The organism is Ramlibacter sp. (assembly GCF_050250995.1).
Lineage (GTDB): Bacteria > Pseudomonadota > Gammaproteobacteria > Burkholderiales > Burkholderiaceae_C > Ramlibacter.
Map to the genome: position 1 here is coordinate 1 of NZ_JBFWNP010000031.1, position 53723 is coordinate 53723.

General features: G+C 69.5%; 60 protein-coding genes and 1 pseudogene (1 of these 61 running past the window's edge). 29 read left to right on the top strand and 32 right to left on the bottom strand.

Features of this window, described 5'->3' with window-relative positions:
* A partial coding sequence (locus tag AB7E83_RS18285; RefSeq protein WP_428572127.1) for a hypothetical protein occupies window positions 1–251 on the top strand: 251 nt, incomplete at its 5' end.
* Window positions 252–271: 20 nt separating this feature from the next.
* Here AB7E83_RS18285 and AB7E83_RS18290 read toward each other — a convergent pair.
* The 6 genes and pseudogenes from AB7E83_RS18290 to flgA all read right to left on the bottom strand — a co-directional run.
* Window positions 272–931 (bottom strand): annotated as a pseudogene (locus AB7E83_RS18290) (hypothetical protein); the annotation flags it as partial.
* A gap of 152 nt (window positions 932–1083) precedes the next feature.
* Window positions 1084–1563, bottom strand: a complete 480-nt coding sequence (locus AB7E83_RS18295; RefSeq protein ID WP_428571988.1) for a hypothetical protein — start codon at window positions 1561–1563, stop codon at window positions 1084–1086.
* Complete coding sequence (locus tag AB7E83_RS18300) at window positions 1508–2143, bottom strand: nucleotidyltransferase domain-containing protein (RefSeq protein WP_428571990.1); 636 nt, start codon at window positions 2141–2143, stop codon at window positions 1508–1510. Before AB7E83_RS18300 ends, AB7E83_RS18295 begins: the two co-directional genes overlap by 56 nt.
* Window positions 2144–2209: 66 nt before the next feature.
* Complete coding sequence (locus tag AB7E83_RS18305; RefSeq protein ID WP_428571992.1) at window positions 2210–2623, bottom strand: hypothetical protein; 414 nt, start codon at window positions 2621–2623, stop codon at window positions 2210–2212.
* A complete protein-coding gene (gene flgM / locus AB7E83_RS18310) occupies window positions 2620–2931 on the bottom strand; it encodes a flagellar biosynthesis anti-sigma factor FlgM (protein ID WP_428571994.1) in 312 nt (103 codons plus the stop codon). Before flgM ends, AB7E83_RS18305 begins: the two co-directional genes overlap by 4 nt.
* Window positions 2932–3040: 109 nt before the next feature.
* Window positions 3041–3745, bottom strand: a complete 705-nt coding sequence (flgA, locus tag AB7E83_RS18315; protein WP_428571996.1) for a flagellar basal body P-ring formation chaperone FlgA — start codon at window positions 3743–3745, stop codon at window positions 3041–3043.
* Window positions 3746–3887: 142 nt separating this feature from the next.
* Here flgA and flgB point away from each other — a divergent pair, with 142 nt between their 5' ends.
* The 11 genes from flgB to flgL are packed head-to-tail and all read left to right on the top strand — an operon-like array spanning window position 3888 to window position 13422.
* Complete coding sequence (gene flgB / locus AB7E83_RS18320) at window positions 3888–4262, top strand: flagellar basal body rod protein FlgB (RefSeq protein ID WP_428571998.1); 375 nt, start codon at window positions 3888–3890, stop codon at window positions 4260–4262.
* Window positions 4263–4279: 17 nt separating this feature from the next.
* Window positions 4280–4681 carry a flagellar basal body rod protein FlgC gene (flgC, locus tag AB7E83_RS18325; protein ID WP_428572000.1) on the top strand — a complete coding sequence of 134 codons (402 nt, stop codon included), beginning with the start codon at window positions 4280–4282 and terminating at the stop codon, window positions 4679–4681.
* A gap of 6 nt (window positions 4682–4687) precedes the next feature.
* Window positions 4688–5032, top strand: a complete 345-nt coding sequence (locus tag AB7E83_RS18330) for a flagellar hook capping FlgD N-terminal domain-containing protein (protein ID WP_428572002.1) — start codon at window positions 4688–4690, stop codon at window positions 5030–5032.
* A gap of 37 nt (window positions 5033–5069) precedes the next feature.
* Window positions 5070–6344 carry a flagellar hook protein FlgE gene (gene flgE / locus AB7E83_RS18335; protein WP_428572004.1) on the top strand — a complete coding sequence of 425 codons (1275 nt, stop codon included), beginning with the start codon at window positions 5070–5072 and terminating at the stop codon, window positions 6342–6344.
* 21 nt (window positions 6345–6365) lie between these two features.
* Window positions 6366–7097: a flagellar basal-body rod protein FlgF gene (flgF, locus tag AB7E83_RS18340; protein WP_428572006.1), complete on the top strand. Its 732-nt coding sequence runs from the start codon at window positions 6366–6368 to the stop codon at window positions 7095–7097.
* Window positions 7098–7108: 11 nt separating this feature from the next.
* Window positions 7109–7891 carry a flagellar basal-body rod protein FlgG gene (flgG, locus tag AB7E83_RS18345; RefSeq protein ID WP_428572008.1) on the top strand — a complete coding sequence of 261 codons (783 nt, stop codon included), beginning with the start codon at window positions 7109–7111 and terminating at the stop codon, window positions 7889–7891.
* 11 nt (window positions 7892–7902) lie between these two features.
* The gene (locus AB7E83_RS18350; RefSeq protein WP_428572011.1) at window positions 7903–8586 is read left to right on the top strand and encodes a flagellar basal body L-ring protein FlgH; all 684 of its coding nucleotides are present in this window, start codon (window positions 7903–7905) and stop codon (window positions 8584–8586) included.
* A complete protein-coding gene (locus AB7E83_RS18355; RefSeq protein WP_428572013.1) occupies window positions 8583–9716 on the top strand; it encodes a flagellar basal body P-ring protein FlgI in 1134 nt (377 codons plus the stop codon). The genes AB7E83_RS18350 and AB7E83_RS18355 overlap by 4 nt, the downstream gene beginning before the upstream one ends.
* Complete coding sequence (flgJ, locus tag AB7E83_RS18360; RefSeq protein ID WP_428572015.1) at window positions 9716–10570, top strand: flagellar assembly peptidoglycan hydrolase FlgJ; 855 nt, start codon at window positions 9716–9718, stop codon at window positions 10568–10570. The genes AB7E83_RS18355 and flgJ overlap by 1 nt, the downstream gene beginning before the upstream one ends.
* A gap of 7 nt (window positions 10571–10577) precedes the next feature.
* Window positions 10578–12206, top strand: a complete 1629-nt coding sequence (flgK, locus tag AB7E83_RS18365; RefSeq protein WP_428572017.1) for a flagellar hook-associated protein FlgK — start codon at window positions 10578–10580, stop codon at window positions 12204–12206.
* 22 nt (window positions 12207–12228) lie between these two features.
* Window positions 12229–13422 (top strand): flagellar hook-associated protein FlgL, encoded by a 1194-nt coding sequence (gene flgL / locus AB7E83_RS18370; RefSeq protein ID WP_428572019.1) that lies wholly within the window; start codon window positions 12229–12231, stop codon window positions 13420–13422.
* Here flgL and AB7E83_RS18375 read toward each other — a convergent pair.
* Entirely contained in the window at window positions 13374–14231 is an 858-nt protein-coding gene (locus AB7E83_RS18375; RefSeq protein ID WP_428572020.1) for an HDOD domain-containing protein, read from the bottom strand. The two genes, flgL and AB7E83_RS18375, sit on opposite strands and share 49 nt — an antisense overlap.
* Before the next feature lie 75 nt (window positions 14232–14306).
* Here AB7E83_RS18375 and AB7E83_RS18380 point away from each other — a divergent pair, with 75 nt between their 5' ends.
* From AB7E83_RS18380 to AB7E83_RS18390, 3 genes are all read left to right on the top strand, one after another.
* Window positions 14307–15311: an NADPH:quinone oxidoreductase family protein gene (locus tag AB7E83_RS18380; RefSeq protein ID WP_428572022.1), complete on the top strand. Its 1005-nt coding sequence runs from the start codon at window positions 14307–14309 to the stop codon at window positions 15309–15311.
* Between the two features lie 115 nt (window positions 15312–15426).
* Window positions 15427–16395 (top strand): Bug family tripartite tricarboxylate transporter substrate binding protein, encoded by a 969-nt coding sequence (locus tag AB7E83_RS18385; protein WP_428572024.1) that lies wholly within the window; start codon window positions 15427–15429, stop codon window positions 16393–16395.
* Window positions 16392–17189, top strand: a complete 798-nt coding sequence (locus AB7E83_RS18390; protein WP_428572026.1) for an enoyl-CoA hydratase/isomerase family protein — start codon at window positions 16392–16394, stop codon at window positions 17187–17189. The genes AB7E83_RS18385 and AB7E83_RS18390 overlap by 4 nt, the downstream gene beginning before the upstream one ends.
* A gap of 9 nt (window positions 17190–17198) precedes the next feature.
* Here AB7E83_RS18390 and AB7E83_RS18395 read toward each other — a convergent pair whose 3' ends face one another.
* Window positions 17199–18047, bottom strand: a complete 849-nt coding sequence (locus AB7E83_RS18395; RefSeq protein WP_428572027.1) for a maleylpyruvate isomerase family mycothiol-dependent enzyme — start codon at window positions 18045–18047, stop codon at window positions 17199–17201.
* 94 nt (window positions 18048–18141) lie between these two features.
* On the opposite strand from AB7E83_RS18395, the gene AB7E83_RS18400 reads away from it, so the two are divergent.
* The 3 genes from AB7E83_RS18400 to hppD are packed head-to-tail and all read left to right on the top strand — an operon-like array spanning window position 18142 to window position 20992.
* Window positions 18142–19329, top strand: a complete 1188-nt coding sequence (locus tag AB7E83_RS18400; RefSeq protein WP_428572028.1) for an acetyl-CoA C-acyltransferase family protein — start codon at window positions 18142–18144, stop codon at window positions 19327–19329.
* The gene (locus AB7E83_RS18405) at window positions 19329–19880 is read left to right on the top strand and encodes a DUF2889 domain-containing protein (protein ID WP_428572030.1); all 552 of its coding nucleotides are present in this window, start codon (window positions 19329–19331) and stop codon (window positions 19878–19880) included. Before AB7E83_RS18400 ends, AB7E83_RS18405 begins: the two co-directional genes overlap by 1 nt.
* A gap of 32 nt (window positions 19881–19912) precedes the next feature.
* Window positions 19913–20992 (top strand): 4-hydroxyphenylpyruvate dioxygenase, encoded by a 1080-nt coding sequence (gene hppD, locus AB7E83_RS18410; protein WP_428572032.1) that lies wholly within the window; start codon window positions 19913–19915, stop codon window positions 20990–20992.
* A 30-nt stretch (window positions 20993–21022) separates the two neighbouring features.
* Here the strand turns inward: hppD and AB7E83_RS18415 are convergent, their stop codons facing one another.
* From AB7E83_RS18415 to AB7E83_RS18475, 13 genes are all read right to left on the bottom strand, one after another.
* A complete protein-coding gene (locus AB7E83_RS18415; RefSeq protein WP_428572034.1) occupies window positions 21023–21421 on the bottom strand; it encodes a hypothetical protein in 399 nt (132 codons plus the stop codon).
* Window positions 21422–21511: 90 nt separating this feature from the next.
* A complete protein-coding gene (locus AB7E83_RS18420) occupies window positions 21512–24271 on the bottom strand; it encodes a PAS-domain containing protein (RefSeq protein WP_428572036.1) in 2760 nt (919 codons plus the stop codon).
* Window positions 24272–24332: 61 nt separating this feature from the next.
* A complete protein-coding gene (locus AB7E83_RS18425) occupies window positions 24333–25013 on the bottom strand; it encodes a M23 family metallopeptidase (protein WP_428572038.1) in 681 nt (226 codons plus the stop codon).
* Window positions 25014–25087: 74 nt separating this feature from the next.
* The gene (locus AB7E83_RS18430; protein ID WP_428572040.1) at window positions 25088–26284 is read right to left on the bottom strand and encodes a Gfo/Idh/MocA family protein; all 1197 of its coding nucleotides are present in this window, start codon (window positions 26282–26284) and stop codon (window positions 25088–25090) included.
* A 7-nt stretch (window positions 26285–26291) separates the two neighbouring features.
* Window positions 26292–27260, bottom strand: coding sequence for a PDR/VanB family oxidoreductase (locus AB7E83_RS18435; RefSeq protein WP_428572042.1), 969 nt, complete (start codon window positions 27258–27260; stop codon window positions 26292–26294).
* Window positions 27261–27273: 13 nt separating this feature from the next.
* On the bottom strand, window positions 27274–28266 hold the full coding sequence (locus AB7E83_RS18440; RefSeq protein WP_428572044.1) for an ABC transporter substrate-binding protein: 993 nt from the start codon (window positions 28264–28266) through the stop codon (window positions 27274–27276).
* Between the two features lie 13 nt (window positions 28267–28279).
* Window positions 28280–29605, bottom strand: a complete 1326-nt coding sequence (locus tag AB7E83_RS18445) for a Rieske 2Fe-2S domain-containing protein (RefSeq protein ID WP_428572046.1) — start codon at window positions 29603–29605, stop codon at window positions 28280–28282.
* A 44-nt stretch (window positions 29606–29649) separates the two neighbouring features.
* On the bottom strand, window positions 29650–30090 hold the full coding sequence (locus tag AB7E83_RS18450; protein WP_428572048.1) for a bacteriohemerythrin: 441 nt from the start codon (window positions 30088–30090) through the stop codon (window positions 29650–29652).
* 58 nt (window positions 30091–30148) lie between these two features.
* Complete coding sequence (locus AB7E83_RS18455) at window positions 30149–31123, bottom strand: Bug family tripartite tricarboxylate transporter substrate binding protein (RefSeq protein ID WP_428572050.1); 975 nt, start codon at window positions 31121–31123, stop codon at window positions 30149–30151.
* Window positions 31124–31232: 109 nt separating this feature from the next.
* The gene (locus tag AB7E83_RS18460) at window positions 31233–32069 is read right to left on the bottom strand and encodes a cyclase family protein (protein WP_428572052.1); all 837 of its coding nucleotides are present in this window, start codon (window positions 32067–32069) and stop codon (window positions 31233–31235) included.
* A gap of 10 nt (window positions 32070–32079) precedes the next feature.
* Entirely contained in the window at window positions 32080–33015 is a 936-nt protein-coding gene (locus AB7E83_RS18465; protein ID WP_428572054.1) for an acetamidase/formamidase family protein, read from the bottom strand.
* Window positions 33012–33341, bottom strand: a complete 330-nt coding sequence (locus tag AB7E83_RS18470; protein ID WP_428572056.1) for a hypothetical protein — start codon at window positions 33339–33341, stop codon at window positions 33012–33014. The genes AB7E83_RS18465 and AB7E83_RS18470 overlap by 4 nt, the downstream gene beginning before the upstream one ends.
* Window positions 33338–34210: a hypothetical protein gene (locus AB7E83_RS18475; RefSeq protein ID WP_428572058.1), complete on the bottom strand. Its 873-nt coding sequence runs from the start codon at window positions 34208–34210 to the stop codon at window positions 33338–33340. The genes AB7E83_RS18470 and AB7E83_RS18475 overlap by 4 nt, the downstream gene beginning before the upstream one ends.
* 185 nt (window positions 34211–34395) lie before the next feature.
* On the opposite strand from AB7E83_RS18475, the gene AB7E83_RS18480 reads away from it, so the two are divergent.
* The 4 genes from AB7E83_RS18480 to AB7E83_RS18495 all read left to right on the top strand — a co-directional run bounded on the left by AB7E83_RS18480 (window position 34396) and on the right by AB7E83_RS18495 (window position 38701).
* Window positions 34396–35184, top strand: coding sequence for a GntR family transcriptional regulator (locus AB7E83_RS18480; protein WP_428572060.1), 789 nt, complete (start codon window positions 34396–34398; stop codon window positions 35182–35184).
* A gap of 105 nt (window positions 35185–35289) precedes the next feature.
* The gene (locus AB7E83_RS18485) at window positions 35290–36303 is read left to right on the top strand and encodes a TauD/TfdA family dioxygenase (RefSeq protein WP_428572062.1); all 1014 of its coding nucleotides are present in this window, start codon (window positions 35290–35292) and stop codon (window positions 36301–36303) included.
* Between the two features lie 42 nt (window positions 36304–36345).
* Window positions 36346–37338: a Bug family tripartite tricarboxylate transporter substrate binding protein gene (locus AB7E83_RS18490; protein WP_428572066.1), complete on the top strand. Its 993-nt coding sequence runs from the start codon at window positions 36346–36348 to the stop codon at window positions 37336–37338.
* Between the two features lie 13 nt (window positions 37339–37351).
* Window positions 37352–38701, top strand: a complete 1350-nt coding sequence (locus tag AB7E83_RS18495; protein ID WP_428572068.1) for an LLM class flavin-dependent oxidoreductase — start codon at window positions 37352–37354, stop codon at window positions 38699–38701.
* On the opposite strand, the gene AB7E83_RS18500 is transcribed toward AB7E83_RS18495, so the two are convergent.
* Genes AB7E83_RS18500 through AB7E83_RS18510 form a run of 3 tightly spaced genes read right to left on the bottom strand, consistent with a single transcriptional unit; the run spans window position 38661 to window position 41744 of the window.
* Window positions 38661–39518 (bottom strand): alpha/beta fold hydrolase, encoded by an 858-nt coding sequence (locus tag AB7E83_RS18500; RefSeq protein ID WP_428572070.1) that lies wholly within the window; start codon window positions 39516–39518, stop codon window positions 38661–38663. The genes AB7E83_RS18495 and AB7E83_RS18500 overlap by 41 nt on opposite strands.
* Complete coding sequence (locus AB7E83_RS18505) at window positions 39515–40693, bottom strand: FAD-dependent oxidoreductase (RefSeq protein ID WP_428572072.1); 1179 nt, start codon at window positions 40691–40693, stop codon at window positions 39515–39517. The genes AB7E83_RS18500 and AB7E83_RS18505 overlap by 4 nt, the downstream gene beginning before the upstream one ends.
* A 10-nt stretch (window positions 40694–40703) precedes the next feature.
* Complete coding sequence (locus tag AB7E83_RS18510) at window positions 40704–41744, bottom strand: peptidase M29 (RefSeq protein ID WP_428572074.1); 1041 nt, start codon at window positions 41742–41744, stop codon at window positions 40704–40706.
* Between the two features lie 156 nt (window positions 41745–41900).
* Between AB7E83_RS18510 and AB7E83_RS18515 the strand changes: the two genes are divergently transcribed.
* Window positions 41901–42881: a Bug family tripartite tricarboxylate transporter substrate binding protein gene (locus AB7E83_RS18515; RefSeq protein ID WP_428572076.1), complete on the top strand. Its 981-nt coding sequence runs from the start codon at window positions 41901–41903 to the stop codon at window positions 42879–42881.
* Here the strand turns inward: AB7E83_RS18515 and AB7E83_RS18520 are convergent.
* Together AB7E83_RS18520 and AB7E83_RS18525 are read right to left on the bottom strand one after the other, a co-directional pair.
* The gene (locus tag AB7E83_RS18520) at window positions 42868–43317 is read right to left on the bottom strand and encodes a DUF5615 family PIN-like protein (protein WP_428572078.1); all 450 of its coding nucleotides are present in this window, start codon (window positions 43315–43317) and stop codon (window positions 42868–42870) included. The genes AB7E83_RS18515 and AB7E83_RS18520 overlap by 14 nt on opposite strands.
* Window positions 43314–43982 carry a DUF433 domain-containing protein gene (locus tag AB7E83_RS18525; RefSeq protein ID WP_428572080.1) on the bottom strand — a complete coding sequence of 223 codons (669 nt, stop codon included), beginning with the start codon at window positions 43980–43982 and terminating at the stop codon, window positions 43314–43316. Before AB7E83_RS18525 ends, AB7E83_RS18520 begins: the two co-directional genes overlap by 4 nt.
* 69 nt (window positions 43983–44051) lie before the next feature.
* Between AB7E83_RS18525 and AB7E83_RS18530 the strand changes: the two genes are divergently transcribed.
* Entirely contained in the window at window positions 44052–44570 is a 519-nt protein-coding gene (locus AB7E83_RS18530) for a MarR family winged helix-turn-helix transcriptional regulator (protein WP_428572083.1), read from the top strand.
* 16 nt (window positions 44571–44586) lie between these two features.
* Here AB7E83_RS18530 and AB7E83_RS18535 read toward each other — a convergent pair whose 3' ends face one another.
* The 5 genes from AB7E83_RS18535 to AB7E83_RS18555 form a co-directional block, all read right to left on the bottom strand.
* A complete protein-coding gene (locus AB7E83_RS18535) occupies window positions 44587–45009 on the bottom strand; it encodes a Zn-ribbon domain-containing OB-fold protein (RefSeq protein ID WP_428572085.1) in 423 nt (140 codons plus the stop codon).
* Window positions 45006–46190 (bottom strand): thiolase C-terminal domain-containing protein, encoded by a 1185-nt coding sequence (locus AB7E83_RS18540; protein WP_428572087.1) that lies wholly within the window; start codon window positions 46188–46190, stop codon window positions 45006–45008. The genes AB7E83_RS18535 and AB7E83_RS18540 overlap by 4 nt, the downstream gene beginning before the upstream one ends.
* A 126-nt stretch (window positions 46191–46316) precedes the next feature.
* A complete protein-coding gene (locus AB7E83_RS18545) occupies window positions 46317–47093 on the bottom strand; it encodes an enoyl-CoA hydratase/isomerase family protein (RefSeq protein WP_428572089.1) in 777 nt (258 codons plus the stop codon).
* Window positions 47094–47121: 28 nt separating this feature from the next.
* Window positions 47122–48264 (bottom strand): acyl-CoA dehydrogenase family protein, encoded by a 1143-nt coding sequence (locus AB7E83_RS18550; RefSeq protein ID WP_428572091.1) that lies wholly within the window; start codon window positions 48262–48264, stop codon window positions 47122–47124.
* A complete protein-coding gene (locus AB7E83_RS18555; protein ID WP_428572093.1) occupies window positions 48261–49364 on the bottom strand; it encodes an acyl-CoA dehydrogenase family protein in 1104 nt (367 codons plus the stop codon). The genes AB7E83_RS18550 and AB7E83_RS18555 overlap by 4 nt, the downstream gene beginning before the upstream one ends.
* Before the next feature lie 92 nt (window positions 49365–49456).
* On the opposite strand from AB7E83_RS18555, the gene AB7E83_RS18560 reads away from it, so the two are divergent.
* Window positions 49457–50854 carry an MFS transporter gene (locus AB7E83_RS18560; RefSeq protein WP_428572095.1) on the top strand — a complete coding sequence of 466 codons (1398 nt, stop codon included), beginning with the start codon at window positions 49457–49459 and terminating at the stop codon, window positions 50852–50854.
* A 106-nt stretch (window positions 50855–50960) separates the two neighbouring features.
* Window positions 50961–51941, top strand: a complete 981-nt coding sequence (locus tag AB7E83_RS18565; protein ID WP_428572097.1) for a tripartite tricarboxylate transporter substrate binding protein — start codon at window positions 50961–50963, stop codon at window positions 51939–51941.
* 44 nt (window positions 51942–51985) lie between these two features.
* Here AB7E83_RS18565 and AB7E83_RS18570 read toward each other — a convergent pair whose 3' ends face one another.
* Window positions 51986–52219, bottom strand: a complete 234-nt coding sequence (locus AB7E83_RS18570) for a hypothetical protein (protein ID WP_428572099.1) — start codon at window positions 52217–52219, stop codon at window positions 51986–51988.
* Window positions 52220–52414: 195 nt separating this feature from the next.
* On the opposite strand from AB7E83_RS18570, the gene AB7E83_RS18575 reads away from it, so the two are divergent.
* The 3 genes in view from AB7E83_RS18575 to AB7E83_RS18585 are tightly spaced (at most 25 nt apart) and all read left to right on the top strand, a layout consistent with a single transcriptional unit that may run on beyond the window.
* Complete coding sequence (locus tag AB7E83_RS18575; RefSeq protein ID WP_428572101.1) at window positions 52415–53212, top strand: enoyl-CoA hydratase; 798 nt, start codon at window positions 52415–52417, stop codon at window positions 53210–53212.
* 11 nt (window positions 53213–53223) lie between these two features.
* The gene (locus AB7E83_RS18580) at window positions 53224–53694 is read left to right on the top strand and encodes an acyl dehydratase (RefSeq protein WP_428572123.1); all 471 of its coding nucleotides are present in this window, start codon (window positions 53224–53226) and stop codon (window positions 53692–53694) included.
* Between the two features lie 25 nt (window positions 53695–53719).
* A protein-coding gene (locus AB7E83_RS18585; protein WP_428572103.1) for an SDR family oxidoreductase crosses the window boundary here: on the top strand, window positions 53720–53723 show its beginning. Its footprint extends 890 nt past the window's final position; 4 of the gene's 894 nt are visible here — the first part of the coding sequence; the start codon lies at window positions 53720–53722; its stop codon lies beyond the right edge, outside the window.

Consider the following 53723-nt stretch of genomic DNA (forward strand, 5'->3'; position numbering starts at 1 on the left):
GCGTGCGGCGGGTACGCCGCGCTGATTTCTTCACCATCGAAAACTCCTGTCGCCAGCCTTTCTCGGCCGGCATCATGCACGGAGTTTCCACTCAAGACGCTGTTCAGATTTGCGGAGCCACTTCTGTGGACCCTGCCTTCACCGGCCATACCGGCTCGATTAAAGCTAGAAGCGAAGGCCATACATGGGAGACAAACGCCATGTCATCACCTTCTGTAGAAGAGCTAACTGTGCCGATCATTCGTCCTTGACTATCAAGTACCGGCCCGCCACTCATTCCGCCAAAGGCCGGCGAGTCAACCGCAAACGAAGCTGACGGCAACATGACGCGATCCCGCCCTTCAGGCCAAACGTCAATCACTCGGCCAACACTTACTCTCACGTTGCCCCCAATTCGCATATCACTTGAAATCGGAATGGTCGCGGTCTCTGCAGTGAATCCCGCGAGAAACACGCGATCCCCCACGGTAGGCATCCGAGTAGTTATGTAAGCGACGGAGAAGGCGTTGAGCGGTGGCAAATCAGTCCTGTATCGCAAAACCAGGACGGCGAGGTCCGCAGTGTCGAGGCTATGGACGCTCACAATGTCCCAGACATGCACATGGTCAGCTTGGGGCGCTTGACACACTGCAGCAGCCCCTCCACGACCGAGCGCAGCGAGCCAGTCCGATAGCACGTGCTTCGCGGTTATTGCGATACCCGGATGCACTAGAACGGCAGACCCGAGCGTATGTTGGCCTGTCGCGTCTCGGAAGCTAATCGAGAGAAGCGCGCCTCCGAAGGCGAACAAAGAAGTCACCCCGTGATTTCGACCAACGACATCCTCAAGAGAGAACAATTTTGCGTTGATCGTCAGGCTAACCGAATTCAGCCCGACCAAAGGGTCAGGCGTGACCACACCGCGACGTACTTCCTTGGACTGTTCAGCCATCTATGAATCATGCCCGACCTCACAGCGTCCCGGTCCAGCACAGGCCGGTCTACTCGGATCTACTTTCGACGCGAGGACGTTGAGGTAAGCCGATGCGGATGGGGATGTCCGAATTTTTGTATGAGGGCCACTGAGAAGCAGTCGGTGGCGATTCACCGCTGCGAGTTGCGCTCTTGCTTCGCAGCCAAGTCCGTGCGCAGCTTCCTGACGATCATCTCCACCTCTTCGAGAACATTCTCTGCACCATCGATCACATCTTCGATCATGCCCTCCGAAATATCGATTTCGGAGCCCTCATAGATCAGCCGGTTCCTTGTGCGTGCGGCCCGATCCAGCGAATCCTTGGCCGCCGTCGCTCCCGGTACCAGAACCGGCAATAGTTCGTAAAGCACCTGCCGGTGCCCTGGGTCGGACGTCGTTCTGTATCCCCGTGCCATCAGCGCGATCAGGAGGAAACCGTGCGCCGCGTCGTTTGCTGCCTTGTAGCGCGTGGTAAGGCTGTTGGCTGTGCGCTTCGCGTCCTGAAGTTCTTCCTTGCCCACGCGCAGGCTCGACTCGACATCGTGCAGCCGCGGCTCATGCGGTTTGAGCTTGCCCAGTTTCTCCAGATTCTGAAAGTTCGTCGAACTCACGCTGTTGCCCCACGACAAATATCTTCTTGCCTTCGCCGATTCGCTCGACGAAGGAGCCGCCCTTCCTCATCCGTTCATGGAATTCAACGGGAGAGTAAAGCACCGCGTTGACCGGTCGACGCAGCGCCCGCTCGGCGACCGCGGCGGCGGTCATGATGTCCCGATTCTTCGCGGCGCCCACCACGCACAGGTCCACATCGCTATTGCTCTTCGCCTCGTTGCGCGCCACCGACCCGAAGATGAATGCGAGGTCGACTCCCCGCACATCCGCAAGCGCCGCGCGAACGATGTCGGCGACGCCTGCGGTTTTCACGGCGATTCCCTTCAGCTCTTCGAAAATGGGGGACTCGGTATTCGCGCGGACGGTCCTTCGGTTCCCGTCGCGCTGCTCCACGAGGAGGCCGGCGGCAACCAGTATGTCGAGCTCTTTCGCGAGCGTCGCAGCGGTGACGCCAGCGAGGCGTGCGAGCTCACGCAGGTGCAGTTCCTTGCTTTCGTCCGAGAACAGGATGCCGATCACGGCCTGCTTGGTTTTCGAGAACAGCGCGTCGGCCAGGCTATTCGAACGCACTTGCTTCATGGCCGAATTGTTTCATAAAAACAGACATTCGTCAGCTTTTACCAAACGATTTCGAGGGTGCGCCGCTCACGCCCGCTCGAACCCCCCCGCCCGCCACGGTCCGAGCGCGACCCCGTTGGCGGCGTAGACGCGCGACGCCTGGCGCTGGCGCACGCCCTCGTGCATGGAGCCGAAGACGGCGATCGCGCGGTCGGTCGCTTCGAGCCGGCGGGCGGCGGCAGGTCGGCTCAGCATCGAATGCATCACCAGGCGCTCGAGGATCGGACGGCAATCGGCAGGCAGCGTCTGGCCGGCCGAGGCGGCGCTCAGCAGCGCCAGGCGCTTGCGGATCTGCGCCTGGAGTTCGGGCAGCGCGTCGGCGTCGCCCGCCACCAGCGCTTCGGCATGGCGGCGCACCAGAGGCTCGAGTTGCGCGAGCGCGAGCGCGAACGGCGACGACGGCGACGCGGGCGACGCAGGCGACGAAGCCGAGGCGGTCATGCCGGGCGCTGCCTCAGCATGTCGGCGGCGTCGGCGATGAGCCGGTCGGCGATCGCGTCGGCATCGATCTCGAAGCGTCCCTCGAGGATCGCCGTTCGGATCGCGGCGACCTTCGCTGCATCGAAATCGCCGCTGCCGGGCGCGACCAGGCTGGCGGCAGCGGCCGACACCTGCACCTGCTCGACGGTTGCCGATGCGGCCGGCGCGGCCGACTGCGTGGCCGCGGGCGCGGCGGCGGCGCGCGCGCCGCGCAGCGGCGAGGCGGCGGCCGCGGCGGGGTCGTGGGGCACGGGGGAGCCGATCTTCATGGGGTTCTCCAAAGGCTTTTCGGGGCCTGTCCTGCGATCTTCGGCGCGAAGCTCCGGAACTTGAGGCCGCATAAGCAGGCGATTCGCGGCGCTTTTCGGCCAGCGAGGCTCAAAGCGGCACTTCCACCCGCCGGCCGTCCCGGGCCACGCCGGTCACGACCTTGCCGAGCTCGGTGCGCACGCGCACGGTCTGCCCGTCCGCGCCGGCATTGAGCGCCTGGCCCGAGGCGTCGACCGCGAAGCCCGTGCCCACGATGCGCAGGCGCACCATGTCGCCCGCCTGCACCGCCATCGTGGCGCGCAGCATGTCGGCGCGCAGCGCCTGTCCGGGCGCGACCGCGCGCGCGAGCGTCCGGCCCTGCAGCTGCGAGGCATCGCGAAGCACGGACGCGGATTCGCGCGTCAGCTCGATTTCCTGCTCGCGCACGTCCTGAGCGACGGGAACCGACTGCGCGGCGAGCGGCACGGCCGCGACGAGCGCGGTGCCCCACACGCGCACGGTGACGGGCACGAGATAGGTCCACGAGGCACCCTCGGCGCAGCGCACGCCGACCGAGGCGCGGCCCCAGTAGCGCGCGCTCCCCGGCGCGAACAGCTCGATGCGGCGGCAGGGCGCGAGCACGGAGGAGGGCTCGACGTTGCCCACCTGCACCTCGAAGCGCGTCACGCCGCCTTGCGCGGCCTGGGCCGCGGCCTGCTGCGAGACGAAGGCGCGCACCGAGTTCTCGTCGGCCGCTTGCGATTGCGCATTGGAGGACATCGCGGACATCGCGGCCGAAGCGCAGACGAGGGCGGGAAGAAGGGTGTATCGCATGGCACGCACTTTAGGCGCGCGGCGCAAGCGGCCGGCGCGGAATAGGCGCGCAAAGCACGGACTTATCCGCGCTTCAGTTTTCGGCGCGCGATCCGACACTGCATTCCACCGCGGTGATCCGGCCGCGAACGAAGGAATGCGTATGTCACTTCTGACTGCCAAGATCGACGGCCACGCGACCGCGCTGGACCTGCTGGCCCAGCGCCAGAAGGTGCTGGGCGGCAACATCGCGAACGCCGACACGCCCGGCTTCAAGGCGCGCGACTTCGACTTCGCCTCGGCGCTCGCCAACGCGCGCAGCGAGCAGCAGGGTGCGGGCGCCGGCATGCGCGACGCGCAGACCGCGATGCCCGAGCTTCTCTATCGCAACGCCGATCAGCCGTCCCTCGACGGCAACACCGTGGAACTCGACCGCGAGCGTGCCGCCTTCGCCGACAACGCGGTGCGCTACGAGGCGACGCTGCGCTTCATCAATCACGACGTGCGAACGCTGCTGTCGGCCATCACCGGGCAGTGAACGGGAGTCCATCGACCATGTCCCTCTTCAACCTCTTCACGATTTCCGGCAGCGCCGTCTCGGCGCAGAGCAAGCGCCTGAACGTCGTCGCGAGCAACCTCGCGAACGCCGATGCGGTGGCCGGCCCCGACGGCAAGTCGTACCGGGCGCGGCAGATCGCGTTCGAGCCCCAGCCGCTGCCCGGCACGGACGTCGCCGGCGTGCGCGTCGCGGCCGTGACCGAGAACGACGCGCCCGGCCGCCGCGTCCACGAACCCCACCATCCGATGGCCGACGGCGACGGCTACGTGACCCACACGAACGTGAGCGTGGTCGACGAGATGGTGAACATGATCTCGGCGTCGCGCGCCTACCAGAACAACGTCGAAGTGATGAACACCGCGCGGCAGCTGCTCGCGAAGACCTTGCAGATGGGGTAGTAAGCCATGACGAATCCGATCGCGTCCCCCACCGCGCCGACGTCGAACGCCGGCAGCAAGTCGACGGGCAAGACCACGTCCGCCGCCGACCAGCAGGACCGCTTCATGAAGCTGCTCGTCGCGCAGATGAAGAACCAGGATCCGCTGAACCCGATGGACAACGCGCAGATGACGAGCCAGATCGCGCAGATCAACACCGTCGCCGGCATCGAGAAGCTCAATGCCACCGTCGAGTCGCTTGCCGCTTCGTTCGAGGCATTGCAGGCGCGGCTGACCGCGGACGCCGATGCGGCCGCCGCCACCGCCGACACCGCCGCGAAGCCGGCCGCCGGCGCGCCCGCTTCTCCCTGAATCTCTCTCTCGAAACGAATCCACGGAGCCCCTCCCCATGAGCTTCCAGCAAGGCATCAGCGGCCTCAATGCCGCCTCCCGCAACCTCGAGGTCATCGGCAACAACATCGCCAATGCCAACACCGTCGGCGCCAAGGTCTCGCGCGCCGAGTTCGCCGGCATCTACGCGAGCGCGGCGATGCAGGGCGTCACGGCCATGCCCGGCATGGGCGTGCAGGTGACGTCGATCACGCAGCAGTTCTCGCAGGGCGCGCTGCGCACCACGGAGAACCCGCTCGACATCGCGATCAACGGCAACGGGTTCTTCTGCGTCGCCGAGCCCGGCAGCGCCGATGCCGGCTACACGCGCAACGGCGCGTTCCAGCTCGACAGGCAGGGCCACGTCGTCACCACCGGCGGGCTGCGCCTGCAGGGCTTCGCGGTCGATGCGGCGAGCGGCCGCAGCACGGGCGTCGCCGGCGACATCAAGCTGCCCGCCGACGGCATCGCGCCGCAGGTCACGACGAAGGGCGAGCTCGCCGTCAACCTCGATGCGCGCACCGCGGCGCCCTCGGCTTCCACGCCGGCGTTCGCGCTGAACGTTCCCGACTCGTATGCCTCGACCACGTCGATGCCGGTCTACGACCAGCAGGGCAACGAGCACACGCTGTCCCTCTATTTCCGCCGCGCCGCCACCGACAACGAGTGGGAGGTCTATGCGGGCATGGACGGGACGAACATTCCCGCGGCCGCCGGCGGCGCCGTCGTGCCGGCCGGCACGCTGAAGTTCAACGCGGACGGCACGCTCGACGCGGGCAGCGCCGAACTCGAACTCGACGTTCCGTTCCCCGCCGGCACGCTGCCCGTCGCGCCCTCGACCTCGACCGCCGATGCGCCGGTGAAGATCTCCCTGACGGGCACGACGCAGTTCGGCAGCGCCTTCGGCGTCAACGCGGTCGGCCAGGATGGCTACGCCGCGGGCCAGCTCACCGGCTTCGCCGTCGATGCGCGCGGCATGGTGCAGGCGCGTTACTCGAACGGCAAGACGGTGCCCGCCGCGCAGGTCGCGCTCGCCGACTTCGCCAACGAACAGGGGCTCGTGCCCGTCGGCAACAACGTCTGGCGCGCCACGCCCGATTCGGGCGAACCGGCCATCGGCGCGCCGGGCACCGCCAACCTCGGCGCGCTGCAGGGCGGCGCGCTGGAGGAATCGAACATCGACCTCACCCAGCAGCTCGTCGACATGATCACCGCGCAGCGCGCCTACCAGGCGAACGCGCAGACGATCAAGACGCAGGACCAGATGCTGTCGACGCTGGTCAACCTGCGCTGATAGGCCGGAAGCAGCGACGCCATGGACCGCCTCATCTACACCGCCGCGTCGGCCGCGCGCTCGCTCATGCTGCGACAGGACGGGCTGGCGAACAATCTGGCGAATGCCAACACGCCGGGCTTCCGCGCGGACCAGGTGGCGTTTCGCGCGGTGCCCGTGCGCGGCGAAGGCATGGCCACGCGCGTCGTTTCGCTCGAGGCGTCCGCCGGCTTCGACGAGCGCTCGGGCGCCCTCGAAAGCACCGGCCGTGCGCTCGACGTCGCGGTGCTCGGCAAGGGCTGGCTCGCGGTGCAGGCGGCCGACGGCAGCGAGGCCTACACGCGCGCCGGCGCGCTGCAGGTGAACAGCGAAGGCGTGCTGTCGAGCCCCGGCGGCCTGCCGGTGGCGAGCGAGGGCGGCACGCTCAGCATTCCCGCCGGCAGCACCGTGACCATCGCCGCCGACGGGACCGTGTCCGCGCGTGCGAGCAACGGCGCGGCGCAGCAGGTCGGCCGCATCAAGCTGGTGAACCCGCCGGCCGCCGACATGCGCAAGGGCCCCGACGGGCTGATGCGCACGTCGACGGGCGAGGACGCCGCCGCCGACCCCGCGGTGCGCCTGCAGGCGGGCGCGCTCGAAGGAAGCAACGTGAACGTGGTCGAGGCGATGGTCGGAATGATCGCCGCCTCGCGCCAGTTCGAAACCCAGATGAAGCTGCTCCAGAACGCCGAGCAGAACGACCAGCGGGCGGCGCAGCTGCTCGCGCCCCGTTGAGGAGATTCGCCATGCTGCGCTCGCTTTCGATCGCCAAGACCGGCCTGGAGGCCCAGCAGACCCAGCTGGACGCCATCACGCACAACCTCGCCAACGTGGGCACCCACGGCTACAAGCGCAGCCGCGCGGTGTTCGAGGACCTGCTCTACCAGAACATGCGGCAGGCGGGCGGCCCGTCCTCGCAGGACGCGCAACTGCCCACGGGCCTGCAATTGGGCAGCGGCGTGCGGCCGGTCGCGACCTCGCGCAACTTCAGCCAGGGCGCGCTCACGGAGACGGGCAACCAGCTCGACGTCGCCATCAACGGCAGCGGCTTCTTTCAGGTGCAGATGCCCGACGGCGGCACGGGCTACACGCGCGACGGCTCGTTCCAGGTCGATGCGCAGGGGCAGATCGTCACGTCGAGCGGCTATCACCTGAACCCGGCGATCACCGTGCCCGCGGGCGCGCAGACCGTCACCATCGGACGCGACGGCATCGTGTCCGCGACGCTCGCGAACGCGAAGGCGCCGCAGCAGATCGGCCAGATCCAGCTCGCGGGCTTCGTCAATCCGGCCGGGCTCGAGCCGCGCGGCGGCAACCTCTTCACCGAGACGGCCGCGTCGGGCAATCCGCAGACCGGCAACCCGGGCGCGAACGGCATGGGCGTCGTCCACCAGGGCGCGGTGGAAGGCTCGAACGTGAACGTGGTCGAGGAACTCGTCGCGATGATCCAGACGCAGCGCGCGTACGAAATCAATTCCAAGTCGATCCAGACATCGGACCAGATGCTGGCGCGCCTGTCGCAAATCTGAAGGCACTCGTCATGCGGATCCATTCCCTCGCGCTGCTCGCGCTTGCCACCCTGTACAGCGGCTGCGCCACCCTCACCGTGGCGCCGGTCGCCATGCATTCCGCGTCGCCGCAGGCCGGGGCCGCCGCTGTGCTGCCTGCGGCGGCGCCCGCGCCCACCACCGGCGCGATCTTCAACGCGGGCGGCTACCGGCCGCTCTTCGAGGACACGCGCGCGCGCCACGTCGGCGACGTGCTCACGATCCAGATCGAGGAGACGCTGAGCGCGAGCCAGCAGTCCACGACCAAGCTCGATCGCAGCGGCACGCTGTCCGCGGGCGTGACGGCGCTGCCTTATGCGTCCAAGAGTTTCCTCGGCCGCCTGAACGCGAGCGCGAATTCGGCGCTCGCCGGCAGCGCGGACGGCACGACGGGCAGCAGCAACTCGTTCACCGGCGTGATCGCGGTGCGCGTGCAGCAGGTGCTGCCCAACGGCAACCTCCTCGTGGCCGGCGACAAGGAGATCGGCGTGAACCAGAACGTCGACGCGCTGCGCTTCTCGGGCATCGTCGACCCGGCCACGATCCGGGCGGGCAACGTGGTGAGCTCCATGCAGGTCGCCGAGGCGCGCATGGAGCAGCGGGGCCGCGGCGACGTGGGCCGGCTGCAGGGGCTCGGCTGGCTCGCACGCTTCTTCCTTTCGGTCGCGCCGGTATGAGGACGATTCGACTCCTGGCCGCGTGCGCGCTCGTCCTTGGCGCAACGGCTACGCAAGCCCAGTACGGCGTGAACGCGCCGGCCGGCGGCAGCGAGCGCGTGCGCGACCTCGCCACCGTGGCAGGCGTGCGCACGAACCAGTTGCTCGGCTACGGCGTGGTCGTCGGGCTCGACGGGAGTGGCGATGCGACGAACCAGGTGCAGTTCACCGGGCAGAGCGTGCAGTCGCTGCTGCAGCAGTTCGGCGTCACGCTGCCGCCCGGCGTCACGCCGCAGATGAAGAACGTCGCGGCCGTGATGGTGACGGCGGCATTGCCCGCCTACGCGCAGCCGGGCCAGCAGATCGACGTCACCGTGTCTTCGCTCGGCAATGCGCGCAGCCTGCGTGGCGGCACGCTGCTGCTCATGCCGCTGCGCGGCGCGGACGGGCAGATCTACGCGATGGCGCAGGGCAACCTGGTCATCGGCGGCATGGGCGCATCGGCCGGCAACAGCAAGGTGTCGATCAACCACATGCTCGCGGGCCGCGTGCCCGGCGGCGCGACGGTCGAGCGGGCCGTGCCGAACAGCGCGCTCGACGCCGCGCACCTGCATCTGGAACTGAACCAGACCGACTTCTCCACCGCGCGCCGTCTGGCGCAGGCGATCAACCTGCGCCTCGGCAACGAAGCCGCGCGGCCCCTCGACGGGCGCGTCGTGCAGGTCGAGCTGCCCGCGCGGGGCAGCCGCGTCGATTTCATCGCGGAGCTCGAGGGCATCGAGGTCGATCTCGAAGCGCCGCCCGCGAAGGTGATCGTCAATGCGCGCACGGGCTCGGTCGTCATCAACCAGTCGGTGCGGCTCGGCCCCTGCGCGGTCGCGCACGGCAGCCTGTCGGTCACCGTGTCGAGCACGCCGGTTGTGAGTCAGCCGGCGCCGCTCTCCACGGGCGGCCAGACCGTCGTCGCCGAGAAGGCCGACATCCGCGTGCAGCAGGGCTCGGGCAACCTGCTCGCGATTCCGCAGAGCGCGGACCTCTCGCAGATCGTGAAGTCGCTCAACGCGCTCGGCGCGTCGGCGCAGGACCTCATCGGCATCCTGCAGGCCATCAAGGCCGCGGGTGCGCTGAAGGCGGAACTGGAGATCATCTGATGCGCGCCGAATCGGCCTCGATCGCGCAGCTGGACAGCCGCGGCCTCGATGCGCTGCGCCGCCAGGCTGCGCAGGACCCGAAGCAGGCCGCGCGCCACGCGGCCGTTCAATTCGAGTCACTCTTCATGCAGATGGTGCTGAAGAGCATGCGCGATGCATCGCCGAAGCCGAGCGGCGGCAGCGGCGAGGAGACGTTCTCCGCGATGATGGATTCGCAGCTTTCGCGCCAGTTCGCGGGCCGGCCGGGCGGCCTCGCGCAGATGCTGGAGCGGCAGCTCGCGAAGCACATGGGCAACCTGCCGGCCGTGTCGCCGGAAAACGTGCAGTCGGCGCCGATGCCGGCCGCCGCGACGCCCGCGACCGCAACGCCTGCGGCCAGGGGCGCGCCCGCCGAGTTCATCCGCAAGATGCTCCCCCACGCGCAGGAGGCCGAACGGCGCACGGGCGTGCCCGCGTCCTTCATCCTCGGCCAGGCCGCGCTCGAATCGGGCTGGGGGCGCGGCGAGGTGCGCAATGCCGACGGCAGCAACTCGCACAACCTCTTCGGCGTCAAGGCCGGCGCGAGCTGGAGGGGCGAACGCGCCGAGGTCGCGACGACGGAGTTCGAGAACGGGCAGGCGGTACGCACGCGCGCGGCCTTCCGCAGCTACGACTCGTATGCCGATGCCTTCGCCGACTACGCGCGGCTGATCTCGAGCCAGCCGCGCTACGCCGGCGTGGTCCGCGGCGAGGCGACGGCCGAGGCCTTCGCGGGCGGCATGCAGCGCGCGGGCTACGCCACGGACCCGAACTACGCGCAGAAGCTCGCGCGCACGATCAACCAGACGCTCGCCATGCAGCGCGCGATGGGCTGAGCAGGCCATGGGCTCGCTCCTGAATATCGGAACCTCGGCGCTCGCGGCGGCGCAGGGCTCGCTCACCACCATCTCGCACAACATCGCGAATGCCAACACCGAGGGCTATTCGCGGCAGCGGGCGCAACTCTCCACGGCGGGCGGACTCGCCACCGGGGCGGGGTTCTTCGGCCGCGGCGTCGATCTGAGCGGCGTGCAGCGGCAGTACGACCAGTTCCTCACGCAGGCGCTGCAAGGCGCATCGGCGGCCAGCGCGTCCGACGCGGCGCGCGCGGAAGGCCTGCGCGCGCTCGACGCCGTGTTCGCGGGCGCCGACCAGGGCATCGGCGTGGCGCTCGACGAGCTGTTTGGCGCCGCGGGCGACCTCGCCAATCGTCCCGGCGATGCATCCGCGCGGCAGGTGTTCATCGCGCGCGTGTCGGCCTTCTCCGCGACGCTGACGGCCGTGGGCCAGCGTGTCGCCGACGTCGCATCGTCCGCCGATGCGGGTCTGGCGCTGCGCGTGCCCGAGGTGAATTCGAGGCTCTCGACGATCCGCCGGCTCAACGAGCAGATCGCGCGCGGCGGCGCCGGAGGCCAGCCGCCGAACGATCTGCTGGACCAGCGCGACGCCGAGGTGCAGGCGCTCTCCCAATCGATGGCGGTGCAGACCGTCGCACAAGGCGATGGCAGCATCTCCCTCTTCCTGCGCTCGGGCGCGCCGCTGCTCGTGGGCAGCCAGCAGGCGCAACTCGTGGCCGCGCCCGATCCGTCGGACCCGTCGTGCACCGGGCTGCGGCTCGAATCCGCGGGTGCGGCGCAATGGCTCGATGCGGCTGCCCTCGGCGGGGGGAGCCTCGCGGGCCTCATGCGCGTGCGCGACGACGATGCCGCGCGCGCGCTGCGCGAGGTCGGACGCATCGCGACCGTTGCGGCCTCCGCGTTGAACGCGCAGCATGCGCAAGGCATCGACATGGACGGCGCGGCGGGGCAGGCGCTGTTGCGCGTTCCGTCGCCGCGCGCGGTTCCCGCCGCGGGAAACACGAGCGGCGGCGCCGTGTCCTGCTCGGTGGTGAACGCCGCCGCCCTGCAGTCCAGCGACTACGAAGTCGCGTTCGACAACGGCAACTGGACGATCATGCGAACGAGCGACGGCAGGGCGACTTCCGCTTCGTCCTTGCCGGCGACCGTCGACGGTCTCGCATTCGGCTTCGCCGGCACACCCGCCGCGGGCGACACCTGGCTCGTGCGCCCGTTCGATGCGGCCGCGACCGGCTTGTCCGCGCTGCCGCTCGGCACGCGGCAAATCGCCACGGGCGCCGCGGGAAGTTCGGCGCCCGGAAGCGACAACCGCAACGCGCTCGCGCTCGCTTCGCTCGCCACGTCGTCGCTCATCGGCGGCCAGTCGCTCGGCGACACCTATGCGACGCTGCTCGCCGAGGTCGGCAGCCGCGTGCAAGCGGGCGTGGCTTCGGAAACGGTGTCGATGCGGCTGCGCGACGACGCGCTCGCGCGCCAGCAGACCGTCTCGGGCGTCAACCTCGACGAAGAAGCGTCGGACCTGCTGCGCTTTCAGCAGGCCTACCAGGCGTCCGCGCGCATCGTGCAGGCGAGCCAGAGTCTCTTCGAGGCGCTCCTCGCGGCCACGGGCCGCTGAAGCCCGACTGGGGAATCCTCACATGCGCATTGCCACCTCGCACACCGCGCGCCAGGCCTTCGAGGCCATCGGACGCCGGCAGGAAGAACAGGCGCGCCTGCAGGACCAAATCTCGAGCGGCCTGCGCGTCCGTTCGCCGGGCGACGACCCGGTGGCCGCGGCGCAGGCGGAACGGGCACGCTCGCGCCTCGCGCAGATCGGACAGGAACGTCGCGCGACCGATCTGGCGGCGAGCATCCTTGCGACCGCCGACGGCGCGCTCGCGCAGGGCGTGTCCATCCTGCAGGACGCGCGCGCGTGGCTCGTCGCCGCGGGCAACGGCGCCTACTCGGCCGCGGACCGCGGCTCGCTCGCGCAGCAGCTTGCCGCGGCGCGCGAACAGCTGCTGCAGGTCGCGAATGCGGACGACGGCGCGGGCGGCTACATCTTCGCGGGGCAGGGGAGCACGGATGCGCCTTTCACCAGCGGCGGGATGCCGACCTACGCCGCAACGGCAGGCGAACAGCGCGTGGGCACGGGCCGGCACGCCACGACGCTCGATGGCCGCGCCACCTTCATGGCGATCGCGCAAGGCAACGGCGTGTTCGTCACGGCGTCCGCGGCGGCGAACACCGGCGCGGGCTGGATCGACGCGGGCGCCGTGAGCGACGCGACGGCGCTCACGGGGCATTCGTACCGCGTGACGATCGCCGGGACCGCGGCGGCGCCCCTCTATACCGTCGACGACCTCACGGCGGGGACCACGGTGGCCGCGAACCTGCCGTTCGCGGCCGGAAGCGCCCTCGAATTTGGCGGCCAGCGCATCGTCATTTCGGGCGCGCCCGCGGTGGGAGACAGTTTCGACGTCGCGCCGGCCGGGCGGCAGAGCGTGTTCGCGACGCTCGACGATGCGATCGCGCTGCTCGACGATCCCGGCGCGACGAACGCACAGTACGCCGAGCGGCTCGCGCGCGTGCAGGCGGGCCTCGACCGCTCGCTCGACGCGATGGTGTTCTCGCGAACGCGCGCGGGCGAGGGCCTGCGGCAGGTCGACATTGCCGCGGCACGCGGCGAAGAGGCCGCGCTTTCGACCGAGAGCCGGCGCAGCGACCTGCAGGACATGGACATCGCCCGCGGCGTGAGCGCGCTGCAGTCGTCGCAGACGACGCTCGAGGCGGCGCTGCGCAGCTACGCGGGCAGGTCGCGCGCTTCGCTCTTCGACTTCATCGGCTCCTGATCGAGCGTCTGCCGCACGAGCGTCGCCGCCGCGGTGGCGTTGCTCGCCATCAGGTGCGCGAGTTCCGCGTAGTCGTCGGGCAGCGCGGCGTCGTCCCATCCCCGGCTCGCATGCCGCGCGATGCGCACCGCCAGCGCGACGGTGCGCTGGCCCGCGCGCCAGTGCAGCGGCTCCGACGGATCCTGCGTCGAGCCCGGCAGGCCCCACATCGCCACGAGCTTCTGCGCGACGGGCGCGAGGCTCGTGCCGAGCGCCTCGGCCTGCGCGTCGGCCGTGCGCAGTCGCGGATCGCGCCGCTGGCGCGCTTCGATCGCGAGCGCCCGGTCCGGCGCCGCGGCCCACAGCAGCAGGCCGGTGAAGTCGTGCAGCAGCGCGGTCTCGTAGAGCACGTCGACCTCCGCGTCCTGCCGGTGGATCGCGATGGCGGCGGCCAGCCGCGCCGCCGCCTGCGCGCGCTCGAACGCGCGCAAAGCGCCCGCGAGCGCCTCCGGCCTGTCCGCAAGCCGATCCTCCAGCACCGGCGGCGAATCGAATTCCGCGAACACCGCATCGACGCCCAGCAGCACCAGCGCGGCCGTGACCGTCTGCGGCGGCTTGTCCAGCCGTTCGCCGAAGCGGCGCGAGGCGAGGGCGAGCACACGCAGGCTCATCAGCGGGTCGGCGAGCGCGAGCCCGGCGATGCGGTGCGCGTCCACTTCGCCTTCCCGCTCGCGCCAGTGCGCGAGGCCGTCCGCGCTCTCGCGCAGCAGGGGAATGGGTCGAGACGCGAATTCGGTGACCCAGTGTTCGATCGGTTTCGCAGCGCTCATCCCGGAGATTTCGGCGGCGGCGCGGAAAACTGGAGAATCGGGATTGCGCTTCAACGGACACGAACCGGGAGAATCATGCAAGGCTTCCTCTGCGAACGCTACGGCCCTTACCGCGACATGCGATTCGGCGAGCTCCCGCCGCCGACGCTGCGCCCCGGCTGCGTGCGCATCGCGGTCCACTACGCCACGGCGGGCTTCGGCCAGACGCTGGTGATCGCGGGGCGCTACCAGCGCAAGCCGCCGCTGCCCTTCGTGCCGGGCACCGAAGTGTCCGGCGTGGTGATGGAGGTCGCGCCGGACGTCGTCGGCTTCTCGCCGGGTGACCGCGTCGCCGCGGCGCTCGACTGGGGCGGCTTCGCCACCGAAGCCGTGGCGACGGCGGCGACCACCTGGCACGTGCCCGATGGCGTCGATCTCGCAACCGCCGCGACGGTGCCGCTCACCTATGGCACCGCCTACGCCGCGCTGCACTGGCGCGCGCGACTGCAGGCCGGCGAGACGCTGCTCGTGTACGGCGCGGCCGGCGGCGTGGGCCTTCCCGCGGTGGAAGTCGCGCGGCTCGCGGGTGCGGAGATCGTCGCGGTCGCCGGCTCGCCGGACCGCGTGCGGATCGCGATGGATCACGGCGCCGCGCACGGCATCGTGCATTCGCAGGGCGAGGCGATGTCGCGCCAGGTGATGGGCGCGCTCGGCGGACGCCGGGTCGACGTCGTGTTCGACACGGTGGGCGGCGAGCTGTTCGACGAGGCGCTGCGCTGCGTGCAGCCCGAGGGCCGCGTGCTCGTGGTCGGCTTCGCGGGCGGCACGATCCCGCAGATCCCGGCGAACATCCTGCTGATCAAGAACATCGACGTCATCGGCTTCAACTTCGGCCTGTACGTCGGCTGGACGCCCCTCGACGAGCGCGAGCGTTTCCGCGACCGCATGCGCGTGCTCATGGACACGCTGTTCGCGCACGTGGTGGCGGGCGAGCTGAAGCCCACGAGCTCCGTGGTCTACCCGCTGCCGCAGCTGGCCGACGCCTTCGATGCCGTGATCGAGCGTCGCGCGGTCGGCCGCGCGCTGGTCTCCATGGTGTGATGCGTTCGATGTATTCCGGCTCGGGCGCGGGCGGGTGAAAACACCGTGGCGGCCGATGCGCGATGCGCGTCCAATGGACGGCATCGACATCTCACTTTCCGAACGGAGACGACACGTGCGAACCTTCTCGATCCTGCGGACGTTGGGCGTGGCCCTCGGACTGGCCCTCGGCGCGAGCCTCGTCGCGGCGCAGCCGGCGGCCGGCCGCCCGATCCGGCTCGTCGTGCCGCTGCCCGCGGGCACCGCGACCGACCTCGCGGCGCGCGTCCTCGGCCAGCAGATGAGCGTAGCCCTGGGCCAACCCGTCGTGGTCGACAACAAGCCCGGCGCCAATGGCGTGATCGGCACCATGGAGGTCGTGCGTGCGGCGCCCGACGGCCTGACGCTGCTGCTCGGCTCGCAGTCGCCCATCGCGAGCAACGTGGCGCTGGTGAAGAACCTGTCGTACGACCCGCGCAAGGACTTCACGCCCATCAATGGCTTCGGCGAGACCATGCACGTGCTGATGGTGCGGCCCGACCACCCCGCGAAGTCGCTGGCCGACTTCATCGCGTATGCGAAGCAGCGCCCCGGCAAGGTGAGCGTGGGCACGACCACGAGCTCGGTGAACATCCAGATCGCGACGCTCAACAAGCTCGGCGGCCTGGAACTCCTGCCGGTGCCGTACAAGGGCATTCCCGCCACGCTCACCGATGTGATCGGCGGCACGCTCGATGCGAGCATGGTGGACCTCGCCAACGCGCTCGCGCAGGCGAAGAGCGGCCGGCTGCGGCCCCTCGCGGTGACCTCGCTCAAGCGCAATCCGCTGGTGCCCGACTGGCCCGCCATCGCCGAGACCCTGCCGGGCTTCGACTTCCCTTCGTGGGTCGCGCTGGTCGGCCCCGCGAACATGCCGCGCGAGCTGGCGCAGAAGCTCAACGAGTCGGTGGCCGTGGCGATGAAGCACCCCGAGGTGGTCGAGAAGCTCGCGGGCATCGGCATGAGCCCGATGCCGATGACGACGGCGCAGTTCACGACTTTTCTCGACAAGGAAGTCGTGAAGTGGGTCCGGCTCGCGCGCGAGGCGAACGTGCAGCCCGAATGACCGGAATCGACTACGCAACCCTGAAGATCGACCCGCCGCGCGAGCATGTGCAGCGGGTGGCGCTGAACCGCCCCGAGGCGATGAACGCCGTCGACACGCAGATGGGCCGCGACCTGCTCGACTACTTCGCGCGGCTCACGGCCGAGCCCGGCGACGTGCGCTGCGTGCTGCTCACCGGCACCGGCGGCAAGGCCTTCTGCGCGGGCGGCGACCTGAAGGAGCGCAACGGCATGTCGGCCGCGCAGTGGCAGGCGCAGCACGAGCTGTTCGAGCGCGCCTTCGTCACGATGATGGAGTGCCCCGTTCCCATCGTCGCCGCGCTCAACGGCATCGCCTACGGCGGCGGGCTCGAGATGGCGCTCACCTGCGACTTCATCTATGCCGCGCGCGGCGCGCGTTTCGCGTTGAGCGAAGTGCGGCTGGGCCTCATGCCCGGCGGCTGCGGCACGCAGAACCTCGCACGCGCCGTCGGCGAGCGGCGCGCCAAGGAACTCGTGCTGACCGGCAGCCCGTTCACGGCCGAGGAAGGCGTGGCCTGGGGCGCGTTCAATCGCGCGTGCGATCCCGCCTCGCTCGAAGACGAGGCGCTGGCCACCGCACGCACGATCGCCGGCAATGCGCCGCTGTCCGTGCGGCAGGCGAAGAAGTCCATCCACTACGGCATGCAGATGGACCTGCTCACCGGCTACCGTTTCGAGATCGAGGCGTACAACCGCCTGGTCGACACCGAGGACCGGCACGAGGGCGTGCGCGCCTTCAACGAGAAGCGCAAGCCGGACTTCAAGGGACGCTGAGCGCGCCCGTCAAACGTCCAGCGGCAGGATCGTGTCGCTCTTGCGCCGCGAGCCGGGCGGCGGCGGCAGGGAGCGCCGGCCCGCGAAGCACTGGCCGTACGTCACCCACCAGGTCGCGTCCTCGCCCTGCATGCGCAGCGAGGTGTCCGCGACGTTGCGCGTCTGCGAAAGCACCTGGCAGAACTCCACCGCATCGCCCTCGACGCGGCCCGCCGTCGAAGGTTCGTTCCAGGTCCAGATCTTTCCCGAGGGCGCGACGAGGTCGACGCGCGGCGGCGGCCCCGGTTGCGGCTCGCCCGCGATCGCGAAGGCCCAGCCGAAGGTACGGACGCACAGGTCCGCGATGTTCCAGAGGCGATCCTGCGCGGGCGGGCGGTCGATGCCCAGCAGGTCGTAGATGGCCTGCGCATGCGCCCACACCTCCATCTGCCGCGCGCCGGCGAACACGCGCGCGGTCATGGGTTTCGCGGCCCAGGGCAGGCGATGCTGCGGCGACAAGGGCGACACCAGGTCGCACAGCTTCTCGAGCTGCGCGACGTACATGCCGAACAGTTCGTCGTAGGGGAGGTGGCCGACGTGCTGGCGCGCGTGCTCGCTCGCGCTCGCGCCGCTCGCGCGCGAGGCGAGCGTCTCCGCGATCATCGGCTTGAAGGCTTCCACGTCGGTGATCGCCGCGACGGCGAGCACGTCCCCGAGGTACAGGTGGCGCAGCACGTCGAACGGCGTCCACTCGCGGAACGCGGTCGGCAGGTCCCGGTACGCGGGGGGCAGGCGGCGCATCAACGCCTGGAATTCGTGGCCTTCCGCGCGCAGGTCCTCCGCGGCGGCACGGTTGTCGGGGGCATCGTTGGGTTGCATGGGAGCTTTGTAGCAGAGACCCGGCCGGAGCGCCGCCCCGGCGGACTCGGTACGATGGGAGGATCTTTTAGGGATCCGCCAAGGAGCTGCCACCATGTCCACCCCCGCCGTCTTCGTCGTCTCCGCCGTTCGCACCGCCATCGGCACCTTCGGCGGCACCCTCAAGGACGTTCCCCTGTCCGACCTCGCCACGCTGGCCGTCAAGACCGCGCTGGAGCGCAGCGGCGCGCCCGCCGCCGCCATCGGCCACGTCGTCATGGGCAACGTGATCCCGACCGAGCCGCGCGACGCCTACCTGAGCCGCGTCGCCGCCATCCAGGCCGGCCTGCCCAACGAGGTGCCCGCCTTCAACGTCAACCGCCTCTGCGGCTCGGGCCTGCAGTCCATCGTGTCCGCCGCGCAGGCGCTGATGCTGGGCGACACCGATCTCGCCATCGGCGCCGGCGCGGAGTCGATGTCGCGCGGCCCCTATCTCGCGACCATGGCGCGGTGGGGCCAGCGCATGGGCGACATGCAGCTGTCCGACTACATGCTCAACATCCTCCACGACCCCTTCCACCGCATCCACATGGGCGTGACGGCGGAGAACGTCGCGGACAAGTACGGCATCACGCGCGACGACATGGATGCGTTGGCGGTCGAAAGCCATCGCCGCGCCGCCGCCGCGACCGCCGCGGGCTACTTCCGCGAGCAGATCGTCCCCGTGACGATCGCCACGCGCAAGGGCAGCGTCGAATTCGCGACGGACGAGCACGTCAAGGGCGACACGAGCGTCGAATCCCTCGGCAAGCTAAGGCCCGCGTTCCGCAAGGAAGCGGGCCGCGTGACGGCGGGCAATGCCTCGGGCATCAACGACGGCGCGGCCGCCGTCGTGCTGGCAACGGAGGAGGCGGTGCGCAAGCACGGCCTGAAGCCGATGGCGCGCCTCGTCGGCTACGCGCATGCCGGCGTCGAGCCGGAGCTCATGGGCATCGGCCCCGTGCCCGCGACGCGCAAGGTCATGCAGCGCACGGGCCTGAACGTGCGCGACATGGACGTGATCGAGTCGAACGAGGCTTTCGCGGCGCAGGCCTGCGCGGTGGCGAAGCAGCTCGAATTCGATCCGGCGAAGGTGAATCCGAACGGTTCGGGCATTTCGCTGGGCCATCCGGTCGGCGCCACGGGCGCCATCATCACGACGAAGGCGTTGTACGAGCTGCAGCGTGTCCAGGGCCGCTACGCGCTCGTCACCATGTGCATCGGCGGCGGTCAGGGCATCGCGGCGGTCTTCGAGCGCTGCTGATGGCGGAACGCAAGCGCCTCCACACCCGCACCGTCGTCTGCGACACCTTCCAGCGCGACGACGGCCTGTTCGACGTCGAGGCCCGCATCGAGGACCGCAAGCACTACGAGTTCAGCATGCTCGAGCGCGGACCGTATGCGCCCGGCGAGCCGTATCACAGCATCGGCGTGAACCTGGTGGTCGACGGCCGCATGAAGATCGTCGCCGTGGGCACCGACATGGCCGCGCATCCGTTCGACGAATGCAAGCAGGCCGCGCCGCCGGCGCAGAAGCTCGTCGGCGCGACGCTCGGACGCGGCTGGCGCAAGGCCGTCGACGAAGCGGTGGGCGGCGCCGCGGGCTGCACGCACATGCGCGAGATGCTGTATGCGATGGCGTCCTCCGCGATCCAGGCGATCCCGACCTATGCGCGCCTCGGTGCGCGCGCGACGCCGCCCGACCCCGCCGGCATGCCCGCGAAGCCGCCGCCCTTCATCGACGGCTGCCACTCGTGGCGCTCCGATGGGCGCCCGGTCGTCACCTGGTTCCCGATGTACGCGAAGAAATCCTGAAGCCACCCCACCCCGCAGAACAAGGAGCCGCCATGGCCGACCTCTTCGACAATCCGATGGGGCTGATGGGATTCGAGTTCGTCGAATTCGCATCGCCCACGCCAGGCCTGCTGGAGCCGCTGTTCGAGAAGATGGGTTTCTCGCTCGTCGCGAAGCACCGGTCGAAGGATGTGGTGCTGTACCGGCAGGGCGAGATCAACTTCATCGTCAACCGCGAGCCGAAGTCGCAGGCCGCGTACTTCGCCGCCGAGCATGGCCCGTCGGCGTGCGGCCTCGCGTTCCGCGTGAAGGACTCGCACAAGGCGTACGCGCGCGCGCTCGAACTCGGCGCGCAGCCGCTGGAGATGCCCCCGGGCCCGATGGAGCTGCGCCTGCCCGCGATCAAGGGCATCGGCGGCGCGCCGCTGTACCTCATCGACCGGTTCGAGGACGGCAAGTCGATCTACGACATCGATTTCGAGTTCCTCCCCGGCGTGGACCGCCGCCCGCGCGGCGTGGGGCTGAAGGTGCTCGACCACCTCACGCACAACGTGTACCGCGGCCGCATGGCGCACTGGGCCGCGTTCTACGAGCGGCTGTTCAACTTCCGCGAGATCCGCTACTTCGACATCCAGGGCGAATACACCGGCCTCGCCTCGAAGGCGATGACCGCGCCCGACGGCATGATCCGCATCCCGCTGAACGAGGAGTCGTCGCGCGGCGCGGGGCAGATCGAGGAGTTCCTGATGAAGTTCAGCGGCGAGGGCATCCAGCACGTGGCGCTGCTGACCGACGACCTGCTGAAGACGGTGGACGAGTTGCAGATGGCGGGCGTCCCGCTGATGACCGCGCCCAACGACGTGTACTACGAGATGCTCGACGAGCGCCTGCCCGGCCACGGCCAGCCGGTGGCCGAGCTGCAGGCGCGCGGCATCCTGCTCGACGGATCGACGCAGGGCGGCAAGCGCCGGCTGCTGCTGCAGATCTTCAGCCAGACGATGCTGGGTCCGGTGTTCTTCGAATTCATCCAGCGCGAGGGCGACGACGGCTTCGGCGAAGGCAACTTCAAGGCGCTCTTCGAATCGCTGGAGCGGGACCAGATCCGGCGGGGGGCGTTGCAGGCGCCGCAGTAAGAGAAATGCTGGAGGCAGGGTCGCGGGCGCTCAAGCCTCCGCCGCCAGCGGCCCGTCGAACGTCCCCTTCACCGTCTCGATCCGCACGGGCCCTTTCCCCGGCAGGACGACCTGCAGCCCGAGCGGGCCCTTGACCACGCGCACTCGCACGGCGTCGCCGCCGACGTCGCGCCGGTAGTCGTAGGCGCCTTCCTGCCACACCTCGGAAGGCGCATGCAGCCGATGGGTCCCCAGCATGTCGCCGATCCTCTTGCGGATCACGTTGCGCTGGATCTGGATGGCCTGCACCTTGGCGAACAGCTCATCGATGCGATGCCGCTCAGCCTCCGTGCGGCTGAGCTCGAAGGCCTGCGTGAGCAGCACGCCCTCCTGTTCGACCAGGGCCGAGACACGCGAGCGCAATGTTGCGATGTTTTCGTCGGGTCCCATGCAATCGATGTTGGGGCGGAAGATCGGGATTTTAGGAGGTAAGCAAGCCGTTGAGGTGTCGGTTCGCGGCCGACAAGGCCTTCGCCTCGCTTATTTCGACAGCGCCCGCAACACATCCGCGATGGCCGCGCCGACACGCGCGGAAGCGCCGTGGTCCTCCCGGCCTGCGAGCAGGGCCTTCTCGGCCTCCGAGGCGAGCTTCGAAAGCTCCATCGCGCCCAGGTTGCCGGCCATGCCCTTGATCGTGTGCATCACCCGCGCAAGCTGATCCGGCGGCATCGCGTTCGCGGGCTCCAGCTGTGTCCGGGCGCGTTCGAGGTTCTCGCGAAACACCGGCAGCACGGTCTCGAGCAGGTCCTCGTCGCCGCCGAGCCGGGCGATGGCGGCGACGCGGTCGAACACCGGGTCCGTCGCGGCGGCGCTCCCGTGTCCCGTCTCGGCGAACGCCGGCCGGTCGTGGACGCCATGCTCCAGGATCACCGCGACCACGTCCTCCAGCACGAAGGGCTTGCCGACGTGGTCGTTCATGCCCGCGGCCAGGCAGGCTTCGCGATCCGTTTCCATCGCGTTCGCCGTGATGGCGATGATGGGCAGGACGTCGGCCGGAAACCTCTTGCGGATCTCGTGCGTCGCCGCGATGCCGTCCATCACCGGCATCTGCATGTCCATCAGCACCGCGTCGTAGGCATGGCCTTCGGCCAGCCGTTCCACCGCGAGCTGCCCGTTGCCCACGACGTCGACGATCGCGCCCTGCCGCGTCAGCAGTTCCTTGGCGATGCGCTGGTTGACTTCGTTGTCCTCGGCGACCAGCAGGCGGATGCCGTCGAGCAGGTGCGACTCGAGCGGAAATTCCGTCGTGGCCATGGCGTCCGACGGCCCGGCCTTCGCGCGGCGCAAGGCGGTGCGCAGCATGCCCGCGGTCACCGGCTTCACGAGGAAGCCGTCGAGCATCGCCTGCTCCCGCGCCGGCCGCGTGTGGATCATCTCGCGGCCGTGCGCGGTCACCATGACCACGAGCGGCGGCCGGGCGGGCAGGGCGAGCGCGCGGATGCGCGCGCAGGTCTGCCAGCCGTCGAGTCCCGGCATCAGCCAGTCGACGAAGACCACGTCGTAGCCCATGCCGAGCCCGGCGGCGCCTTCGATGCGCGCCAGCGCCTGCGCGCCGTCGTGCGCCGTGTCCGCCTGCCAGCCCGCGGCGCGGGCGAGCGCGGCGAGCGAATCGCGCGCCAGCGCGTTGTCGTCGACGATCAGCACGCGCTGCGGCGCGTCGCCGGCCGCCTCCGCGCCGGCCGGCGCGGCGTCGCCGACCAGGGGCAGGGAGAGCGTGAACCAGAAGCGGCTGCCGATGCCGCGCGTGCTGGCGAGCTGCAGATTCGCCCCCATCAGCTCCGTGAGGCGGCGGCAGATGCCCAGGCCCAGGCCCGTGCCGCCGTACTGGCGCGCCGTGGCGGGGCTCGCCTGCTCGTAGTCCGCGAAAAGGTGGCGCTGTTCCTCGGGCGAGATGCCGATGCCGCTGTCCTGCACCGCGAACTCGACCGTCGCCACGCCGTCCTGCAGCCGCACGAGGCGCGTGCGCAGCACCACTTCGCCGCGTTCTGTGAACTTCACGGCATTGCTGCCGAGGTTGATGAGGATCTGGCGCAGGCGCATGTCGTCGCCGTTCAGCATGTCGGGCACCCGCGGGTCGAGGTCGTACAGCACCTCGATGTCGCGCGTGCCGACGTTGCTCGACAGCACGAGCGACAGGTCCTCCAGCAACTGCTCGAGCGAGAAGGGCCGCGCATCGAGCGTCATCTTCCCGGCCTCGATCTTGGAGAAGTCGAGGATGTCGTTGAGCAGGCTCAGCAGCGCGCGGGCCGCGCCCTCGGCCTGCGTCGCGTAGTCCGCCTGCCGGGCCGACAGCGGTGTGCCGCGCAAGAGGGTCAGCATGCCCAGCACGGCGTTCATGGGCGTGCGGATCTCGTGGCTCATGCTGGAGAGGAACCGCGTCTTCGCGCCGCTCGCCTCCTGCGCCTCCTCCTTCGCGCGCAGCAGCGCCTCCTGCGACTGGACGTATGCCGTGATGTCGGTGAACGTGCGCACCACGCCGCCATCGGGCAGGGGGCGCGTCGTCACGTCGTAATGACGGCCGTCGCGCGTCTTGCGCACATAGGTCTCGGGGCCTTCGAGCGGCGGGGCCTTGTCGCCGACGGCGACGTAGCCGCGCGCCACCGCGTCGACGAACTCGAAGTTGTCGCCGAAGTCGCCGCGCTCGATCTGGAAGCGAACGAGCTGTTCCATGGTCGGGCCGGACTTCAGCAGCGAATCGGGGAGGTCGAGCAACTGCTGGTATTGCTTGTTCCAGAAGACGAGGCGGCCTTTGCCATCGATGGCGGAGATGCCCTGGCTCATGCTGTCGAGCGTGATCTCGAGCGCCCTCGTCTTCTCGGTCAGCGCGCGCTCGGCCTCGACGTACGCCGTCACGTCGGTGTAGGTGCGGACGGCCCCGCCGTCGGACAGGGGCGTGGTCGCGATTTCGAGGGAGCGGCCCGATTTCGTTCGGCGCAGGTACCGGTGCGGGCGGAAGAGCTCCGCGGCCCACCCGTCCGGATCGCCCGGCGGCTGGATCTCGCTCGTCTCGAAATCGCCGCGCTTCTGCTGGTACCGGATGATGTCCGCCACCGTCGAGCCGGCGAGCACGGCTTCCGGCAGGTCGAGCATTTCGAGAGCGAGGCGGTTGAAGAGCAGCACGTGCCCCTGGGCGTCGTAGCGCACGATCCCGCGTCCCGCGTTGTCGAGCGTGAGGCGCAAGGCGGCTTCGAGCGAGCCGCCATCCCGTTGCGCAAGCCCCTTGAGGAATTCCGTCTTCACAGCCGCCCCTTTCCGTGAACTCAACCGCAGTGTAGGGCCAGCGGGCACGCCGAGCGACAGATCACCGCTGCGCGAGTGCGGCGTCTTCGCGCATCATGGCCGGATAGGGGTTCACGGCCTCGCCGCCCCAGAGGGCGTGGGGCGATGCCAGCAGGGAGACGCCGAAGTGCAGGTGGGGCGCGCTCTCCGGCGCGTTGCCCGTACTGCCGACGTAGCCGATGACGTCGCCGCGGCGCACCTGCTGCCCTTCCTTCAGGCCGTCGGCGTAGGCGTCGAGGTGCGCGTAGTAATAGACGAGCTTGCCCTCGGGGTCGACATGGTAGACCGCGAGGCCGCCGCCGATGTTGCGCCAGATCTTGGCGACGTGCCCGTCGTCGGCCGCGAGCACCGGCGTGCCGCGCGGCGCCATGATGTCGAGCGCCTTGTGCTGGCGGCCGCGGCTGCGGCCGTCTTCGAAGGTGTCCCGGATCTGGTTGCGCCGGATGCCGGCCACGGGGACTGCGAGCGAGCGGCCGTCGAAGGGGTCGGAGCCCACGGTGCCGGACTGCGCGCGACGGTCGTTGCGTTCGATGCGTGGCAGGCGCGGCGCGCGCGCCTTCGGCTCGGCCACCGGGTCGCGCTCGGCGCTCTTGGCGGCATCGACGCGGATGTCGCTCGTGGCGCGCCAGGCGACCTGCCCGCTGCCGGGGTGCAGCAGGATCGCGGCGAAGCACAGCAGGAGAGGGAGCGATCGCTCGGCCATGACACACCGTAGCGCCCGCGGCGAAGCCCGACGGTCGGACGACGCAGCGCGACAGTGTCGGCGGCGCTGTCGTGCTACGTAGCCGCCGTGCGCATCGACATCAACTCAGCGGGGACCTCGCGGTCGCGGCGGGCGGATTCGAGCATCGCCAGGCAGACTTGAAGCGTGGCACGTGCCCACGGACCATCGTGCAATGCCGGTCTGCCGTCGCGCAACACGGCCACCAGCTCATCGATCACTTCGGACCGCGGCACGGCCGGCGGAGGCAGCGCCTCGTGCCGTTTCGTCTCGTGCCCGTGAATCCAGACGCCGTCGGGCACCGGCCGAAGGTCGCCGCCCTCGCACGAGACGATGACCGGGCCGAAGTGCTGATACGACGCGGGCGCAGCGCTGTCCGGCGGCTTGTAGGACGGGCCGCCGTAGGTCCCCTCGTTCTTCAGCCGCGCTTCCTCGTCCGCGTTGCCGATCCGCATCAGCCGCCGTCGCGCGCCCCCGTGATCGGCCGGATTCTTCGCCTGACCCATCTCGCCGACCCAGCCGGTCCACTCGTCCGAGTCGAAATGCCCGTAGCCGCTGTACGTGAGGGAGGCGAACGCGCCGCTCGCGAACCACAGCAGAACGGAATACGCGCCCTCGGTGTCGCGTTCGCGGTCCCAGGCGCCCGTCACCGCGCGCACGCGGACGACCTCGCTGCCCGCGAGCAGCCGCACGACGTCGACCTGGTGCGCCGCCTGGCTGAAGACGACGCCGCCGCCCTCGGCGGTCTTCAGTTCTTCGGGCCGGCGCGGCCGGTAGAGGAAGTCGGTGTAGTTGATCGCGTGGATCATGCGCACGCGGCCGAACTCGCCCGTGTCGATCAGCGCGCGCGTGCGCAGATAGGGCGCGTCGAAGCTGTGGCAGTGGCCCACGATCATGCGGACGCCGGCCTCGCGGCACTGCGCGATCATGGCGTCGCATTCATCCAGGCTCAGGGCCATCGGCTTTTCGAGCAGGACGTGCTTGCCGTGCATGGCCGCGATGCGCGTGTGCTCGGCGTGGAACTGGTGCGGGCTCGCGATGTAGAGGGCTTCGATGGACGGGTCGCGCGCGAGCTCGTCGAGGGTGGCGTAGGCCGGCGCGGCGAAGTCGCGCGAGAACTGCTCGCGCGCCGCGGCGCGCGGATCGCAGGCGCCGGCGAGCTGCACGCGCCGGTCGCCGAGGAAGGTCGGCAGCATCAGCGTGAACGCGCGGCCGAGGCCCACGACGCCGAGGCGGATCGGTGTACCGCTCACGATGCGGTCACCGGTCGATTACCAGTCGCTCGCTCTTCGCGCGCGACACGCAGACCATGATCTGGCTGTCCATCTCCTCCGGGAACAGCACCATGTCGCGATGGTCCGCCTCGCCTTCGAGCAGCGTCGTGCGGCAGGTGCCGCACGTGCCGCTCTCGCAGGACGAGGCGACCTCGCAGCCATGCGCGCGCAGCACGGAGAGGATCGACTGCCCGACGGGCACCTCGAACTCCTGGCCCGAGCGCGCAAGCCGCACGACGAAGGGCTTGTCGTCGGCCTTCACGCCGCCGCCCTCGTTGAAGCTCTCGAAGTGGATGTTGCCGTGCGTCCAGTGCCCGGTCATGTCGCGCACCGACTCCATCAGTCCGCGCGGGCCGCAGCAGTAGACGTGGCCGGTGTTGGGCTTCTCCAGCGCCGCCCAGAGGTCGTACGCATTGTCCGGGTCGCCCTCGTCGTGGTGGATGACGACGTTGCGCTTCCACTCCGGGTTGCGAAGCTCCTTCAGGAACGCCGTGGTTTCGGCCGAACGCGTGAGGTAGTAGAGCTTCCACGGGGCGGGCGGCAGTTCGCCGAACGAACGGATCATCGACAGGATCGGCGTGATGCCGATGCCGCCCGCGATGAACACGTAGCCGCGTGCCTTGTCCACGAGCGGGAAGGCATTGTCGGGCGCGGAGGTCGGCAGCGTGTCGCCGACCTTCAGCTGCGTGTGCATGCTGAGCGACCCGCCCTGGCCCGCGTCGTCGCGCTTCACCGCGATGACGTAGCGGTGCCGCTCGGCCGGGTCGTTGCACAGCGAGTACTTGCGCAGCGCGCCGCCGGGCGTCTGCACCTTCACGTGCGAGCCGGGCGTGAATTCGGGCAAGGCCGCGCCGTCGGGCTGCACGAGCTCGAAGCTGCGGATGCCGTCGGCAACGTCCTCGATGGCGGCCACGCGAAGCGGCATCGGCGTGTCGGCGTGCAGGTCGACCGTCATGGCGTGCAAGTCCTCAGATGCTGTACGTTTCGTACGTCGACGGATGGAAGATCTCTTCCACGGGCACCTCGCGCGGCGACAGGCCTTGCAGGTGGTGATGGCGAACGAAGGTCTCGAGCGTGCGGCGCGCGGGCGCGACGCCGTAGGACCAGAAGTCCTCGCCCAGCGTGTCGCGCGCGGCCTTCAGCTGCTCCTCGACGAAGGGCAGCGTCACCTTGGTCGCCGACGTGTCCTCGAGCAGTTCGAGCGCGGCGGCCTTCGATTGCGAGAACGCCTTGAACACCGCGCCCGGCAGCCACGGATGCTGCGCCGCGAGCTCCTTGCGGATGCCGACGACGTGCATGATGGGGAACACGCCGGTGCGCTTGTAGTAGTCCTTCGCGGCCGCCGTGGGATCGTCGAACAGCCAGCGCACGTCCGGGTTCGACTGCAGAACGTGACGGCTGGGCGGGCGCGGGGCCATGAAGCCGTCGATCTCGCCGCGGTCGAGCATCTGCGAGATGGTCGTGCCCTCGGGCGCGACTTCCACGCGCACCCCCGGCGGCAGCTGCAGCGCGATCTTCTCGGGCCGGCCCGGCTGGTCGATGCCGCCGCGCACCCAGGTCACGTCCTCCGGACGCACGCCATGGTCGTCCTGCAGGATCGCGCGCGCCCACACGTTCGCGGTGAGCTGGTATTCGGGCAGGCCGATGCGCTTGCCCTTCAGGTCTTCCGGGCGATGGATGCGGTCGCGCCGCGCATAGAGCGACGTGTGGCGGAACGCGCGCGAGAGAAACACCGGCACCGCGATGTAGGGACATTCGCCGCGCGAATGCTTCACGAGGTAGCTGGAAAACGAGAGCTCGGCGATGTCGAAGTCGCGGCTGCGCATCGCGCGGAAGAACATCTCCTCCGGATTGAGCAGCATGTAGACGGGGTCGACGCCGTCGATCTGCACCGTGCCGTCGTAGAGGGCGCGCGTGCGGTCGTAGTTGCCCATGGCAACGGAGAGCTGGAGCTTGGCCATTCGCGGGGATTCCTCAGGCGGCCTGCACGGAGTACGAGGGTTCCATCTCGTCCGCGTTGTCGGCGCCGCCGGCGAGCACGGGCCGCACGGAGAAGTCGCGCCAATCGGTGGTCTTGGGCACGATGGCCTGGAACGAGCACACGGTGCGCGGAATCGCAAGCTCGCCGGTGCCGATGGCCGTGCCGCCGTCGTCGAAGGCTTTCACCGCCGAGATCATCTGCTTTCGGAATTCGACGATGGCGAGGTCGCTCGCGCCCAGGCGCTCGTGCGTGCGGTCGGCGATGGGTCCCATCGTCACCCACATCGCGATGTCCTGGTTGGGGAAGCCCGTGATGCCGGTGAAATTGCCGGCCTTCATCGCCTCGCGGTTCTGCCAGAAGCGGTTGTCGTCGTTGCGCAGCGGTCGATAGGTCGCATCGAGGTCGACGTCCACGGTCTGGCCGAGGAACTTGCGCCAGGTCTCGGTCTCGGGCGTCTGCGCCGCATCGCCCCAGGCGATGAAGTAGAACGCCGTCGTCGTGTCGTCCATCGGCACGTTGACGTTCGCGACGTTGTACAGGTTGTTCGGCGGAATCAGCACGGAGTAAGGCGCGACGAAGACGGTGGAGCGCACGTAGTCCTTGGTCGCCGCATCCTTGATCGGGCGGCGCAGCGCCGCATAGCGAAAGCCGTAGCCCGCGGTCTGCACCTGCAGGCGCGGCGCCTTGTCGGTGGAGGGTCGCACCCACAGCTTGCCGGTCGCGCCCGCGCTGTCCACGCGCGCCGGCACCATGTCGGACGAATGCAGGCTGGAGCTGTGCGCGGAGTCGATCGCGCCCTCGAGCACCTGCGCCCAGTTGCACGGCAGCACGGCCTTGGCGATGCTCACGCGCACCTTGTCGGTCGGCGCCCACGGCGGCGGCACGAACTCGGGCACGGCGTCGGCCGCGCCGAACCAGCCCCACACCATGCCGCCCCATTCCTTCGCGGGATACGACTTGTGCTTCACCTTGTCGGCCATGCCGCTCGCGGCGGGCTCCGAGACCATCTCGAGCACGTTGCCGTCCACGTCCATCTTCCAGCCGTGGTACAGGCAGCGCAGCCCGCCTTCCTCGTTGCGGCCGTAGAGCAGCGACGCGTGGCGGTGCGGGCACGCTTCGTCGAGCACGCCCACGCGGCCATCGCTGTCGCGGAACACGACGAGCTTTCCGCCGTAGACCTGCGCGCGCACCGGCGCGCCGTCGGGCTCGGCGACTTCTTCCAGCAGGCACACGGGCGTCCAGTGGCGCCGCATCATCCGGCCCATGGGCGCGTCGCCCTCCACGCGGCAGAGGAGGTCGTTTTCTTCACGTGTCAGCACTTTGCTCTCCGGTCGTTTGTTCGCGGCGCCGTTCGGGCGCTCGCTCAGGTTGCGGCGGTCTTGCGCCGCCGCAGCAGCACGGGCTTGCCGCCCATGGTGCGCTTGCACATCCAGTGCGCGAGCGCGGAATCGAGATGGTCGGCATGGCCGGGGAACCAGTCCGCCAGCGCGCGTGCGATGCTGCGCGCCGATTCGAGGTCGCCCTCGGCGACGCGCCGGCTCACGCCCTCCATGCTCGCGAGCACCGCCGCGTGCTCGTCGCGGTGGCAATCGGCGGGCGGGAAATTCGTCTCCGTCATCCACCGCTCCTCGGCCGCGAAGTGCTCGCGCGAATGCGCATGCACGGCGGCGAGGGCGGCCGGGACTTCCGCATCGGGCGCCGCGAGCAGGACGTCGAGCAGCGCGAGGAATTCCTCGTGCGTCGTGTCCATCGGCGCGAAGCCGAGCCGCACGTCGTCGTGCCAGGAAAGGTCGTTCGTCTTCATGATTGCGTGGGGTCGAGCGTCGGTCCGGCCCGGCATGCTCTCGTTCGCTATTCGCCCATCACTCGGGCTTGAGCCCGGCGTGCTGCGCCGCCCCGCCGATGCGCTGCGTCTCCGCCGCGAGCGCCGAAGCGGTCTGCTGCACCGACGCGCCGACGGGCTCGACGCCGGCCTTGGCGAGCTGCTCGATCACCTCGGGCATCTTCACCACGCGCGCGATGGCGGCGTTCATCCGGGCGATGGCATCCGCCGAGGTGCCCGGCTTCGCCAGCACCACGACGTTGAACGCGAAGTCGAAGCCGGGGATCTTCTCGGCCAGCGCCGGCACGTCGGGGGTCTGCGACGCGCGCTTCGCGGTGTTGATCGCGATGAGCTTGGCGCGGCCGTCCTTCACGAAGCCCATGAGGGCGGGCGGCGAGGCGAAGATCATGTCGACCTGGCCGCCGATCATCGCGGGCACCGACTGGCCGCTGCCCTTGAACGGCACGTGCGTGAGCTTGATGCCCAGGCCGCGCTGCATCGCCTCGGCCGTGAGGTGGTGGATGCTGCCGAGGCCGGCCGAGCCGTAGTTGAGCGCGCCCGGCTTGCTTTTGGCGAGCTCGATGAGTTCGTCGAGCGTGTTCGCCTTCACGCGCGAATGCACGGCGAGATAGAGCGGCGCGACGCCGACCAGCGCCACCGGCACGAAGTCGCGCTGCGCGTTGAATGCCGGCTTGGCGGTGACGAAGGGCGGGATGGCGAGCATCGGCCCGTCGGTCACGATGAATGTGTGGCCGTCGTTGGAGGACGCCAGCGCGCCCGCCGCGACGGCGCCTCCGGCGCCCGTCTTGTTGTCGACGACGAAGGACTGGCCCATGGCATCGCCGAGGCGCTGGCCGATGATGCGCGCGACGGTGTCGGGCAGGCCGCCCGGCGCGTACGGCACGATGAGTTTCACCGTCTGCGAGGGAAACGTCTGCGCGTGCGCAGGGAACAGGACGGCGGCGCCCGCCACGGCGAGCGTGGCGGCGAGCAGGGTGCGGCGGATGGCGAACATGACGAGAAATCCCTTCGAGCGAAATGCTTCGAGGGCTAAGTTTATTTGATCTACGTCAAACCGTCGCGGATTTTTCCTCAGGGTTAATACTGATAGGTCTTCCGGCTCATCAGGCCAGCGCAACCGGCCTGAACGGCGCGCCGCTCGCGCCCACGAGCCGCACGGGCAGCCCCACGAACATGAAGCGATGCACGCCGCGCTGCGAGATCGGCTCGAGGTTGAGGTTCTCCATGATGTGGATGTCGCGGTCCACGAGGTACATCACATGCACCCATTGATCGACGATGGGAAGGACCTCGAAGGCCGGCGTGTCCGAGCCCACCATGAACACCCCCTGGTCGGCGAGCCATGCCGCGCCTTCGGAGCACGGGCCCGGCAGGCCGCCCGCGCCGTTGAAGGTCGGCGCGTCCTTCCAGTGGTGCGCCCAGCCGGTGCGCACGAGCACGATGTCGCCGCGTTGCACCGGCGTGCCTTGTTGATCCGCCACGGCCTTCAGCTCGTCGGCGCGGATGCGTTCGCCGCCCTTCATGACGTCGACCCCGCGGAACTTCGCGACGTCGAGCAGCACGGCGGGCCGCAGGATGGGCTGAACCTCGGACACGTCGAGCTTCGACAGGCCCTGGTGCGTCTCGATCGACGCGGCGGGGATGCCGCCGTGCACGCATCCGTTGCGGCCGAAGTGGCCGAGCGCATCGATGTGCGTCGAGCAATGTCCCGGCATGACGATGACCTCGTTGATGTATGAGGAGCCGTCCTTGCGCTCGGGCACGTTCGGGTCGCCGTGGCGGCGGTTCAGCGTGAGCGTGAACGGCGCGTGCTTCGGATACACCGGCATGCCCGGCGCCATCTCGTGCGACAGGTCGATGATGTCGCCGCGCGTCACGAGCGAGCCGAAGAGCGCGCGGATGTCGGGTTGGGGGATCGTCCGTCCGCAGGTGGCTTGCATGGTCTGGTCTCTAGGTTTTGAAAATGTTCTTGGCCAGCTTCACGTGGATGCCCCGGTTGCCGTTGACCATCTGCGTGACGACGAGGTCGGCGGCGACGGAGCAGAGGCGATAGGCCTCCACGCGCGGCATGTCGGCGCGCTGCGCGATGAAGTCGACCATCGCCGCGAGGGCGCGCCGCGCGGCGGCGTGCAGGTCGGCGTCGAAGTCCATCGTGATCCAGTGCGTGGGGGTTTCGGCCTGCGGCGCCTCGAGCGTGCGGCCGGTCTCGACCGTGAGGCGCAGGCGCGCCGAGTCCATCGTCGTCTCGAACGCCGTGCCGTTCACTTCGCCGTGGCCCTGCGCGGCATGCGCGTCGCCAGCGTAGAACATCGCGTCGTCCATCCACACCGGCAGGTAGAGCGTCGTGCCGGCCACGAGTTCGGCGCAGTCGATGTTGCCGCCGAACGGACCCGGCACCGAGGAGACATGCACGCCGTCGTCCGGCGGCGCGACGCCCATGATGCCGAGGAAGGGGCGCAGCGGGACCGCGATGCCGTAGCCGAAATCGGCGGTCATCGTCTCGCGGTCGAGGCGGAAGTGGCGCACGCTGCCCTCGGGGAAGTCGGCCGCGAGCACGCCGCGGCTCTGGCCCGCGGGCGTCATGAGGTTCATCGCGGTCGGGCCGACGTCGAGCTGCAGGACATCCACGCGCAGCACGTCGCCGCGCCGCGCGCCCGCGACCGCGATGGGGCCGGTGATCGTGTGAGGGCCCTTGCCCGCATAGCGCTGGCGCGCGGCGACGACCTTCTCGAACGGGTCGCCGAATGCGACCTCGCCGGCCCAGAGGTTGAGCGTGGAGAGCTGCACTTCGTCGCCGGACGCGACGCGCAGTCGCGGCGCGTGCGCGCGGTCGATCACGCCGACCTGGATGGTGTCCGGCGCGGCGAGCAGGGTGTGGGTGGTCATCGCGGCGGCGTCGCTTGCGAGCCGCCGCCCGTGAGCGACTTCACCAACTCGTCGACGGCCTTCTTCGCGCCCTTGCCGGGCTCGCTGCTCGCTTCGTTGCCGTAGAAGAGGCGTGCGAGCTGGCCGCCGAGGTAGGCGTGCAGGCCCAGGGTGTAGAGGGCATGGAAGTCGCGGCGCTCGAGCGCCGCGCGCTCCTCGGGGCGGAATGCGTAGCGGTCGAGGACCGCCGACTCGTCGCGCTTGAATTCCTCGCGCAGCGCGGGGTTCCACTTGAGGTCCTGCACGAGATCGTGGACCGCGAGCGTGGGATCGAACTTGAAACTCATGCGGCCACCTCCTGCGCCTGCGGCCCAAGGTCCCAGATCACGCCGCCGATGCCGCACTTGAATTCGCTGTGCGCCGTGTAGCCGAGCGAGCGGCCCTTGCGCGCCCCGATCGCGCCGAGCACGACGAACCAGGCATAAAGCTCCGACGTGCCGCCCGCGCCCGAGCGGTCCATGCGCTCCAGCGTCATCTCCTCCAGCAGCCCCTCGTGGTCGCCGCGCACGCACAGGTCGAGGAAGCGGCGGTCGAAGTCCTCGTCGATGTAGTAGTAGCGCGCGCCGCCGGGCTCGTGGCTCAGTCCGCCGGAGCCGAGCAGCGCGACGCGCATGTCCGCCGGCAGATCCTTGCGGATGAAGTCGCCCAGGGCCTCGCCCACGCGGTGGCAGTGGCGCTGGTCGGGGATGGGCGGCACGACGCAGTTCTGCAGCACCGGAACGAGGGGGATGTCGCCGCGGTCGAGGTCCAGCAGCACCGAGGGGATGGAGATGTTGTCGTCGAACTTGAGGTTGTCCGTGGTCCACGCGGTGCGGATGCCGCGGCGCGCGAGTCCGTTGATCATGGCGCGCGCGACTTCGGGGTGGCCCGGCACCCGGTAGTCGCGGCACTTGATCCATTCGCGGAACCATTCGTAGGGACCCGTGTGCTCGGGGGCCACGCCGACCAGGAAGTCCGGGTAGTTGCTCACGCGGCTGTTCGCCAGGTGGTCGTTCGCGAAGACGATCATGACGTCGGGCTTCGCCTCGCGCACGGCGCGCGACACGCTGCCGTAGATCGCGTCCACCGCGTCGCGCGACTGCTGCGGCGCGCTCGCATAGAGGCCCGCGAGGCCCGGGGCGTGCGGGATGCCGGCGGCAAAGACGATCTGGCCCATCGGCGCGGTTCCTTCCGTGAAAGCGTCGGTCGATTTTCGGCGGATTTTCCAGAATGTCAACGATTCTGGATGGGGCTGGATTTTGTGGCGCAGGCACGCCTACACTTCGCGGCATGAGCGCGTCGAAGAAAGTTTCCTCCCGCCAAGTTGCGGCGAAATCGCCGCGCGGCGCGGCCCCGAAGGTCGTGCCGCTGGCAACGGTGCCCGCGTGGCCGGCGGCCGCGGGCCAGTCCGCCCCGTGGGGCCCGCGCGCCGGCATCCCGCGCGGCGCCGAGTCGCGCACGCTCGCCGGCCGCACCGCGCAGCGCATCCGCGAGGACATCGTCCGCAACCGCCTCGCCCCCGGCGAGCGGCTCACGAACGAGAAACTCGCGGCGCGCTACGAAGTGGGCACGAGCCCCTTGCGCGAGGCGCTGTTCCAGGTGGCCGGCGATGGGCTCGTGCGCATCGAAGACCACAAGGGCTTCGTCGTCGCGCCCATCGAGCTCGCCGAGATGTGGGACGTGTCCTCCCTGCGCGCGTACCTCGAGATCAACGCGATGCGCCGTTCCATCGCGCTGGGCGGCGAGGCATGGGAGGCGGCCGTGCTGACCGCCGATCACCGGCTCGCGAAGGCCGAGCGCCGCCTGCTCGACGCGAGCGCCGCGCAGCTGGCCGATGCCGAGGACGAATGGGAGCGGCGGCACCGCGAGTTCCATTTCGCGCTGTGCAGCGCGTGCGAGTCGCCCTGGCTGCTCTACTTCTTCGACACGCTCTACGACCAGCTGGAGCGCTACCGCCGCCACTTCTGGCAGTACCGCGAGCGCGCGGGCGGCGCGGACGACCAGCACCGGCAGATCCGCGACGCCGCGCTCGACCGCGATGCCGAGCGCGCGACGCAGTTGCTGACGCAGCACTTCGAGCGGCAGGCGGAGCTGTCCGCGCTCTCGGCGACGCAGCCGGCGAAAGCGCCGCGGAAGAAGCGGGCGGCGTAGCGAGCGTCGCCACGCGGAATGAAACGGCCATCCGCGTTGACATTTTAGAAAGTCGCCAAGAAAATCGGTTTTTTCTCGGCAACCCTCTTTCAGGAGTCGGAACAGATGATCCAGGCCATCGGCGGCCGCTGCGCATGGAAGGCGGACGAGATGCGGCGCGACACCGACTGGGTGCTGCCGCTCGACGACGGCGAACGCACCGAGCTGCGCGAAGCCGTCGCGCGCGTGCGGAGCCGTTTCGCCGGCATCGAATTCGGCAAGGCCGATTTCCCGCTGAAGCGCATGGCCGAGCGCATGGCGCACGTGCGCCGCGAAGTGGAAGAGGGCCGCGGCGTCGTGCTGATGCGCGGCCTGCCGGTGGACGAGTGGGACACGACCTCGGTCGACCAGGCGTACTGGGGCCTCGGTCTCCACCTGGGCACGGCCCTCGCGCAGACGCCGCGCGGCGACCTGCTGGTGCGCGTCGAGGACATCGCCGACAAGAACCCGCTCGCGCGCGGCTACCGCACGACCGAGTTCCTGCCCTTCCACAACGACCAGGGCGACGTGGTGGGCCTCCTGTGCGTGCGCGCCTCGAAGTCGGGCGGCGCGAGCTGCATCGCCAGCGCCGCCGCCATGCACGACGAGATCCTGCGCACGCGCCCCGACCTGCTCGAGGTCCTGTACGGCGAGTGGTTCTACGACGTGCGCGGCGAGGAGCCGCCCGGGCGCAAGCCCTACTACATGGAGCCGCGCTTCTCGCAGGTGAACGGCCGGCTCTTCACGCAGCACGGACGCCGCTACGTCGAGAGCGCGCAGCGCTTCCCCGAGGTGCCGCGCCTCACGCCGCAGCAGGTCGAGGCCATGGACCTGATGGACGCGCTGTGCAAGAGCGAGGAGTTCCGCCTCGACATGGATTTCCGCCCCGGCGACATCCAGTTCCTCAACAACCGCGTGGTGCTGCATTCGCGCACGGACTTCGTCGACCACGACGACCCTGCGCGCAAGCGCCTGCTGCTGCGCCTGTGGCTGCGCACGCCCGGCTACGCCGAATTGCCCGCGTACTTCAAGCCTCGCTTCGAGGACATGGATCACTGGCTGCGCCATCCGGTGACGACGCCGGCCGCGGAGCCGGCCTGAAGCCCGAAGCGAACCCGTTCACGACCATCAGGAGCCCCCACCATGAGAGCAACGCCCCTTCTTCGCGGACTGTCGATCCTGTGCCTCGGCATGCTGTCGCTGGCCGCCACCGTGCAGGCGCAGTCGCCGGCGCCGGCCTGGCCCACGCGGCCGGGCACGGTCGTCCAGGGCTATCCCGCAGGATCCGCCATCGACATCGTCACGCGCCACCTGGCCGCGCACCTGCAGAAAACGACAGGTCAGACCTTCATCGCGGAAGTGAAGACCGGCGCCCTCGGAAACATCGCCGCGCAGTACGTGGCGCGCGCGAAGCCGGACGGCTCGACCATCCTGCTCACCGCGAACGCGACGCATGCCGCGAACATCCACCTGTTCAAGAACCTCGGCTTCGATCCCGTGAAGGACTTCGTGCCGGTGACCACGCTGCACTCGCTCGGCTTCCTGCTGCTGATCAATCCGGCGCGGGTGCCGGTGACCAACGTCGCGGGCCTGCTGGAGCACATCAAGAACCAGAACGGCAAGGCCTCCTACGGAACGGGTTCGGCGAGCGCGCGCGTCGCGTCCGAACTGCTGCTGCAGATCCGCGGCGACCTGAAGGCCACGAACGTTCCGTACAAGGGTTCGAGCCAGGCGATGTCCGACCTCATGAGCGGCCAGCTCGACTTCATCTTCGCGGACCCGGGCAGCGCGCTGGGCCACATCCGCGCCGGCACGCTGCGGGCGCTCGCGGTGACGAACAAGGAGCGCGTGCCGTGCGCCCCGGACGTCCCCACGATGTCCGAGGCCGGCGTGCCGGGCTACGACCTCACCTCCTGGTTCGCCGTCTTCCTTCCCGCCGGAACGCCGCAGCCGATCGCGACGCGGCTCGCCACGCTCGCGAACGAAGCCTTCCAGACCGACGAGGGCAAGGCGATCGAGAAGAACCTGTGCCTGTCGTCCTTCCCGGGCTCGCCGGCCAGCCTTGCGCGGCTCGTGGAAACCGACACGGCGAAGTGGGGGCAGATCATCAAGCGCGCGGGCATCGAGGCGCAATAGAGCCGAGCTCGACATGCGAGGCGAGCGCGACATGCTCCGGCTGGGGGTGATGGTGCATCCCACCGGCAACCATGTCGCCTCGTGGCTGCATCCCGGGTCGCAGGTGGATGCCGGAACCAACTTCCGGCACTACACCGAGCTCGCGCACATCGCCGAGCGAGGCAAGTTCGACTTCATGTTCTTCGCCGATGCCGTCGCCACGCGCGACGGCAACCTCGAGGTGCTGAGCCGCTGGCCGCAGTACATGGTGTTCTTCGAGCCGACGACGCTCATCGCCGCACTGTCCGCCGTCACGACCAACCTCGGCTTCATCGCCACCGCGACCACGAGCTACAACGAGCCGTACAACATCGCGCGGCGCTTCGCGTCGCTCGACCAGATCAGCGGCGGGCGCGCCGGCTGGAACATCGTGACCTCCGCCAACCTGAGCGAGGCGTACAACTTCGGCCGCGACGAACACTACGAGCACGGCTTCCGCTATGAGCGCGCGGCGGAGTTCACCGAGGTCGTGCGCGGCCTGTGGGACAGCTGGGACGACGACGCGTTCCTGCGCGACCGCTCGCAGGCGCGCTATTTCGATCCGAAGAAGCTGCACTTCCTCAACCACGCCGGCGAGCATTTCAAGGTGCGCGGGCCATTGAACGTCGCGCGTTCGCCGCAGGGGCACCCCGTGCTCGCGCAGGCGGGCTCGTCCGAGGCCGGCAAGGACTTCGCGGCCGAGGTCGCGGAGATCGTCTTCACGCAGCAGCAGTCATTCGCGAAGTGCAGGGAGTTCTACGCGGAGATCAAGGCGCGCGCCGCGAGCAAGGGGCGCGATGCGAATGCGGTGAAGGTGATGCCGGGGCTGAACCCGATCGTCGGCGACACCGAGGCGCAGGCGTGGGAGAAGCACGACTACCTGCAAAGCCTGACCGAGCCCACGGTGGGCCTCGAACTGCTGAAGCAGGCCTGTGGCGGCTTCGACCTGTCGAAGTGCGACCTCGACCAGCCGCTGCCCGACGGCATCCCCGAAGGCAACTCGGTCAAGAGCACGCTCAAGGAGCTCTACCGCATGACGAAGGAAGAGGGCCTCACGCTGCGGCAGCTCTACCAGCGCTATGCGAATTCGCGCGGGCAGCGTACGGTGGTGGGCACGGCGAAGCAGATCGCCGACGACATGGAGCACTGGTTCCGCAGCGAAGCGGTCGATGGCTTCCTGATCCACCCGTCGGTGCTGCCGGGGGACCTGTCCGATTTCACGGAGAAGGTCGTTCCCGAACTGCAGCGCCGCGGCCTGTTCCGCGGCGACTACGAAGGCCGGACGCTGCGCGAGAACCTCGGCTTCACGCGGCCGGCAAGCCGCTACGCGAACGAAGCGGCCTGAGGAATTCGACCAGCGCCTCGGTGAACCGCTCGGGTTGCTCGATGTTCGAGAGGTGACCCGCGCCATCGATCCACGCGAGCCGCGCCCCCGGAATTTCCTCGGCCATCTTCTGCGACATGGCAGGCGGCGTGATGGTGTCGGCCGTGCCGCAGATCACGAGGGTGGGCACCGCGATCGACGCCGCTTCGACGAAGCTGTCGCAGCCCGCGAAATGCGCGGACTGCTCGATGAGCGAGGTCGCGCGCAAGGTCTTCAGGTACGAGTCCTTGTGCAGGATCGCGATGCTGTCCGCGAGGCGCTGCACCTTGTCCGGCGCGGCGGAAGGGCTGCAGATGGTGCGCGCGAGTCCCGGCGCGATGTCCGCCGGCGTCTTGCCCGCGAGCAGCGGCGCCTCGCGCAGGCGCAGGAACTCCTCGGGGTTGTGCCGCGTGAAGCGGTTGCGCGTGTCCGCGAGCACGAGCGAGAGCACGCGCTCGGGGTGGCGCCGGTAGAAGTCCTGCGCCGTCATGCCGCCCATCGAGAGGCCGACGACGTGCGCGGCGCGCTGGCCGAAGTGTTCGATGACGCGGATCAGGTCCGCGTTGAAGTGCGAGAAGTCGAGCGGGCCGTCGTAGTCGTCGCTGTCGCCGTAGCCGCGCGCGTCCCACGCGACGGCATGGAATCCTTCCGCGGCCACGGCCTCCACCTGCTCGCGCCAGTTCGTGCGGTTGCCGCCGATGCCGTGCAGGAACACGACCAGCGGGCCCGTGCCCAGGTGCTCCACCGCGATGTGGGGCGCGGGGCCGATGCGTGCGAATTCGAATGTCGTGTCGTTCAAGGTGCGGTTCTCCTGGCGGGCAGGCCGCCCGTGCCGTCCGGGCTGTAGCCGGTGGGGATGTGCTGGGCGGTGCGCTGGTACTGGCGGCGCAGCCAGCCGACGCTGCCGAGCGCGCGGAACGCGAGCGAGCGCAGGGCTTGCGGCCAGACGGTCACGTGCCCGTAGAGCGAGGACCAGCGTTGCGTGTGCTCGATGAGCGGGCGCTCGCGGCGCTCCCACTCGCGCAGCGATCCCGTGATGTCGCCCGATGCATCCACCGAGGCCGCGAGCGCCAGCGCCGTCATCATCGCGCAGCCCGTGCCCTGCCCGAGGTTCGGCGTCATCGAGTGCGCGGCATCGCCGAGCACGGCGACGCGGCCCTTCGACCACGCATGCAGCCGCATCGTCTCGAACGGGCTCCACTTCACGCGCGGCCACTCGGCCTGCGTTCGCATGCGTTCGAAGAGCGAGGCGAGGTGCGGGAACGATGCGCTCCAGCTTTCCACATCGATCGGCACTGCGCGCGCCCGCTCGTCGCTCGCGAGGCAGCTCATCACCGCGTACATCTCGTCCCGGCTGCAGGGGCTCGTGATCACGCGGCGCGTGCCCGACCAGTATTCGCAGGTGAGCGGCCCGAGCGTGTCGTCCTCCGCCACTTCTTCGGCCGTGCGCGGGATCATCACGCGCGTCGCGCCGTCGCCCGTGACGCGGCGGCGCGCAAGGAGGCCGAGGCTGTCGCGCACCGCCGAGTTCACGCCGTCCGCGCCGATCACGAGGTCGGCGCGCAGGCGCTCGCCGCTCGCGAGGATCAGCTCGCCCGAAGGGTCCGCGCCGGCCACCGCGGACTCGGCGCGGACGTCCACGCCCAATTGCATCGCGCGCTGCGCGAGCACGTTGACGATGTGCTGGCGCGAGACGCGGTGCGCGCCCTGGTTGCGCAGCGCCATCGTCACGTTGTTCTTCTCGTCGCGCGTTTCCCGCCGCACGATCAGCAGCCCGCCGCGCAGGATTTCCTCGCGCAGGCCCAGCGACTCCAGCACGCGCAGCATGTTCGGCTGCATCGCTATCGCGAATCCTTCCGCGCGGATCGCGGGCGTGCGTTCATGCACGCGCACGGACCAGCCGCGCTGCGCGAGCGCGACCGCGGCGACCAGGCCGCCGAAGCCGGCGCCCGCGATCTCGGCGTGCGGCTTCATCGCGCAGGAGTCACGACAGTTCCGCGCACAGTCGACCCGCCTCCACGATCGTGCGGCCGTCGAGCGCGACGGTGCAGTTGCGCAACGGCAGGTCGAAGTGGCCGAGCGTGTAGCGGTTGGCGAAGCGGTTCGAGCCGGTGGAGAACAGGAAGTTGCCGGCGAACGCGCGCTGCTCCGTGCCGTTGATGTCGTTGCGGTCGAACATCGTCAGCGCGTCCCAGCGCGCGGCGGTGTTCATGCCCCAGCCGAGGTGCGCCACGGCGTACGCGTTGCGGTCGTTCCAGGCCTCGAAGTAGCTGCGCATCAGGGCCGCGTCGAGCCCCTTGCCGTCGATGTCCACGATGAAGTCGCGCTCGATGGTCAGGCGGATCGGGCTTTCGAGGTAGCGCTTGAACGTGAGGTTGATGTCGCCGGTGTCCATCACGACCACGCCGTTGACGGCGCCCTCGCGTCCGTAGAACGCGCACAGGCCGCCGGGCCAGTGGGCCATCAGCCCGGGCTCGTCGGCGAAGCCCCAGCCGCCGCCGATGCTCGCGCCGACCATGTCGACCGTGAGGTTCGTTCCGGCCGCGGAGGTGACGCGCATCTTCTCCGCGCCCTTGGCCATCGCCACGCCCTTTTGCACCTTCTGCTTGAGCGCGGTGTCGGTTGCGAGGCGCTCGAGCACCTCGGGGCGTTCGTTGCTCACCATCAGCACGCGCGTGCCGCCGGAAAGGATCGGGCCCCGTTCGGTGGCGTGCAGCAGCCCCTCGACCGTGATGTCGACGACGAAGGTGCAGGCCTTCAGCGCCGCGATCACCGCCGGATGCTCCTGGATCGCGACCGAATGGCCGGTGGAGCGGATCGGCACCGGCGCATCGACCGGCGGCGTCGGCACCACCACGCGGAACGGCTTGGCCTGCATGCGCAGCAGCGCCAGCTCGGCGAGTTCGACGAGGATGGGCCGCGAGTCCGTCTCGGCAAGGATCGCGACGAGCTCGCCCGGCTGCACGCGGCAGGCCTCGAACGTGCGTATGAAGCTGGCGATCCACTTTTCCTGAATGCGATCCATGCGGCGCCCCGGCGAATTGCGAAGCGCAGAGCGTACCGCGCACGGGCCTTGCTTGCATCGGGATCAACGCGAGCCCCCTCGGCGCGCTGCGTGTTAACACCATTGGCGATCGTGTACCGCGCGCGGGATGATCGCGTGCAACAAGGAGCCCGCCGCATGTTCAAGCGCCACGTTCTCGGAGTCCTGTGCGGCATCGCCGCCGCCGCATGCCTCGCCGCGCCGCTCGCGTCGCACGCGCAGGACTTTCCCTCGAAGCCGGTGAAGATCGTCATTCCCGGCGCGCCGGGCAGCAGCCTCGATGCGGCGGGACGCGAACTTCAGAACTATCTGCAGCAGGCGTGGGGCGTGCCCTTCGTCATGGAATACAAGCCCGGCGCGGGCAGCGGCGTGGGCGCCGACTTCGTCGCCAAGAGCCCGCCCGACGGCTACACCTGGCTCATCGCGCCGTACAACGTGCTCACGCTCAACCAGCACCTGTACAACAACCCCTTGCATCCGCTGAAGGAGTTCACGCCGATCAGCACGATCGCGAGCGTCCCGTTCGTGCTGGTCGTGCATCCTTCCGTGCCCGCGAACAACGTGTCGGAGCTGGTGGCGTATGCGAAGGCGAATCCGGGCAAGCTGAACTACGGCACTTCGGGCGCCGGCAGTGCGCAGCACCTGGGCGGCGAGCTGTTGAAGGCGATGGCCGGCGTGAACCTTACCGAGGTCCCGTACAAGGCCGGCGCCGCCGCGATCGTCGACCTGCTGGCCGGGCGCATCCAGGTCTACATCGGCGCCAACAATTCGCTGCTGCCGCACCTGCAGGCCGGCAAGCTGCGCGCGCTGGGCACCGCCGGCGCGCGCCGTGGCAGCGTGACCGCGAACCTGCCCACCATCGCCGAGTCGGGCGTGCCCGGCTACGCGCTGCCCACGTGGACCGGCGTGGTGCTGCCCGCGGGCGTGCCCCGGGCCGTCGTCGACAAGGTCCATGCGGGCGTGTTGCAGGCGCTGGGCAACAAGGAACTGCGCGACCGCCTGGCGGGGCAGGGGATCGAGGTGGAGACGCGCAGCACGCGAGAATTCGCGGACCTGATCGAGCGCGAGTACACGACGCTCGGCAAGCTGGTGAAGGACGCGGGGATCAAGGTGAACTGAGGGCGCCGAGTCGCAGTTCGCCGAATGGGATGTCGTAGAGGTCGAAGTCGATCTGCCCATCCTCGCGATGGAAGAGGTCCAGGGCTCTGTTGATCAGATCCGGCTCGACATCGAGGATATCCAGCGCGATTCCGAACAGTTCGATCTGGAGGTCCAGATCCAGCCCGGACTCCGAGTTCAGGCACACCAGGCCGGCGTGAACGTCGAGCCTTGCGTGTTCGCCGGCGAGCTTGCCGGGGCCTTGCCCGCGAAAGTCGATCGAGTTGCAGGTCACGAGCGTCAGGTCCTCTGCGACGACGTGTCGGATCAGTTCATGGTCCTTCAGTCCGCACCACCCTCGATTGCGAACGCACGTCGATTCGTAGTGACCCCGAAGCACGGCCGCTTCGACGAGTTCCGGGGACAGGCACTCGTCGATCAGGAACTTGAAGCTCACGCCTTCGGGCGTCGAACGATGCGGGTGACAAGAACCGGGGACTCCTTCTTGGTGATGTTCGAACGGCGAGGACGGCCCCTGCGCGGATGCACGAGCGAATAGATGCGAGCCGCATCGACATGCGCTTGCGTCAGGAACGGCCATGAGCGTACGAGCCGCTCCATGCTCACGCCCGACTCGAGCGAAGCCAGCACCGTCTCGATCGGAACGCGCGTCCCCGCAAAACAGGGCAGCGCGCTCAGGATGTCCGGATCCTCGACGACCAGCTTGTCGGCGTCGTCCACTTCCTTCGCGCGGGCCATCGCCGCCGCAACGTAAGGGCCGACATCGACCGTGACTGCCGGGGAGACGGACACTTTCCAGTCGATGTCCGAAGGCATCGACCGCAGGGCGAGCACCTCGTTGCGCTTGGGGGTCTTTTCGACGCGCTCCGCGAGCAGGCGCACGATCCGCTTGCGCGAGCTCGCCAGCAGATCGGATTCGGTGTCGAAGAAGAATCGTGCAAAGGCGGCCGTGATTCGCGCGAAGCGGCGCGTGCCGGACTCCTGCTTGAGCAGACTGTCGGGCACCAGCCCTTCGTCGACCAGCCTGTGCATCTGAGGCGTGCTGAGACCGCCGATGAACCCGGCTTCTGCGATGGGAACGAAAGATGCGATCGCGGCCATGGATAAAGCCTCCGAATGTTCAGAGTATATAACCTTCTACCGATCCGAGGCCGCGTGCAGAATCCCCCCATGCCCCCTTCTCCCGCGGCGCTCGAAGCCGAGATCTCGCAGCGCATCCTCAAGCACTGGCACCACGCGGTGCCCAACGACCGCATGGCGCACCTCGTGAAGGATGCGTCGCGCAGCTTCCTCCGCTCGCTCCAGGCGCGCCTCGCGACCACCGGCGTGTCGCTCGGCCACTGGACCTTCCTGCGCATCCTGTGGGAGCACGACGGCGTCACGCAGCGCGAACTGAGCCACGATGCGGGCGTGATGGAGCCGACCACCGCGGTCGCGCTGCGCGCGATGGAGGAACTCGGCTACATCCGCCGCGAACGCCGCGCGGAGAACCGCAAGAACATCTACGTGTTCCTCACGCCCAAGGGCAAGGCGCTCAAGCGCAAGCTCGTGCCCATGGCGGAAGAGGTGAACGGCCTCGCGGTTCGCGGCATCGACCCGGCGGACCTGGAGACCACGCGCCGCTGCCTGCTCGTGATGCTCGACAACCTCGCGAGCGACGAAGGGCTGGCGCCGGCGCCCGACGCGTGAGGGCGCGCCGCGCGACTCAGCGGCGCGCGAGCCTGAACTTCGGCAGCGGCACTTCGGCCGAGGTGTCGATCACGAGCTCGACGTCCTGGTCGAAGGTCACCGCGCCGGGGTCGTCGCCCGCATAGCCGCTGATCATGCGCGGCCCTTCCTCGAGTTCGACCAGCAGCACCGCGTAGGGCACGTCGCCCTTGAACGCGGGGCCGGGCGCGCGATGCACCACGCTGAAGGAATGCACCTTGCCGCGGCCGCTCGCCGGGCGATGCTCCAGGTTGCCGCTGCCGCACTCGCGGCAGATGCGCTGCTGGTAGAACTGCACGCGCTTGCAATCGAGGCAGTGCTGCAGCAGCAGCTGGCCTTCGCGCACGCCGCGCCAGAACTCGAGGGTGTCGCCGTCCGCCTGGGGGGCGGGCTTCTTCAGTGCGTCTTCGGCGGTGATCACAGCGTGGCCTCCGTGCCAAGGATGGTCGTCGCGTTCGTGGAGAACCCGGCGCCGATGTTGTGGACGATGCCGACGTTCGCGTCGGCGACCTGCCGCTCGCCGCACGTGCCGCGCAGCTGCGAGATGACTTCGTGGAAATGGAACAGCGCGCCCGGCATGCCCGAGTGCGCGAACGACAGCAGGCCGCCGTGCGTGTTGACCGGAATCGTGCCGCCGTAGGTCATGCCGCCATCGGCGACGAAGGGGCCGCCTTCGCCCTTGGGGCAGAAGCCCAGGTCTTCCAGCATCATGAGCGTGGTGCCGGTGAAGCAGTCGTAGACGCCGGCCACGTCCATGTCCTTGGGGCCGAAGCCGGCCATCTTGTACGCGCGGCGGCTCGACTCCACCGTGCCCGTGACCGTCAGCGACGGCATGAGGAAGATGTGCTCGTGCTGGTAGCACTCGCCGCCGCCCAGCACGTAGATCGGCTTCTCGATGCCGAGCGACTTCGCGCGTTCGGCCGAGGTGAGGATGAAGGCCGCGCCGCCGTCGGAGATGAGCGAGCAGTCGAGCTTGTGATACGGCGTCGTGACCCAGCCGGAGTTCAGCACGTCTTCGACCGTGATCGGCTTCGTCTGCTGCGCGCCCGGCGTGCGGCTGGCATGCTGCCGCGTGGTGACCGCGACCTGCGCCAGCTGCTCGGAGGTCGTTCCGTATTCCTTCATGTGCCGGTGCGCGGTCATCGCGAAGGTGTTGGCGACCGGAATGCCGTAGGGCATTTCGTACTGCTGGTCGCGGCTCTCGGTCATGGACCGCAGCGCGAGGTCGGGCGTGAGGCCGGTCATCAGGCTGTCGGCGCCCACGACCATCACGGTCTCCGCGAGTCCGCCGTGGATGGCGGCGGCCGCGATGTTGAACATGGTCGCGGCCGTCGCGCCCGACACCTGCAGCGTGTTCGAGAACGTCGGCTGGATGCCGAAGTATTCGCTGAAGGCGACGCTGAATCGGTGGAAGGGTGAGGCGAAGGCGTGGCACGACAGCACGCCATCGATGTCCTGCTTGGCGATGCCCGCGTCGGCGACGGCGCGGCCGGCGGCGGAGGCCGCGAGCGCGAGCGGGCTCATGCCCGGCACCTTTCCGACCTCGGACTGGCCGATGCCGATCACGGCGATCTTGCCGCGCAACGTATTGGACCCTGGCATTGTCTTCATCTCCTGGCGCACGGCGCCGATTCGTTTTCGTTCGTTCCGGATTCTTCGCAGACCGCAGCATGCCTGCGGACGCGGGGAAATGGCAACCGGGCCGACGCGCGATCCGGCCTGCGAAACTCAGCGCCCGGCGAAGACCGGCGCGCGGCGTTCGGCCATGGCCGCCACCCCTTCGCGAAAATCCGCCATCGCGAAGTGCTTGTCCTGCTCCGCGGCCTCGCGCTCCACCGCCGCCTGCACGGCCTCGGCCAGGCCCGCGCGCAGCGTCGCGCGCGCCGAGCGCAGGGCCACGGGGGCCGACACCGCGATCTCGGCGGCGAGATTCCACGCGGCTTCTCGCGACGCGCCTTCCTCGCACAGCACGTCGGCAAGTCCCATGGCCTTTGCTTCGGCGCCGTCGATGCGGCGGCCGGTCATGAAGAGCAGGCTAGCATTCTGGGTGCCGACCACGCGCGGCAGCGTGGCGCTCAGTGCGAAGCCGGGATGCACGCCGAGCCGCGTGAAGCTCGCGGAAAAGCGCGCGCGCGGATCGACGACGCGGAAGTCGGCGACGAGCGCGAGGCCGAGACCGGCGCCGATGGCCGGCCCCTGCACCGCGGCCACGATCGGCTTGCCGGTGCGGAACAGGCGGATCGCCTCGCCGTACAGCGTGCGCGGCGCGGACGGCCGATGCACCGCATCCTTCGAGAAATCCGCACCCGCGCAGAACGACTTGCCTTGCGAAGCGAGCACGATGGCGCGGCAGTCGTCGTCGAGGTCGAGCGCTTCAAGTGCCTCGGCGAGCGCGACGACGAGCGCGAGGTCGAGGTAGTTGTGCGGCCCGCGCAGGATTTCGACGGTGGTGACGTGATCCTTCACGGTCACGGCAAGTTCGGGCGCCGGATTCGATTCGCTCATCGTGCGCTCCCGTGGGCAGCCGCGGAATTCACCGCAGCCCCAGCGACTTCGCGACGATGCCGCGCAGCACTTCCTTCGTGCCGCCGCGCAGCGTGCTCGACGGCGCGTTGAGGATCACGTCGGCCAGCGCCGCCGCATACGGGTCGGCGTCGGCGAGGTTCGGCTCGGTGTGCATCGCGAGGCGCACGATCTCGGGAATCTCCTGCTCGAACACGGTGCCCAGGTCCTTCACCATCGCCGCGTGCAGCGCGGGCTCGTGGCCGTCGGCGATCATCGTCGCGATCGAGCGCGACATGCGCCGCAGCGTGCTCAGGTGCGCGACGATGCGGCCCAGCGCGACCGCGCCGGCTTCGGACGGGCTGCGCTTGAGCGCATCGACGAAACGCTCCACCGCCGCCATGTGCGAGAGAAAGCGCTCCGGCCCGCTGCGCTCCAGCGCGAGCTCGCTCGTCACCTGCTTCCAGCCTTCGCCTTCGTTGCCCACGAGGTCCGCGTCGGACACGAACACGTCGTCGAGATGCACCTCGTTGAAATCGCTTTCGCCCGCGATGTTCGCGATGGGGCGGCAGGTGATGCCGGGCGTCTTCAGGTCGACGAGGAACTGGCTGAGCCCGGCGTGCCGCAATTCGCCGCGCTCGCCGGTGCGACACAGCATGATCATGAAGTGGCTGCGGTGCGCGTTCGAGGTCCAGATCTTGGAGCCGTTGATGCGCCAGCCGCCGTCCACGCGCGTCGCGCCGGTGCGCACCGAAGCGAGGTCGGAACCCGCGTTGGGTTCGCTCATGCCGATGGCGATGTAGCAGGTGCCGGCCGCGATGCCGGGCAGCACCCGCCGCCGCTGTTCCTCGGTGCCGTAGCGCAGGATCGTCGGGCCGGACTGGCGGTCGGCGATGGCGTGCGCGAAGATCGGCGCGCGCGCGGCGAGGAGTTCCTCCAGCACGACGTAGCGTTCGACGAGCCCGAAGCCCGAGCCGCCGTACTCGCGCGGAAAGCCCATGCCGATCCAGCCGCGCGCGCCCAGCGCCTCGCTGAACTTCGCGTCGAACGCGCCGAAGATTCCGGCGTTGACGCGCCACGGCGTCGGCCACGCATCGAGGAACTCGCGGACTTCGCGGCGGATGCGCTCGCCTGCTGCCGAGCGGCGGGGTTGTGCGAATTCGAGGCGGCTCATCGTGCGGCCTCCGCATTGCGCGACTCGAGGGGCGCAAGAGGTGCGAGCGGCGCCAGCGTGCGCCATGCGCTCTCGCGGCTCGCCAGCACATGCTCGCCGAGCCGGCGCGACCACCACGCCTCGTTGCCGCATTCGTCGCGCCACGACCAGAGCCGCTGTGTCGAATGGTGCAGCTCATGCTCCTGCGTGAAACCGATGGCGCCGAACACCTGATGCGAGATCGCGCAGGCGATGCCCGCCGCTTCCCCCGCGCGGATCTTCGCGCTCATCGCGGCGATGCAGCGCGCAGGCGGCTCGCCGCCGCGCGAGACGAAGTCGTCGATGGCGTCGAGGCCCGCCTCGGCCGCGGCCTTCGCGGCCGCGCTTTGCGTGGCCAGCACGGCGACGCTCTGCTGGATCGCCTGGAACTTGCCGATGGGCCGGCCGAACTGCTCGCGCAGGTTCGCGTAATCAACTGACAGCGCGAGGGTGCGCTCGATCGCGCCGGCCATCTGCGCGCTGCGCGTCACGGCCGCGATAGCCAGCAGCGATGCCGCATCGACTGGAGACGGGCCGACGAACTTCGGCGCCACGTTCGCGAGCGCGAGCGTGTCGCGCGGTTCGCCCGCGAGATTGATGCCTTCCGCGAGCGAAACACCGGCGGCTTCGCGTTCGACGAGCACCACGCGCGGCCCCGATGCGTGGTCGCATACGGCGGCCACGTACCTGGCGTTGCGCGCCCAGGGCACGCGGGCCAGCGTCCCGTCCAGCCGCCACTCGCCGGGCGAACCGGAAAGCTTCACGCCCTCGCTGCCGGTCGAAGCGGCGAGGCTCACGAGACCTTCGACCTCCGCGCCTTGTTCGCCCAGCAACCAGCGCGCGATCATCGCCTCGGCCAGCGGCACTGGCGATGCGTGCCGGCCCACGGCGAACAGCAGCGCGCCCGCGTCGCTGAAGCCGACGCCGGATCCGCCCGCGGACTCCGGCGCGACGGCGGCGTCGAATCCGGCGTCCGCGATCGATCGCCACAAGGCGGCCGGCCATTGCGTGCCCGTGCCGGGGGGATGGTCTCCAAGAATGCGCTGCGCGGTCTCGCGCAGGGCGGCGCCCAATTCGCTCATGGTCGGTGCAGGGGGAGTGATGGAGGAGGGGTGACTTCGGTTTTCATGTTAGCAGCGCGCGCCGGCCCCGCCATGCCCGAGAATGCAGGCACATGCCCAAGGACCTGACCGCGAGCCGCCTGCGCATCGTGCCGCTGCTCGTCGCGTGCCCCATCTTCCTGCAGAACCTCGACTCCTCCGCGCTCGGCACGGCTTTGCCCGCGATCGCTGCGTCGCTGCACGCGGACGTGCTGGACCTCAACCTCGCGATCACGTGTTACCTGATCGGCCTCGTCGTGTTCCTGCCCGCGAGCGCCTGGATGGCGGACCGCTTCGGGCCGCGCCGCGTGTTCTGCGCATCGCTCGCGATCTTCACGGCGGCCTCGCTGCTGTGCGCCATGGCGGTGTCGCTGCCGCAACTTGTTGCGTTCCGGCTGCTGCAGGGCGCGGGCGGCTCGATGATGCTGCCGGTCGGCCGCCTGATCCTGCTGCAGGCGGTGCCGCCCGCGCAGCTCATGCTCGCGATGGTGTGGTTCAGCGTGCCGGGCGGCGTGGGCCGTCTGGTGGGGCCGCTCATGGGCGGCGCCATCGTCACCGTCGCTTCGTGGCGCTGGATCTTCCTGGTCAGCGTGCCCCTGGGCATCGCGACGCTCTTGCTGGCGTGGCGCTTCATCGACCGCGATCCGCCCCCGCCCGCCGAACTGCCGGCCGCGCCCGATGCGGTGGGCCTGCTCATGCTCGCGCTCTCGCTCGGCGCGCTGCTCGCCGCCGTGGAGGTCATCGGCAAGGGCGTGCTGCCGTGGCCCTCGATCGCCGCGCTCGCGGCGGGCGGCGTGGCGCTGCTGTGGCTTTACCTGCGCCGCAGCCGCGGGCAGGCCGAGCCGATGATCGACTTCAGCATCCTGCGCGTGAAGACCTACTGGCTGTCGGTCGGCGGGGGCACGCCGGCGCGCATGGCCGCGGGTTCCTTCCCGTTCCTGCTACCACTTCTGCTGCAGCTCGGCTTCGGCATCCCGGCGCTGCAGACGGGCCTGCTCATGCTCGCCAGCGCCTTCGGCGCCCTGTGCGCCCGGCCGCTGGTGGTCGCGACCGTCAAGCGCTGGGGCGAGCGCACGCTGCTCGTCTTCGGCGCCGCCTGCGCGAGCGCGCTGTTCGGCGTGTACGGCCTCTTCACGGCCGAGACGCCGTGGTGGATCATCGCGGGCGTGCTCGTGCTGGCCAGCGCGGCGAACACGTCGGTGCTCGTCGTCCTCGCGACCATCGGCTACCAGGACCTGCCGCCGCGCCGCATGGGCCACGGCGCGGCGCTGTCGACGATGGTGCAGCAGCTCACGGTGGCGCTCGGCGTCGTGCTGGCGGCGGCGCTGCTCGACTGGATGCATCAGGTGCATGGCGGCGCGGCGGGGCGACTCGCGCCCGAGGACTTCCGCCTGGCGCTCGCGGCGACGGCGATGCTGCCGGTGATCTCGCTGCTGGCTTTCCTGCGGCTGCCGAAGACCGGACCGATCTGAGACGCTGAGACGCGCGATCCACACTACGGAACATCGCCGACGCATGGACGCGCGCCGCCCGACCCCCGCTCCTACACTGGCCGCGACTCAACAGGAGACAACCGCGATGAAGCGCAAGACATTCCTCGGCTGGCTCGGCGCCGGCATCGCCGCCGCGGCCCTGCCCGCGCAGGCCCAGGCCCCGTTCCAGTTCGACAAGACGATTCGCTACGTCGTGCCCTACGCGCCCGGTGGCCCCACCGATGCGGCCGCGCGCATCGTGGCGGAGGAACTGGGCAAGCGCGTGGGCCAGCCCGTCGTCATCTTCAACCGTCCGGGCGGCGCAACGCTCACCGGCGCCAACGAAGTGAAGGCCTCGCCCGCCGACGGCTACACGCTCTTCATGGGGTCGTCGACGACCTTCGCCCTCGCGCCGCTGCAGTTCAAGAATGTCACGGTCACGCTGGAGGACTTCGAGGCCATCGGCGCCATCGCCAAGGTGCCCTACGTGTTCGTGGTGTCGAGCAAGGTGCCCGCGACGAACATGAAGGAGTTCGTGGCCTGGGTGAAGTCGCGGCCCGACGGCTTCAACTTCGGCACGGTGGGGCAGGGCTCGTCGACGCACCTCGCGGGGCTGATCCTGTCGAAGTCGCTGGGCATCAAGGGCACGCCGGTCCACTACAAGGGCGCGGGCCCGGCGATGGCCGACCTGCTGGCCGGCCACACCGATGCGCAGGTCGATCCGCTCACGACGTCGATCCAGGGCCACCGCACCGGCAAGATCCGCATCATTGCCGGTATCGGCGCGAAGCGCGCGGTGGAGTTTCCGGAGATCCCGACGCTGCAGGAGCAGGGCGTTCGCGGGCTGGAGGAAATTCCCGCCGTCTTCGGCCTCAGCGTGAAGGCGGGCACGCCGGGCGCGGCCGTCAATGCGCTGCGCCAGCACCTCAATGCCATCGTGTCGGACCCGGCCGTCGCCGCGCGCCTGAAGACCGTGGGCCTCGAAGCCGCGCCGATCATCGGCGAGGACTACAACAAGCTGCTGCGCTTCCATGCGGAGTGGTACCGCAAGGAAGTGACGGAGAACAAGATCCAGTTTGCCGAGTAGGTCCGCGAGGCGTCGCGGTGTCGACGCAGTGAATGCGCCTGGGGTCAGCCGCCCTGCCGGCGCGACTCCACTTCGGCCATCGCGCATTCCAGCGCGTCCTGCTTCGCGTCTTCCTCGCTCTGGTGGAGCTCGCCGGCCATCACCTCGAACAATGCTTCGGCCGGGTTGGTGCTTCGAGGGTCGGCGTAGACGTGCGCGAGGCCGGCGAACCGGTCCCTGTCCGCACCGGCGAGACGGGACGTGGCGACGACGAACAGACCATTGACGGCGGCGAACATGCCGGGCTCCCTGCAACACAACACACAAATTCTCACACTAAATGTGGGGACTCGCTCGTCGGACGGCGCCGACAAACCGACGGGGCCGTTAAATATTCCCGACTACTTGTCATGGCTTGTGGCCGCAGCCCAACCTTGGCGCCGTTTTCGTGTTGCCGGAGGCGGCGCTAAAGTCCATCGCAAGGAGCTGAACGCATGAGCCACCCCGAAGTCCGGGTCGAATTCCCTCGCGATGCCTGCGCCGTCGTCAGGCTGGATCGACCCGCGGCGAAGAACGCCTTGACCGCGGCGATGCGCCGCGAGCTCGTACGGCTGTTCGCCGACGAACTCCCTGCACGCGCACGCGTCGTCGTGCTGACGGGCGCGGGCGGCGCGTTCTGCGCGGGGCTGGATCTGCAGGAACTGGGCGCAGCCGCGGACCCGCGTCCGCTCATCGTGGCGGAAGAACTCGACGTCGCGCGTGCGATGCGTGCCTTCGACGGACCGATCATCGGCGCGGTGGATGGTGCAGCGGTCACGGGCGGTTTCGAACTCGCGCTGGCCTGCGACCTTCTCCTGGCCAGCGAGGCGGCGCGCTTCGCGGACACGCACGCGCGGATCGGCGTGCTGCCCGCCTGGGGGCTCTCGCAGGAACTGTCGCGGCGCATCGGGCCCGCGCGGGCGAAACAGATGAGCTTCACCGGCAACTTCATCGATGCGCAGCGCGCGCTCGCCTGGGGCCTGGTGAACGAGGTCGTGCCGCGCGACGCATTGATGCCCGCGGCACTGGGCCTCGCCGACGACATGCTGTCGACCGAACCGCAGGCGCTGCGCGCGTACAAGCGCCTGATCGACGACGGCGCGCGGCTTGCCCACGGCGATGCGCTCGCGCTCGAACAGGCGCGTGCGGCGGCATGGGCCGAAACGCTCACGGCGAGCGCGCTCGCGCAAAGGCGCGCGGGCGTCATCGCGCGCGGGCAGGATCAGCAATCGACACTTGGGAGAAGCAGTTGAGCGAACAAGCGATGGAGCGCCTGAACCAGGGGCTGTATTTCGAGGACTTCACGGTCGGGCGGCGCTTCCGCAGCATCGGCCGCACGCTGACCGAGGCGGACCTGTGCGCCTTCGTCAATCTCACGCGCATGACCGAGGGCATGTTCACGGACCACACGTCGGAGGAGTTCAAGCTGCTCGGCGGCCAGGCCGTACCCGGCGCGCTCTGCTACACCTTCGCGGAGGGCCTGTGCATCGTGCCCACGCTCGAGTACACGGGCATCGCGTTCCTCAACATGGAGCTCGACATGAAATCGCCCACCTACGTCGGCGACACGATCCGTGTGGAGATGGAGGTGATCGAGGCGCGCCTGGCGCGCAACAAGCCCGGCCGGGGCCTCGTGCGCACGCGCAACAACGTGGTCAAGCAGGACGGCACGGTGTCGCTGGTCTACACGCCGCTGCGGCTGGTGCAGTGCCGCGCCGCGGCGCATCCGCATTGAACGGAACCCAAGGAGATCGAAAGCGATGA

Excerpts from the sequence above, each read along its gene's own strand:
- AB7E83_RS18300 (WP_428571990.1), bottom strand. The coding sequence starts at position 2,143 with ATGAAGCAAGTGCGTTCGAATAGCCTGGCCGACGCGCTGTTCTCGAAA.
- AB7E83_RS18305 (WP_428571992.1), bottom strand. The coding sequence starts at position 2,623 with ATGACCGCCTCGGCTTCGTCGCCTGCGTCGCCCGCGTCGCCGTCGTCG.
- flgM (WP_428571994.1), bottom strand. The coding sequence starts at position 2,931 with ATGAAGATCGGCTCCCCCGTGCCCCACGACCCCGCCGCGGCCGCCGCC.
- flgA (WP_428571996.1), bottom strand. The coding sequence starts at position 3,745 with ATGCGATACACCCTTCTTCCCGCCCTCGTCTGCGCTTCGGCCGCGATG.
- flgB (WP_428571998.1), top strand. The coding sequence starts at position 3,888 with ATGTCACTTCTGACTGCCAAGATCGACGGCCACGCGACCGCGCTGGAC.
- flgC (WP_428572000.1), top strand. The coding sequence starts at position 4,280 with ATGTCCCTCTTCAACCTCTTCACGATTTCCGGCAGCGCCGTCTCGGCG.
- AB7E83_RS18330 (WP_428572002.1), top strand. The coding sequence starts at position 4,688 with ATGACGAATCCGATCGCGTCCCCCACCGCGCCGACGTCGAACGCCGGC.
- flgE (WP_428572004.1), top strand. The coding sequence starts at position 5,070 with ATGAGCTTCCAGCAAGGCATCAGCGGCCTCAATGCCGCCTCCCGCAAC.
- flgF (WP_428572006.1), top strand. The coding sequence starts at position 6,366 with ATGGACCGCCTCATCTACACCGCCGCGTCGGCCGCGCGCTCGCTCATG.
- flgG (WP_428572008.1), top strand. The coding sequence starts at position 7,109 with ATGCTGCGCTCGCTTTCGATCGCCAAGACCGGCCTGGAGGCCCAGCAG.
- AB7E83_RS18350 (WP_428572011.1), top strand. The coding sequence starts at position 7,903 with ATGCGGATCCATTCCCTCGCGCTGCTCGCGCTTGCCACCCTGTACAGC.
- AB7E83_RS18355 (WP_428572013.1), top strand. The coding sequence starts at position 8,583 with ATGAGGACGATTCGACTCCTGGCCGCGTGCGCGCTCGTCCTTGGCGCA.
- flgJ (WP_428572015.1), top strand. The coding sequence starts at position 9,716 with ATGCGCGCCGAATCGGCCTCGATCGCGCAGCTGGACAGCCGCGGCCTC.
- flgK (WP_428572017.1), top strand. The coding sequence starts at position 10,578 with ATGGGCTCGCTCCTGAATATCGGAACCTCGGCGCTCGCGGCGGCGCAG.
- flgL (WP_428572019.1), top strand. The coding sequence starts at position 12,229 with ATGCGCATTGCCACCTCGCACACCGCGCGCCAGGCCTTCGAGGCCATC.
- AB7E83_RS18375 (WP_428572020.1), bottom strand. The coding sequence starts at position 14,231 with ATGAGCGCTGCGAAACCGATCGAACACTGGGTCACCGAATTCGCGTCT.
- AB7E83_RS18380 (WP_428572022.1), top strand. The coding sequence starts at position 14,307 with ATGCAAGGCTTCCTCTGCGAACGCTACGGCCCTTACCGCGACATGCGA.
- AB7E83_RS18390 (WP_428572026.1), top strand. The coding sequence starts at position 16,392 with ATGACCGGAATCGACTACGCAACCCTGAAGATCGACCCGCCGCGCGAG.
- AB7E83_RS18395 (WP_428572027.1), bottom strand. The coding sequence starts at position 18,047 with ATGCAACCCAACGATGCCCCCGACAACCGTGCCGCCGCGGAGGACCTG.
- AB7E83_RS18400 (WP_428572028.1), top strand. The coding sequence starts at position 18,142 with ATGTCCACCCCCGCCGTCTTCGTCGTCTCCGCCGTTCGCACCGCCATC.
- AB7E83_RS18405 (WP_428572030.1), top strand. The coding sequence starts at position 19,329 with ATGGCGGAACGCAAGCGCCTCCACACCCGCACCGTCGTCTGCGACACC.
- hppD (WP_428572032.1), top strand. The coding sequence starts at position 19,913 with ATGGCCGACCTCTTCGACAATCCGATGGGGCTGATGGGATTCGAGTTC.
- AB7E83_RS18415 (WP_428572034.1), bottom strand. The coding sequence starts at position 21,421 with ATGGGACCCGACGAAAACATCGCAACATTGCGCTCGCGTGTCTCGGCC.
- AB7E83_RS18425 (WP_428572038.1), bottom strand. The coding sequence starts at position 25,013 with ATGGCCGAGCGATCGCTCCCTCTCCTGCTGTGCTTCGCCGCGATCCTG.
- AB7E83_RS18435 (WP_428572042.1), bottom strand. The coding sequence starts at position 27,260 with ATGACGGTCGACCTGCACGCCGACACGCCGATGCCGCTTCGCGTGGCC.
- AB7E83_RS18440 (WP_428572044.1), bottom strand. The coding sequence starts at position 28,266 with ATGGCCAAGCTCCAGCTCTCCGTTGCCATGGGCAACTACGACCGCACG.
- AB7E83_RS18450 (WP_428572048.1), bottom strand. The coding sequence starts at position 30,090 with ATGAAGACGAACGACCTTTCCTGGCACGACGACGTGCGGCTCGGCTTC.
- AB7E83_RS18455 (WP_428572050.1), bottom strand. The coding sequence starts at position 31,123 with ATGTTCGCCATCCGCCGCACCCTGCTCGCCGCCACGCTCGCCGTGGCG.
- AB7E83_RS18460 (WP_428572052.1), bottom strand. The coding sequence starts at position 32,069 with ATGCAAGCCACCTGCGGACGGACGATCCCCCAACCCGACATCCGCGCG.
- AB7E83_RS18465 (WP_428572054.1), bottom strand. The coding sequence starts at position 33,015 with ATGACCACCCACACCCTGCTCGCCGCGCCGGACACCATCCAGGTCGGC.
- AB7E83_RS18470 (WP_428572056.1), bottom strand. The coding sequence starts at position 33,341 with ATGAGTTTCAAGTTCGATCCCACGCTCGCGGTCCACGATCTCGTGCAG.
- AB7E83_RS18475 (WP_428572058.1), bottom strand. The coding sequence starts at position 34,210 with ATGGGCCAGATCGTCTTTGCCGCCGGCATCCCGCACGCCCCGGGCCTC.
- AB7E83_RS18485 (WP_428572062.1), top strand. The coding sequence starts at position 35,290 with ATGATCCAGGCCATCGGCGGCCGCTGCGCATGGAAGGCGGACGAGATG.
- AB7E83_RS18490 (WP_428572066.1), top strand. The coding sequence starts at position 36,346 with ATGAGAGCAACGCCCCTTCTTCGCGGACTGTCGATCCTGTGCCTCGGC.
- AB7E83_RS18495 (WP_428572068.1), top strand. The coding sequence starts at position 37,352 with ATGCGAGGCGAGCGCGACATGCTCCGGCTGGGGGTGATGGTGCATCCC.
- AB7E83_RS18505 (WP_428572072.1), bottom strand. The coding sequence starts at position 40,693 with ATGAAGCCGCACGCCGAGATCGCGGGCGCCGGCTTCGGCGGCCTGGTC.
- AB7E83_RS18510 (WP_428572074.1), bottom strand. The coding sequence starts at position 41,744 with ATGGATCGCATTCAGGAAAAGTGGATCGCCAGCTTCATACGCACGTTC.
- AB7E83_RS18515 (WP_428572076.1), top strand. The coding sequence starts at position 41,901 with ATGTTCAAGCGCCACGTTCTCGGAGTCCTGTGCGGCATCGCCGCCGCC.
- AB7E83_RS18525 (WP_428572080.1), bottom strand. The coding sequence starts at position 43,982 with ATGGCCGCGATCGCATCTTTCGTTCCCATCGCAGAAGCCGGGTTCATC.
- AB7E83_RS18530 (WP_428572083.1), top strand. The coding sequence starts at position 44,052 with ATGCCCCCTTCTCCCGCGGCGCTCGAAGCCGAGATCTCGCAGCGCATC.
- AB7E83_RS18540 (WP_428572087.1), bottom strand. The coding sequence starts at position 46,190 with ATGCCAGGGTCCAATACGTTGCGCGGCAAGATCGCCGTGATCGGCATC.
- AB7E83_RS18545 (WP_428572089.1), bottom strand. The coding sequence starts at position 47,093 with ATGAGCGAATCGAATCCGGCGCCCGAACTTGCCGTGACCGTGAAGGAT.
- AB7E83_RS18550 (WP_428572091.1), bottom strand. The coding sequence starts at position 48,264 with ATGAGCCGCCTCGAATTCGCACAACCCCGCCGCTCGGCAGCAGGCGAG.
- AB7E83_RS18555 (WP_428572093.1), bottom strand. The coding sequence starts at position 49,364 with ATGAGCGAATTGGGCGCCGCCCTGCGCGAGACCGCGCAGCGCATTCTT.
- AB7E83_RS18560 (WP_428572095.1), top strand. The coding sequence starts at position 49,457 with ATGCCCAAGGACCTGACCGCGAGCCGCCTGCGCATCGTGCCGCTGCTC.
- AB7E83_RS18565 (WP_428572097.1), top strand. The coding sequence starts at position 50,961 with ATGAAGCGCAAGACATTCCTCGGCTGGCTCGGCGCCGGCATCGCCGCC.
- AB7E83_RS18570 (WP_428572099.1), bottom strand. The coding sequence starts at position 52,219 with ATGTTCGCCGCCGTCAATGGTCTGTTCGTCGTCGCCACGTCCCGTCTC.
- AB7E83_RS18575 (WP_428572101.1), top strand. The coding sequence starts at position 52,415 with ATGAGCCACCCCGAAGTCCGGGTCGAATTCCCTCGCGATGCCTGCGCC.
- AB7E83_RS18580 (WP_428572123.1), top strand. The coding sequence starts at position 53,224 with ATGGAGCGCCTGAACCAGGGGCTGTATTTCGAGGACTTCACGGTCGGG.